This is a genomic window from Helicobacter pylori NQ4053 (assembly GCF_000274605.1).
GTDB lineage: Bacteria > Campylobacterota > Campylobacteria > Campylobacterales > Helicobacteraceae > Helicobacter > Helicobacter pylori_CV.
Genome location: NZ_AKNV01000004.1, coordinates 230,685 through 288,355, shown reverse-complemented (window position 1 = coordinate 288,355; position 57,671 = coordinate 230,685). Strand labels below are relative to the sequence as shown.

The 57,671-nt window shown below is 38.4% G+C and carries 45 protein-coding genes, 4 tRNA genes, 1 rRNA gene and 7 pseudogenes (2 of these 57 cut by a window edge); 31 read left to right on the top strand and 26 right to left on the bottom strand.

What is annotated here, in order from left to right; all coding sequences use genetic code 11:
• The 14 genes and pseudogenes from AYS37_RS04500 to AYS37_RS04435 all read right to left on the bottom strand — a co-directional run.
• A protein-coding gene (locus AYS37_RS04500) for a hypothetical protein (RefSeq protein WP_029699480.1) crosses the window boundary here: on the bottom strand, window positions 1-396 show its beginning. It extends 1,029 nt beyond the left edge of the window; only the first 396 of its 1,425 coding nucleotides appear in the window; its start codon is at window positions 394-396; the stop codon falls past the left edge of the window.
• 357 nt (window positions 397-753) lie between these two features.
• Window positions 754-1,419 (bottom strand): ATP-binding protein, encoded by a 666-nt coding sequence (locus AYS37_RS08800; RefSeq protein WP_001874631.1) that lies wholly within the window; start codon window positions 1,417-1,419, stop codon window positions 754-756.
• A gap of 17 nt (window positions 1,420-1,436) precedes the next feature.
• Window positions 1,437-2,027 (bottom strand): AAA domain-containing protein, encoded by a 591-nt coding sequence (locus tag AYS37_RS08795; protein ID WP_341536702.1) that lies wholly within the window; start codon window positions 2,025-2,027, stop codon window positions 1,437-1,439.
• A gap of 139 nt (window positions 2,028-2,166) precedes the next feature.
• Entirely contained in the window at window positions 2,167-3,885 is a 1,719-nt protein-coding gene (locus tag AYS37_RS08495; RefSeq protein WP_001874628.1) for an AAA domain-containing protein, read from the bottom strand.
• A pseudogene (locus AYS37_RS09045) lies at window positions 3,879-5,239 on the bottom strand (protein kinase). Before AYS37_RS09045 ends, AYS37_RS08495 begins: the two are co-directional and overlap by 7 nt.
• 58 nt (window positions 5,240-5,297) lie before the next feature.
• A complete protein-coding gene (locus AYS37_RS04470; RefSeq protein WP_001874625.1) occupies window positions 5,298-5,915 on the bottom strand; it encodes a protein phosphatase 2C domain-containing protein in 618 nt (205 codons plus the stop codon).
• Window positions 5,912-6,244, bottom strand: a complete 333-nt coding sequence (locus AYS37_RS08635; RefSeq protein ID WP_000691341.1) for a hypothetical protein — start codon at window positions 6,242-6,244, stop codon at window positions 5,912-5,914. Before AYS37_RS08635 ends, AYS37_RS04470 begins: the two co-directional genes overlap by 4 nt.
• An 87-nt stretch (window positions 6,245-6,331) precedes the next feature.
• On the bottom strand, window positions 6,332-6,976 hold the full coding sequence (locus AYS37_RS04460; RefSeq protein ID WP_001162411.1) for a vWA domain-containing protein: 645 nt from the start codon (window positions 6,974-6,976) through the stop codon (window positions 6,332-6,334).
• 490 nt (window positions 6,977-7,466) lie between these two features.
• Window positions 7,467-7,585 (bottom strand): 5S ribosomal RNA (rrf, locus tag AYS37_RS04455).
• Window positions 7,586-7,626: 41 nt separating this feature from the next.
• A pseudogene (locus AYS37_RS08490) lies at window positions 7,627-7,785 on the bottom strand (exodeoxyribonuclease VII large subunit); the annotation flags it as partial.
• Window positions 7,786-7,798: 13 nt separating this feature from the next.
• Window positions 7,799-8,088: pseudogene (locus AYS37_RS08180) on the bottom strand (site-2 protease family protein); the annotation flags it as partial.
• A gap of 1,149 nt (window positions 8,089-9,237) precedes the next feature.
• On the bottom strand, window positions 9,238-10,395 hold the full coding sequence (gene ftsZ / locus AYS37_RS04445) for a cell division protein FtsZ (RefSeq protein ID WP_000233627.1): 1,158 nt from the start codon (window positions 10,393-10,395) through the stop codon (window positions 9,238-9,240).
• 130 nt (window positions 10,396-10,525) lie between these two features.
• Window positions 10,526-12,007, bottom strand: a complete 1,482-nt coding sequence (ftsA, locus tag AYS37_RS04440; protein ID WP_000400248.1) for a cell division protein FtsA — start codon at window positions 12,005-12,007, stop codon at window positions 10,526-10,528.
• A gap of 15 nt (window positions 12,008-12,022) precedes the next feature.
• Window positions 12,023-13,486, bottom strand: a complete 1,464-nt coding sequence (locus tag AYS37_RS04435) for a peptidylprolyl isomerase (protein WP_001874618.1) — start codon at window positions 13,484-13,486, stop codon at window positions 12,023-12,025.
• 129 nt (window positions 13,487-13,615) lie between these two features.
• On the opposite strand from AYS37_RS04435, the gene AYS37_RS04430 reads away from it, so the two are divergent.
• Window positions 13,616-14,926: an adenosylmethionine--8-amino-7-oxononanoate transaminase gene (locus tag AYS37_RS04430; RefSeq protein ID WP_001010810.1), complete on the top strand. Its 1,311-nt coding sequence runs from the start codon at window positions 13,616-13,618 to the stop codon at window positions 14,924-14,926.
• A gap of 107 nt (window positions 14,927-15,033) precedes the next feature.
• On the opposite strand, the gene gatC is transcribed toward AYS37_RS04430, so the two are convergent.
• The 3 genes from gatC to AYS37_RS04415 are packed head-to-tail and all read right to left on the bottom strand — an operon-like array spanning window position 15,034 to window position 17,888.
• Window positions 15,034-15,315, bottom strand: coding sequence for an Asp-tRNA(Asn)/Glu-tRNA(Gln) amidotransferase subunit GatC (gatC, locus tag AYS37_RS04425; protein ID WP_001165290.1), 282 nt, complete (start codon window positions 15,313-15,315; stop codon window positions 15,034-15,036).
• A gap of 14 nt (window positions 15,316-15,329) precedes the next feature.
• Entirely contained in the window at window positions 15,330-16,805 is a 1,476-nt protein-coding gene (gpmI, locus tag AYS37_RS04420) for a 2,3-bisphosphoglycerate-independent phosphoglycerate mutase (RefSeq protein ID WP_000057712.1), read from the bottom strand.
• Window positions 16,806-16,817: 12 nt separating this feature from the next.
• Window positions 16,818-17,888, bottom strand: coding sequence for a hypothetical protein (locus AYS37_RS04415; RefSeq protein ID WP_000681242.1), 1,071 nt, complete (start codon window positions 17,886-17,888; stop codon window positions 16,818-16,820).
• Window positions 17,889-18,004: 116 nt separating this feature from the next.
• On the opposite strand from AYS37_RS04415, the gene glyS reads away from it, so the two are divergent.
• The 17 genes and pseudogenes from glyS (at window position 18,005) to AYS37_RS04330 (ending at window position 39,752) form a co-directional block, all read left to right on the top strand.
• Entirely contained in the window at window positions 18,005-20,110 is a 2,106-nt protein-coding gene (gene glyS, locus AYS37_RS04410; RefSeq protein WP_000555293.1) for a glycine--tRNA ligase subunit beta, read from the top strand.
• Entirely contained in the window at window positions 20,100-21,398 is a 1,299-nt protein-coding gene (locus tag AYS37_RS04405; protein ID WP_001874617.1) for a TolC family protein, read from the top strand. Before glyS ends, AYS37_RS04405 begins: the two co-directional genes overlap by 11 nt.
• Window positions 21,399-21,418: 20 nt before the next feature.
• On the top strand, window positions 21,419-22,468 hold the full coding sequence (locus tag AYS37_RS04400; RefSeq protein ID WP_001874616.1) for an efflux RND transporter periplasmic adaptor subunit: 1,050 nt from the start codon (window positions 21,419-21,421) through the stop codon (window positions 22,466-22,468).
• Window positions 22,468-25,527, top strand: a complete 3,060-nt coding sequence (locus AYS37_RS04395; protein WP_000881267.1) for an efflux RND transporter permease subunit — start codon at window positions 22,468-22,470, stop codon at window positions 25,525-25,527. The genes AYS37_RS04400 and AYS37_RS04395 overlap by 1 nt, the downstream gene beginning before the upstream one ends.
• 15 nt (window positions 25,528-25,542) lie before the next feature.
• On the top strand, window positions 25,543-25,824 hold the full coding sequence (locus AYS37_RS04390) for a DUF3240 family protein (RefSeq protein WP_000880314.1): 282 nt from the start codon (window positions 25,543-25,545) through the stop codon (window positions 25,822-25,824).
• A gap of 555 nt (window positions 25,825-26,379) precedes the next feature.
• Window positions 26,380-28,026, top strand: coding sequence for a dynamin-like GTPase family protein (locus tag AYS37_RS04385; RefSeq protein WP_000244302.1), 1,647 nt, complete (start codon window positions 26,380-26,382; stop codon window positions 28,024-28,026).
• Between the two features lie 2 nt (window positions 28,027-28,028).
• Window positions 28,029-30,362, top strand: a pseudogene (locus tag AYS37_RS08785) (dynamin family protein).
• A complete protein-coding gene (locus tag AYS37_RS04375) occupies window positions 30,362-31,957 on the top strand; it encodes a dynamin family protein (protein ID WP_000115608.1) in 1,596 nt (531 codons plus the stop codon). Before AYS37_RS08785 ends, AYS37_RS04375 begins: the two are co-directional and overlap by 1 nt.
• Window positions 31,958-32,336: 379 nt before the next feature.
• Window positions 32,337-33,275 carry an NAD(P)H-dependent glycerol-3-phosphate dehydrogenase gene (locus AYS37_RS04370; protein ID WP_000401696.1) on the top strand — a complete coding sequence of 313 codons (939 nt, stop codon included), beginning with the start codon at window positions 32,337-32,339 and terminating at the stop codon, window positions 33,273-33,275.
• Between the two features lie 13 nt (window positions 33,276-33,288).
• A complete protein-coding gene (glyQ, locus tag AYS37_RS04365; protein ID WP_001150951.1) occupies window positions 33,289-34,185 on the top strand; it encodes a glycine--tRNA ligase subunit alpha in 897 nt (298 codons plus the stop codon).
• Between the two features lies 1 nt (window position 34,186).
• Window positions 34,187-34,918, top strand: a complete 732-nt coding sequence (locus AYS37_RS04360) for a GTP cyclohydrolase I (RefSeq protein ID WP_001229783.1) — start codon at window positions 34,187-34,189, stop codon at window positions 34,916-34,918.
• Between the two features lie 9 nt (window positions 34,919-34,927).
• Window positions 34,928-35,707 carry a zinc ribbon domain-containing protein gene (locus AYS37_RS04355; RefSeq protein WP_001091839.1) on the top strand — a complete coding sequence of 260 codons (780 nt, stop codon included), beginning with the start codon at window positions 34,928-34,930 and terminating at the stop codon, window positions 35,705-35,707.
• Complete coding sequence (waaA, locus tag AYS37_RS04350; protein ID WP_000472227.1) at window positions 35,708-36,889, top strand: lipid IV(A) 3-deoxy-D-manno-octulosonic acid transferase; 1,182 nt, start codon at window positions 35,708-35,710, stop codon at window positions 36,887-36,889.
• 11 nt (window positions 36,890-36,900) lie between these two features.
• Entirely contained in the window at window positions 36,901-37,629 is a 729-nt protein-coding gene (locus tag AYS37_RS04345) for an RluA family pseudouridine synthase (RefSeq protein ID WP_000409563.1), read from the top strand.
• A gap of 8 nt (window positions 37,630-37,637) precedes the next feature.
• Complete coding sequence (gene lgt / locus AYS37_RS04340) at window positions 37,638-38,492, top strand: prolipoprotein diacylglyceryl transferase (RefSeq protein ID WP_000995117.1); 855 nt, start codon at window positions 37,638-37,640, stop codon at window positions 38,490-38,492.
• Window positions 38,489-39,121, top strand: coding sequence for an oxygen-insensitive NAD(P)H-dependent oxidoreductase RdxA (gene rdxA, locus AYS37_RS04335; protein ID WP_000670111.1), 633 nt, complete (start codon window positions 38,489-38,491; stop codon window positions 39,119-39,121). Before lgt ends, rdxA begins: the two co-directional genes overlap by 4 nt.
• 64 nt (window positions 39,122-39,185) lie before the next feature.
• Entirely contained in the window at window positions 39,186-39,752 is a 567-nt protein-coding gene (locus AYS37_RS04330) for a hypothetical protein (protein WP_000476711.1), read from the top strand.
• A 2-nt stretch (window positions 39,753-39,754) separates the two neighbouring features.
• Here AYS37_RS04330 and AYS37_RS04325 read toward each other — a convergent pair whose 3' ends face one another.
• Together AYS37_RS04325 and recO are read right to left on the bottom strand one after the other, a co-directional pair.
• Window positions 39,755-40,411, bottom strand: a complete 657-nt coding sequence (locus AYS37_RS04325; RefSeq protein ID WP_000669214.1) for a CinA family protein — start codon at window positions 40,409-40,411, stop codon at window positions 39,755-39,757.
• Window positions 40,412-40,421: 10 nt separating this feature from the next.
• On the bottom strand, window positions 40,422-41,036 hold the full coding sequence (recO, locus tag AYS37_RS04320) for a recombination protein RecO (protein WP_001161268.1): 615 nt from the start codon (window positions 41,034-41,036) through the stop codon (window positions 40,422-40,424).
• An 81-nt stretch (window positions 41,037-41,117) separates the two neighbouring features.
• Between recO and accD the strand changes: the two genes are divergently transcribed.
• From accD to AYS37_RS09040, 4 genes are all read left to right on the top strand, one after another.
• The gene (accD, locus tag AYS37_RS04315) at window positions 41,118-41,987 is read left to right on the top strand and encodes an acetyl-CoA carboxylase, carboxyltransferase subunit beta (RefSeq protein ID WP_000505043.1); all 870 of its coding nucleotides are present in this window, start codon (window positions 41,118-41,120) and stop codon (window positions 41,985-41,987) included.
• A 13-nt stretch (window positions 41,988-42,000) separates the two neighbouring features.
• Window positions 42,001-42,453, top strand: a complete 453-nt coding sequence (rlmH, locus tag AYS37_RS04310) for a 23S rRNA (pseudouridine(1915)-N(3))-methyltransferase RlmH (protein ID WP_001203889.1) — start codon at window positions 42,001-42,003, stop codon at window positions 42,451-42,453.
• Between the two features lie 9 nt (window positions 42,454-42,462).
• On the top strand, window positions 42,463-43,476 hold the full coding sequence (locus AYS37_RS04305) for a LapA family protein (protein ID WP_001213493.1): 1,014 nt from the start codon (window positions 42,463-42,465) through the stop codon (window positions 43,474-43,476).
• Between the two features lie 242 nt (window positions 43,477-43,718).
• Window positions 43,719-43,871 carry a hypothetical protein gene (locus AYS37_RS09040; protein WP_001009385.1) on the top strand — a complete coding sequence of 51 codons (153 nt, stop codon included), beginning with the start codon at window positions 43,719-43,721 and terminating at the stop codon, window positions 43,869-43,871.
• Between the two features lie 4 nt (window positions 43,872-43,875).
• Here AYS37_RS09040 and AYS37_RS04300 read toward each other — a convergent pair whose 3' ends face one another.
• The 6 genes from AYS37_RS04300 to AYS37_RS04275 all read right to left on the bottom strand — a co-directional run bounded on the left by AYS37_RS04300 (window position 43,876) and on the right by AYS37_RS04275 (window position 46,638).
• Window positions 43,876-44,241, bottom strand: a complete 366-nt coding sequence (locus tag AYS37_RS04300; RefSeq protein ID WP_029699476.1) for a hypothetical protein — start codon at window positions 44,239-44,241, stop codon at window positions 43,876-43,878.
• A gap of 322 nt (window positions 44,242-44,563) precedes the next feature.
• Window positions 44,564-46,045: a Na+/H+ antiporter NhaC family protein gene (locus AYS37_RS04295; protein WP_000524412.1), complete on the bottom strand. Its 1,482-nt coding sequence runs from the start codon at window positions 46,043-46,045 to the stop codon at window positions 44,564-44,566.
• Between the two features lie 125 nt (window positions 46,046-46,170).
• Window positions 46,171-46,258 (bottom strand) — tRNA-Ser (locus AYS37_RS04290).
• A 49-nt stretch (window positions 46,259-46,307) separates the two neighbouring features.
• A tRNA-Cys gene (locus AYS37_RS04285) sits at window positions 46,308-46,382 on the bottom strand.
• A gap of 53 nt (window positions 46,383-46,435) precedes the next feature.
• A tRNA-Leu gene (locus AYS37_RS04280) sits at window positions 46,436-46,522 on the bottom strand.
• A gap of 41 nt (window positions 46,523-46,563) precedes the next feature.
• A tRNA-Gly gene (locus AYS37_RS04275) sits at window positions 46,564-46,638 on the bottom strand.
• Window positions 46,639-46,953: 315 nt separating this feature from the next.
• Between AYS37_RS04275 and AYS37_RS04270 the strand changes: the two genes are divergently transcribed.
• From AYS37_RS04270 to AYS37_RS04230, 9 genes and pseudogenes are all read left to right on the top strand, one after another.
• Window positions 46,954-47,331, top strand: coding sequence for a RidA family protein (locus tag AYS37_RS04270; RefSeq protein ID WP_000665826.1), 378 nt, complete (start codon window positions 46,954-46,956; stop codon window positions 47,329-47,331).
• A 22-nt stretch (window positions 47,332-47,353) separates the two neighbouring features.
• Entirely contained in the window at window positions 47,354-48,586 is a 1,233-nt protein-coding gene (locus AYS37_RS04265) for an NAD(P)/FAD-dependent oxidoreductase (RefSeq protein ID WP_000712580.1), read from the top strand.
• A 40-nt stretch (window positions 48,587-48,626) separates the two neighbouring features.
• Window positions 48,627-49,979, top strand: coding sequence for an alanine/glycine:cation symporter family protein (locus AYS37_RS04260; RefSeq protein WP_000447648.1), 1,353 nt, complete (start codon window positions 48,627-48,629; stop codon window positions 49,977-49,979).
• A 6-nt stretch (window positions 49,980-49,985) separates the two neighbouring features.
• On the top strand, window positions 49,986-51,119 hold the full coding sequence (gene alr, locus AYS37_RS04255) for an alanine racemase (protein ID WP_000917974.1): 1,134 nt from the start codon (window positions 49,986-49,988) through the stop codon (window positions 51,117-51,119).
• 67 nt (window positions 51,120-51,186) lie between these two features.
• Window positions 51,187-51,957, top strand: a pseudogene (locus tag AYS37_RS04250) (amino acid ABC transporter substrate-binding protein).
• The gene (locus AYS37_RS04245; protein WP_001275629.1) at window positions 51,941-52,654 is read left to right on the top strand and encodes an amino acid ABC transporter permease; all 714 of its coding nucleotides are present in this window, start codon (window positions 51,941-51,943) and stop codon (window positions 52,652-52,654) included. Before AYS37_RS04250 ends, AYS37_RS04245 begins: the two are co-directional and overlap by 17 nt.
• A 378-nt stretch (window positions 52,655-53,032) precedes the next feature.
• A pseudogene (locus AYS37_RS09090) lies at window positions 53,033-53,128 on the top strand (DUF262 domain-containing protein); the annotation flags it as partial.
• A gap of 21 nt (window positions 53,129-53,149) precedes the next feature.
• Window positions 53,150-54,412 (top strand): annotated as a pseudogene (locus tag AYS37_RS08780) (GmrSD restriction endonuclease domain-containing protein).
• 261 nt (window positions 54,413-54,673) lie between these two features.
• Window positions 54,674-56,053: an MFS transporter gene (locus tag AYS37_RS04230; protein ID WP_033608217.1), complete on the top strand. Its 1,380-nt coding sequence runs from the start codon at window positions 54,674-54,676 to the stop codon at window positions 56,051-56,053.
• 268 nt (window positions 56,054-56,321) lie between these two features.
• Here AYS37_RS04230 and AYS37_RS04225 read toward each other — a convergent pair whose 3' ends face one another.
• A protein-coding gene (locus AYS37_RS04225) for a porin family protein (RefSeq protein ID WP_001228431.1) crosses the window boundary here: on the bottom strand, window positions 56,322-57,671 show its 3' portion. 648 nt of this gene lie beyond the right edge of the window; only the last 1,350 of its 1,998 coding nucleotides appear in the window; its start codon lies off the right edge, out of view — the gene reads right to left on this strand; the stop codon is at window positions 56,322-56,324.

The following is a 57,671-nucleotide window of genomic DNA, read 5'->3' as shown; positions in this document are numbered from 1 at the left end:
TGTATGCAATCTGTCATCAAATGCCGTAAAGTTTTTAAAAACTTTGATTCGTTTTGATGGCTTAGATTCGCCGGTTTGGGTGTATTGTTTTTCCTTCCATTTTTTAAACCATTCAGTATTTTCTAATTTTTCTGCCATTTTCTCAATAGGGTGATTCTTGCATTCCACTCTTATTTCCTTACTATCATCAAAGGCTTTGGCATGCAAATAATAAACTCCTCCTAAAACACGCCAACTCACCACTTTCGCATGGCGTAAAGTATCTTGCTTATGGTATTTTATAGATGTCTCTATCGTTTTACGGATTATTATGTCATTTACATTTAATGGTTTGTTATTTTCTTTTGGATAGTATAGGCTCTCTGCCTTAAAACTAGAGTCTGCAAAAAACTCCACTATATTATTTTTTAACTCTTTTCCATCTATAGCTCTGACACGCCCCAAATCCACAAAAAGCAAAAATTCTTGATTGATTAGATTGTAGTAAAAATGTGCATGAATTTTTTATACTCTTCAAGCGTTTTAGTCTCAATCTTTTCTAAAATAGGCTCTAACAGATCCAACTCACCCCCAAACCCTAAAAAACCTTTTAATTCTTCATCTTTTACCCCTAATTCTTTTGGTTTTAAAGCGCATTTTTTATTGCATTTAACCCTAAATCATTGTGCCCAATTTCTAATTCTACGCAATAAATTCTGCAAGGAATCAATAGATGTTTATCGCAAACAGAATGATTTTCAAAGCTAATAATTTTCATAAAATTTTGTCCTCTTTTTTACATAATTGTAAAAACTCAAACAAACCTGAGACCTTATCTTTTGCTTCTGGTGTGTCAAATTTCTCTCTATCCCCTGCTACAATGAGTGCTCTTTTTTGGCGGCTCAAGGCCACACACAGATGCGGAGAGTCTTCTAAAAACCCAAAACCCTCAGTATGGCGAGTTCTTACGCTTGATAAAAACACAACATCAAATTCCTTACCTTGAAAGCTATCCACAGTGCCTATCTCCAAATTAGCATATCCTTTTAAAGCTTGTTCTAATAGCCTTTTTTGCTCGCTAAAAAAAGTAATCACCCCAAAAGTGAAATCTGGCTCATCTTTCATAAAAAGGTCTAAGCATCCTTTAATTGCTGTAATTTCACTCTCCCTATAGTAAGAACCATCAGCATTCCTTTTTTCTTTAGAATTTTTGACATCTATCCATGCCAAAGGCTTGTTATCCAAAACTCTCAGATTGTGTTTGAAAGGCTTTTCTTCTAAAGGCGATTCAAAACTTTCATTATAAGGTTTGTAAAAAACATCGCTCACTAATTGCCCCAACAAGGGATGCATTCTGTATTGCATGTTTAGGGTAATAAAGCGCTCCTTACCATCTAGCTCTTTTAACTTTTGAGCTCTTTCTTTGAGTTTCTTTCTCATATTGCGCATCTTGACTCTCATCTTCCTATCTCATCGTCTAAATAATGCGGCAATTGTCTGTCATCGCCCACTAAAATAATGCGTTCTTTGGCTAATGCCATCACCATAAACAATTCTAAGGGGTTAGCCTTGGCCGCTTCATCAACAATCACGCTATCAAAATAAGGGGTTTCTTTTCTTTCTAATGCTTGATTGTGTTGCCCTGTGGTGCTAGAAAAGACAAAATTATAATCCCTTAACAAGCTCTCTAAATCCCATGGAGTTCTTTCTAAAACGCTTAGATATTCCAATAAAACTCTGATGCGTTTGTCATTAGGGCTTTGAGAAGAAAGAATTTTTAGCAAGTCATTAGCTAAGGACATTACTTCTTCGTTGGGTTTAGGAATTTCATATTCTCTTTTAGGGGCATTCTTTTCTAACAATCTTATTTTAAGATCTTGTAACTTTTCTAAATTTGGATTAGGCGATTTTAAAAGCTCTCTATCTTCTTCGGTAAGATTTTCTTTAAACTGGCTTTCTAAAAGATCATAATTACGCATAACTCCATCATCTTCAAACCCCTCTTGTGTGGTGCGTAAAGCATGGATAACGGATAGGTTGGCGGGCATTTCTTGTTTTTGCTGCCTTGCTTTTAATTGGCTCAGCCTTTCACGCATAGAAGAATCAAAAAAGATCGCATTTTTTCTATTTCTTTTAAAAATTCCAATTCGCTGATAGGCGAACTGAGATAGCGTCTGAGAGCTTCTTCTAAATCCAAAATTTTTTTATATTTTCATAATCCCCTAAACTTTGCAGTTTTTTTCTCACGCTTTCTATGAGTATTTCAGCAAGCTCTCTCAATCGCTCATTCAATCTTTCATCTTGTTTGTATTGTTCTTCTTTAGCATTTTTTTTAGCACCAAATTTAAAAGTGGGCAATCCCCCTACTTTGATGCGCTCACGCACATTGTTAGTCGCATCATGCCCTTGAGCGCACAGTAAAATTTGCCCCTTGATATTTTTATCCTTAGGGTATTCTTCAAACAATCTCTCACAAATGGCATTGATCACGGTGGTTTTGCCCGTTCCAGGAGGCCCTTGGATAATAGCAATATCAGGGGTATTTAGAGCAATTTTTATAGCTTTTTCTTGGTTTTCTGTGGGCGGATTTTTAAAAATCTTCTCTTTAACCCTTTCAGTTAATTCTAAAGCTCTTGTTTCGTAACTTGATAAAATCTCTTTTAAGGTTTCATCCATCGTGTCTGTAGTGCCATTATTGTCATTTTTATCTTCTTTAATATTTAAGATTAATCCTAAATTAGGATTAGCGCTCAAACCTTTCTTTGTCTTATCTAATGCGCTATATTGTTTTTTAAGCGTATTTAGATCCCCCATATAATCTAAATGAAAAGCATCGCCCTCTTTTATGGAAGGATTGTAATCTATAATAAAATCATCCCCACTAATGTCTTTAATCATTATTGATTGGCTGTTGTTTTTAGAAGGTTGTTTCTTTTGTTTAGAAATAAGATTGATTAAATTTTCTTCATTTTGTGGGTCTAATTCCTCTAAAACCCCTAAATCACTCCCCTCTCTTAATTGCACTTTCTTTATTAAGATTTCCATTTTATTCTTGTCTAAAGCTGGCTTAAAACGAATTCTTAAATTCCCTCCTGCTTTACTCACGCTTTCAATCTCTAAAACCCCCACTTCTTTTGCCTCATTAAAACTTTTTTGAGCATTAATGATAAGATATTTTTCCCAAATTTTTAAATAAGATTTTTCATCTTGCTGGATCTGGTCTAAAAGGCTCGTTCGCATGGTTTTTGTAGTTTTATCATTAAATTCTAATGAACCTTGAAAAAACAAACACAAACCAGGCGCTAGCTCTTGTTTAATGGGTCTTAATTTTATCGCTTCATAAGAATGCCTATTATTTATCAAAGCGCGCTTAACGCTTAATCCCCCCTTGGTATTTAACAGCCTGAAATCTTCTTTTAAAATCTCTTCACTATTCTCTTTATCCTCATCTTCATAAGGCAATACGCACACAAAATAAGTAAAACCAGCCATTTCTAAAATACAAGTTTCTTTAAAATCTTCTATTTTTTTATCTTTGCCCATATCTTTTAGTAACTTTTTTACGATTGTGTCTTTGAAATTAATGTTTAACGCTTTAGGAAGAATTTTTATAGGGCGTTTGAAGAAATGGCACTTCAATTCTAAAACTTGTCTTTCTTGGTTTTCGCTTAAATTTAGGACTTGAGCTGCAAGAAAAGCGTTACTGCAAAAAGCGTTTTTAATTTCTTTTTCTTTGGTTTTGCCTATGATCCCTAATTTCAAATAACGCTTTTCATCTAGATGAAAATATATTTTATTTTTTTCAATCTTTAATAATCCCAATTTTTCTCTATTTTTTGGCTCTAGTTTTGCGGTATTGAGATTATAAGCCTTGATGATGCTATCTTCTTTGATAAAAATCAGCATTTTTGAACCTTAATTAAAAAACCATTGTATGAAATAGTCAATTCTTTTTCTAAATCTATTTCTATCCTATAGTGATCCAATCTTTTATTATTAATGAGAATCTTTTCTTGTTGTATGTCATGATGAAAAATCAATATATTATTAGCAATCTCTGCAAACTCCCATTCGCTTTCAACCACTTCAATCCCCTTAAATAAGATTGTCGGTAAAAAAATAGGGTCTGTGAAATTCGAGACAAAATAAAAAACTTCGCTCTTTTGGTAATAACTTGTTGCTACAAGTCTGATAGGTTTTTTAGCATCGCAATAAGGGAAAATCTCCCATTCTCTATTATAATCTCTATCATAATAAGTCATTGAACAATTTTCACATTCTAACACTTGCAAGCTAGCTTTTTCTAAGCTCTCTATAAATAAGGGCATAGTAGGGCGTTTCAAAGGATCTTTTTTGCCTTCTTCAAAGCATTGCGCTAATAAATTTTTTAAATCCCTTGTTAAGAAAAAAGGCAGTAAGCCACAAGAACCATTGCTATCATCCTTTCTATCTTCAATCCAAGGCAATTCTATAAAATTTTCTGCATCACCAGCACTATTCCCGTCAAAAGGATGAACCATATTTAAAAGTTCATAAGCTATGATGGCAAAAGAAAAGGTATCGCTAAGCATGGTGTTGTAATTGGTTGTATCGCTATTTTTAGAGGTTTGGCTAATCTCTAAAGCCCCATAGTTAGGCGTAAAAATAACACACAGGGCTTTTTCGCTCTCATAACGCACATTATCCGCATCAATCAAAAACGCTGAATTGTCTTTAAAACACATTGTTTAAATTCAAGTCCCCCATACACCAAACCCTTACTTTGCAATCTGAATAGAAGTTTTGCTAAATGGGTGAGTATTTTTAATCGTGATCTCAATCCTTGTGTTTGTGAGTAATAACTTAAACTTAAAGCCATATGATGGTTATCTTTGCAAAGTTCTTGAATGGCATCATTGATCCTAAAAATCCCATCTTTTTCTTCGTTTTCTAAAATACTGGGCTTCTTTAAAAAAGTTTTTAGTGGTTCATAGCCCTCAGCCATTTTCATCACATAGCCTTGTTTTCCTCTCAAAGTTACTAGCGGAATTGACATAGGGAAATGACTCTCTATCGGCTTAAAAGATAAATTTAGAACGCTTTTTTCATATTGTTTGAGGGATTCTTTGTCTTTAATAAAATCTCCATCCCTCAATACTACCTTAATAGCCACATCCTTATCCAAACAACGATACACTATACCCTGTCCGCCCTTTCCTAAAACTTCTATAGTCTTATGGATATTCCCCTCACTATCAATAATTTCTTCTTCTAACTCCATAAACTATCCTTTCTATACGCTATGATCAAACTCGTATCATCATAAAATTTATGATTCTTTAAGAGCGCATAGCACTTTTTTGATGCCTTTTTTTGTGTTTAAATTCACTAATTATGTCCTTAACAAAATCCAAGCGTCTTGCATCTATTAAGCTTTCATCTAATCCATCCGTGCATAAGAATAACGCATCAATCTTTTTACTCTCTAAGACTTCCCAGGTTAAAAGCGTATTGCGATCAAAAGGTGTTGTGAAATGCGCTAAATCTTGCTTATCCTCTCTTAATAGTCTATGTTCTTTTCCTAAAACAGCCAACAACCCATCACCCACTTTACCTATAAACGCCTTTTCTTTGCCGATAAAAACCAGTTGCAGAGTGCTTAGCGCATTGCGAACTTCAAAAGGATAGAGCAGACACTCCCAAATACTAAAAATAACTTTATTCAATAACGCTAAATTGCAACCTTGTATATCAATAGCATTTAAGGCTTTTTCTACGCTCTCGCACAATTTTTTAGCCCCAATTTGTGAATCTCTTTTACTCCCTAAACCATCGCACAAAACAAGCAATAACCCCTTTTGATTTTTTCTGATTAAAAAAGCGTCTTGATTAGGCAATCTAGCATGCACATGGTATGTTCCCCTAATAGAAGCCCCAAACGCTTTAAAATCTCTCATTGCTTAATCGCATCCACTTTCTTCATGAAATGCAATACTTGAAAAATTTCAGCGCTATCAAACACTTTAGAAGAGATTTCTTTAAGTTTGATCATATTGGCATCCGCTCCAAAAGCCACACTGGATTTAACTTGAATTTCTTCTGTAAAATGCCCATCGCTCAAGAACAAAGCGTCTTCAAACTCCCCTTTTAAACCCTTTAAATCCCACTTTTGTATATCTATATTTTTATTTTTAGCCAATTGCTCAAAAGCTAAAAACCATAATTGAAGAGCTTCTTTTTTCCCGTTTTCATTCATAGATCCTGAATTATCTATAATGATCTTCATGTTTTCTCTTTAAAGAGTTTAAAATATCTATCAACTTCATCGTTTAAATCCATAAACAAAGCGTTTTTGTGGCGTAAAGATTTTAAATCATTCATCTGGAATCCAGTTCAACTTTTTAATTGAAGCAGAACCCTTGCTAATGGTTTGGGTCATGATTTCAAACAACTTCACTAACTTTTCCACATCATCTGCGTAAAATACGCCATCTTTGCCAAAATCCTTATTAACTTGCGGGTTGGCATCTCTATCGCCAATAAAAATGCTCCAACACACACTTTTAGCGCTTCTCCCATCATGGTGGAAGTTAAACAAAGGCTCTCGCCACTTATCATTATTTGGCTCACCATCCGAAACTAAAATGCTATAAGGTTTATAGAATTTAGTAGGGAAAGTGTCTTTATCTTCAATAAGATCCTTAGCCAATCTAAACACTTGATCTAAAGGGGTGCCACCACTCGCGCTTAAAGGCTTAAAATTGATGTTTTTTATATCATCAAAGGGCGTGTGCAAAACCGCGCCATTTCCGCCAAAAGTAACAATAGCCATTTTGCTAAATAACTCTTTTTTAGCTTCTTGCTTTAGAGTTTCTATCATTTTTTGAATGCAAAGATTAAGCACTCCAATGCGTGTGCCATTACCCAAAGAATGACTCATTGAACCACTCGTATCTAACAATAAAAATACTGGAATAAAGCGTTCTTTCATAGTGTATTTACTTAAATCTAATGCCATAATATCTCCTTATAAATAATTTTTCGCGCCAAAAAACCCAATCACAAGAATAAAGCACAATCTGATAAAACATTCATTTCAGCACTCTTTTTGATGATTTTATAAGCTTTTGAGTATAGTAGACTTAGACTTAGCTTAAGAGTGCCTGAATTTTGGGGTGGCAAGCTGATTTTATAGTTTTTAGAATCTTAAGGCAAAGATACAGAAAAACCAAACACCACCAATAAAATCAAGCATGCAAAAACAACCATCAAAAAGTCAAACCTAAAACCACAGAGCCTAGACAGAAAAAAGATTTGTTGAAGACATGGCAGAGAAGAGGCACGTTAATTGGTAAGTTTTATGAGCATGAAAGACTTCAAACAACCTTTCATCGGTTTAGAGCATGCAAAAATAAAACAACCAAACCCCAATAAACCACCAAACAAACAAAACAATGAGTCAATAATGAAATTAAATAAAAAAGCAAGATTAAAAAAACATTTCCCTATCCCTGCACCGACCTACATTCCCACTCTTGAAAAGAGCAGTATTATCAGCGATGAAGAGCTTGACTTCCAGGTTCGGAATGGTTAACTGGGTAGTTCCTCTTCTCTAAAAGAAGCCGCTAAATGCTCTAAATGCGCCTTTTTTTGATGGAGCAAAATTTTAAAAGAGCGGTGCAATTTCACATTAAACCCATCAAGTCTTTGCAACCATTCATCGCTGCTAGGGAGTAAAATCTCCATCGCATTTGAAGGCGTAGAAGCCCTTAAATCCGCCACCAAATCGCTCAATAAAGAATCGCTCTCATGCCCAATAGCTGACATGCTGAAAGTTCTAGCCAAACAATATCCATAGCTTTTGGAAAGGGCTTTTTTGCGCGTAGCTGTCATCTGCGGTTTCATTCGTCCCATTTTCTTCTTTGTCTATGCCCTTTAATTTCACATAGCCCCCAAGCGGGATCAAAGACAAAGCGAATTGCGTGCCAAAAAGCTTAAAAAACAGAGTTTTTTACCAAAACCAATGCTAAAGACTTCTACCTTCACCCCACAAATCCTAGCGATCGTGAAATGCCCTAATTCATGGACAAAGATTAAAAACACCAGCATCAAAACCGCTACAATGAACATCATACCCCACCGCTTACACGACGCTTCCCTGAAATATTGTTGGAATTTTTTCTCATGGCCATTAGCATAGCTTCTTGGGGTGGAAAACAGCAAAACTAACACGCCTACCATTTGCTTTTTAAGAAAAAATGGCAAGCGTATTGAGATCCTAGACTATCATGGTTTAATCTACGAGATATTAAGAGAGAAATTGTTAGAATACGCCGTAGCAAGAAACAAAATGGACGACCTAAAAAGAAATAAAAGCTACAAAAGGAGGCGTTGGAGCTAGGATTAACCTATGAAGACTATAAAAACAAATAAAGCAAAATAGGGTGCATGAGGGCTTATTATCGTTTTAAGCAACCTAAAAAGAGTGCGGGGCGTGGCATAAAGCGCTCCCCTTTTTTTAGCTATAATAAGCAAAGAAAACAAAGAAAACAAGATAAAACTAAAGGAGCAAATAAAAGACCATAACGCCTATTGGCATGAACAGAGAGCAAGAGCTATGTTTTAATAGATAACTATGATAGTTGGGCGGTATCATCTTGGAGTTTAGAAAACATAGAAGCACATAATCTAAAATCAACATCAGAAGCATTGATTATTGATCTTGTCAAATCAGAGCAAGTCAATCAGGAGTGAAAAAAGCGGCGAGCAAAGAATGAAACAAAACAAAGCCAAGCGTAAGCGTTGGTCTTGTTGCGAGCGTGTTAGAAGACTCATAAAACCAATGAGCGAGAGTTTTTCACTGATGCGTGCGATTTCTTGAAAAAAGATTATCAAAGAAAGTGATGGATTGTCTGATAAAGTCACTGTTGCTATCAATTATTTTGATGGGACAAATAATCTGTATTTGATGAGATGTGAAGCTTCTCAATCAAAGTAAAAATGTATTGACTCCACAAATCTATAACGGAGTTTATGAATTTACGCAAGCATGAAAGCCCTTGATTTTTGCCAAATGAGTTTCTAGCGTTTCATTAACTAGGGGGTGCTTTGGGATATTCCCCTTTAAAGCACTTTAAAATCCCCTAAACGCTCTAAAAACTAGCACACCCCATTAAAATCAAAGCTTTTTAATTTTATTCTAAAAAATAAATGAGAGCGAACCCAACAAACCGCTTTATTATGACCCTATAAAAATAGGGGGGAAAGCGAGATCTGCAATTAATCTTGCTGGATCCTTATGGCTGTGGGCGTGGATAGTTCTTCTTCAGTGGGGATTCTTAAAAAATCGCTATTACCCACTTTTCTTGTTTGTTTCACCACAGGCTGAGAAGGCGTAGCGATAGATTCCAAACCCGCTCCATTGCTGTTTCTTTCAGCACCGGTTGCAATGATAGTAACGCGCACATGATCAATGGGGATACTCTCGCTCGTGTGTTGGCCAAACTTAACGTCAACATCTTGATTGGCTCGTTCTTGAATAGATATGCAAGCTTGAGAATAAGCATACATAGGATAATCAGGGTGGTGCTCAAAAAAGACAATAATGCTCTTAGCCCCATCAATAGAAGCGTCATCAAGAAGAGGCGATTGGATCGCATTTTCCACCGCTAATTTAGCGGATTCTTCGCCAGTGGCCTCACCAATACCCATTAACGCAAAGCCTTTAAAACCAAGAGCGCTTTTTAAATCAGAAAAATCAACATTAATATCACCGGGCTTAGTGATGATCGTAGAAATACCGCTCACAGCCCTAACCAAGACATCATCAACTTCTTTATAGCATTCTTTTGTGCTGGCGTTTTTTTTCATGGTCAAAAGAATTTTATCATTAGGGATAACCAAAATAGAATCGCTAGATTGCTCCAACTCCTTTAACCCTTCTTCGGCTTTCTTGCTTTTTTGAGACCCTTCGTATTTGAAAGGCTTAGTAACGATAGCAATCGTGAGCGCTCCCACTTCTTTTGCGATTTTAACGATAGTAGGGGTGGCTCCAGTCCCAGTCCCTCCTCCAAGCCCTGTAGAAACAATGACTAATTTGGCGTCCTTAATCGCTTCTCTAATTTCATTAGCGCTTTCTTCAGCGGCTTTCCTACCAATATCAGGAACCCCTCCAGCACCTAAACCTCCAGTAGACTCTTTGCCTAAAAGGATTTTAACCGGAGCGGGATTGTTTTTGAGATGTTGGCCATCAGTGTTCGTCGCAATGGGGGTAACATCTTGATGCACGCCGTATTCAACCAGGTGTTTAATCATGTTAGACCCCCCACCTCCAACACCGATGACGACAATCTTAGCCCCTTTATAAGCTGGATCGCTTACTTCTTCAATGCTCGCTTGACCAATATTATAATTTTCCATCTCTGATTGATGAACCATAGCCACATTCCCCTTGAGATACGATTTTTGCAAATCTTAAACTTTGATAAATAGCTAAAGGATTATACCATGTTTTCTGGCTTTTGATAACTATCAAGGCGTTTTTATCGCATAAAGAAATGGCTGTATCTTAAAAGATTTTAGAAATCTTATCAAGGAAACTTTTAAAAAAACCTTTTTGTTCGGTGGGCTTTATAGGTAAAAAATCATCGTTTTTAGCGGTGTTTAAAGGAGTGCTAGGGGCTTTTAAATCGCTCAAATTCCTTTCTGTGGGCGATGAATGGATATGGGGGGTAGGGCTTGATTGATGGGTTGTTCTTGTGTAATCATCGCTTTCATGGTAGCGGATAACCCCTTTAGAGTCTCTTTCATAATTGGTATGCCCCCCTGCTTTGTATAAAATCAAGCCAACCACGACTGAAAAGCGAGGATCTTTCAAGTCTTCAAACATGCCCATGATATTGTATTTTTCCACAGGGGCCGCCAAACGCACCGGGTAATTAGTGAAATGGGTTCTGGCTAGTTCTTTGATCCCTTTCATTAAAGCCATCCCACCGGTTAACACAACGCCCCCGCCCAAATGCTCTTCTAATCCGCTATCTTGAATGCTTCTGTGGATGATTTTAAAAGTTTCTAAAGCCCTTTCCCTCATGATAGTTTGGATTTCACTAAGCGGCACAATATGGCTTTCATGGCCATCAGAGCCGGTGGTAGGGATTTGGATATTTTGAGAGGGCGTTTCTTCTCCGCCTTCAAAAGAAAGATCCCCGTATTTGATCTTAACTTCTTCAGCGTAAGGGAATGGGGTGTTGAGCATGTGCGATAGATCCGTGGTTAAATGGTGAGAGCCTACGGGTAAGTATTTGTTATAGCGTATGGAATTGCCGCTATAAATCGTAAGGTTGCATGTCTCTCCGCCCATATCCACGCAAGCCACGCCCAATTCCCTTTCGTCATTAGACAAGGTGGCAATCGAGGCTGCATAAGAATTGATCACAATGTTTTCAATCTCTACTCCAGATTGGATCATGATTTTTTCTAAATTTTCAATGTTGTTTTTTTCTGTATAGACGATGTGGATAAAGACTTCTAGGCGAGTCCCGCTCATTCCTAAGGGGTCATTCACTTCCTGTTTGTCTAAAGTGAAGCGATAAGGGAGGGCATGCAAAATATGTTTGTCGTTATCCAAGCCTGCTTTAGCGCATGCGTTATTGATAGCGCGATTGATTTCATCTATAGTAACCACATTGTCTTTGGTGCTGGCCACACCGGTAACATCTCTAATGCTTTCAGTATAAGCCCCAGAAAAAGAAACAATCGCTTTAGTTTTAGGGTAATACGATTCTCTAAAGGAGGAAATGGGGTTATTTCTGTCTTCATCAGCGTTCAAACCTGCCATTTTTTTAGCGCTATTAATCACTTCTTTAATGGCGTTAGAAGCGTGAGCAAGGCTATTGATACGCCCTCTTTTAATGGCTTTTGAATTGATTTCTTTAGAGTCTTGATGGGCGGTGCCAATGATGCGCAAAATCCCTTCTTTAAATTCAGCCACTATCGCGCAAATCTTTCTAGAGCCTATATCAACCCCTATAACGATTTCTTTATGTTCCATGATTTCCCCTTGCATTTATTGAATGTATTTGACTATCTTATAGCGTTTTTTCAATTCTTCTATCAACGCTTTATCAAAAAAATCCGTTTTAGTGTTATTGACTAAACGCTGCATATACTGGCTTTCTTCTGCGCTAAATGAGTGGTTGAAATTTTGTTCTGTGATTTGATAGAGCACCATTTTATTACCAATAGTAATAAACCCTTTTTTTTCTTGGCGGTTAAAAAGGGTGTTGATAAACTTAGCGCTTTCTTCTTGGTTAAGCTCACTAATAGTGCCTCCAAAATTAGGGCTTACATAGCCCACGCTTTTGCCTTTAAAATCCTTAAGCTTTTCTTTAGCTAATGCCTGCAACGCCATAAGGGTTTTTTCTTGAGTTAGGCGGGTTTTAAGAGCGCTTTTAGCTTCATTAAAATTTTGCAATTCGTCTTTAATTTGAGAGATGAGCTGCACCACAATAAAACCATCTTTAAAAGGCTCTGGCTTTAGGATTTCAAGGGGTTTGAGAGCGGCGAGTTTTTGCGTGATTTCAGCAGTATAGGGGGAGTTGTTTTCTTCAAAATCTTGTGTGGTGTAGTTTTGCGCGTTCGCTTTTTTTAGAGCGATATAGCTCCTTAAGGCTTTTTCATTCGCTTTTTGCATGCTTAAATCATGCTTGACTTGCTCTTGAACGCTTTTAAAATCCTGCAATTTCCCCTCTTTGTCCAAATAAGACACCTTGTTTTTATGGTAGTATTCCTCCAACTCCTTCAAATCAGGTTTTTCTAAACTAGCGTCAAAATATAAAGAGCGTGTTTTAAAGCTTGTGAGCTTTTTAAAATCCTTTTTATGGGACTCGTAATATTTTTTCATCTCTTCTTCATTAAGAGAGATTTTAACATCACTAGGGTTTAGGATAAGAATGTCTAATTTGTCTTGCAATTTTGCCCAAAGCGATAGGCTGGATTGCTCCAAAGGGGTAGTGGTTTTGGGGAAGAGAGCACTGATTTTTTGAAGGATTAAAAGCCTTTCAACGCTTTCTTCAAAATGCTTGGGGCGGTAATGGCTTTGCTTTAAGATATTTTTATACAATTCTTCATCAAAAACACCATCTTTTTGAAAAACGCTCGTTTTTCTGATTTCTTTCGCCACTTCTTGCTTTGTAGCGCCAAGCCCTAAATCTAAAGCGAGATTCCTCAATAAAGCTTGATTGATGAGCGAATCTAGAGCGCTTTTTTCTAAATGCATGGCTTTGATTTGATCTTCAGTGAGTTCTTTAAAATCAGGGATAGACTCAGCATAGGCGTCTTTAAGGCGGCGGTATTCTTGGGCTAATTCTTCTTGAGAAATCTTAATCTGTCCCACTTTGGCAGCGCTATCGCTATCTAAAGAAAAGCTGTATTGCCCCCAACCTATCATCCCGGCGGCAATAAAAGCGATCGTGCTTATCCATATCGTAACCACTAAATACTTTCTATGATTTTGCATCCATTCAATCATAAGAACTCTAATCCCTTTTAAAAAATCAAAAATGTGAAATTCAGGTTTAAACAACCTTATAGTAAAATCAAATAACCTTATTTTAACCAAAGGTTATTAAAATTATCCTTATTATAGAGAGTTTTTAACATGAATTTTCAAGAAAATTTGGCCGCTTTGGATTTGGAGTATCTTTGGCACCCTTGCTCGCAAATGCAAGAGCATCAAAATTTCCCCATTATCCCCATTAAAAAGGCTCAAGGGATTTACCTCTATGATTTTAATGATAACGCTTACATGGATTTGATCAGCTCATGGTGGGTGAATCTTTTTGGGCATAATAACGCCTACATCAGCCAACAGCTTAAAAATCAAATTGATGATTTAGAGCATGTCCTTTTGGCTTCTTTTAGCCATAAGCCCATTATCACGCTCTCTCAAAGGCTTTGCCAGCTCACTAGCATGGACAAATGCTTTTATGCGGATAACGGCTCATCTTGTATTGAAATCGCTTTGAAAATGAGCTATCACGCCCATTTTTTAAAAGATCAAACGCACCCTAAAAAGCTTTTTTTATCGCTTTCTAATTCCTATCATGGCGAGACTTTGGGAGCGTTAAGCGTGGGCGATGTGAAACTTTATAAAGACACTTACACCCCCTTATTGCTCAAGAATCTCACCACACCCGTGCCTAAAAACGATAATGAAATAGAAAATAGTTTGAACGCTTTAAAGCGTTTGTTAGATAAGCATGGTGAAGAAATTTGCGCCTTCATTGCAGAGCCGCTTTTGCAATGCGCAGGGAATATGCATATTTATAGCGCGAAGTATTTAAAACAAGCCGTTTTATTATGCAAGCAAAAAGACATCCACATTATTTTTGATGAAATCGCCACCGGGTTTGGGCGCACAGGGAGCATGTTTGCTTATGAACAATGCGAGATTGAGCCTGATTTTTTATGCTTGTCTAAAGGGATTAGCGGGGGGTATTTGCCTTTAAGCGCGCTATTAACCCGCAATGAAATTTATAACCAATTTTACGCCCCCTATGAAGAAAATAAAGCGTTTTTGCATTCGCACAGCTACACAGGAAACGCCCTGGCATGCGCATGCGCGAACGCTACGCTGGATATTTTTGAAAAAGAAAATATTATTGAAAAGAACAAGGCTTTGAGCGAGTTTATTTTTAGCACGCTCCAAAACGCGTTAAAAGACTTGATAGAGCAACAAGTGGTGTCTAATCTAAGGCATTTGGGCATGGTCTTTGCCTTTGAAGTTTTTATTCAAACTAAAGAGCGTTTGAGTTTAGCGGTTTTTAAAAAAGCTCTAAAAAAAGGCCTGTTATTACGCCCTTTAAACAACACGATCTACCTCATGCCCCCTTATATTATCACGCATGAAGAAATCAAAAAGGCGATTGCGGGGTTAGTGGAAGCGATTGATGAATTAAAAAAAGGCTGAAAACAAATAGTAAAGAGCTTGAATTTTAGTCAAGCGATAGCTTTTTTCTGTCTATTTGATTTCAAAAATCAAGCTTTTCACTTGATATAAAACCTATTCAATAAAACCTATTCAATGATTTTGGGCACAACGAAGTAATGATCCTGGCTGTGTTTGTTTTGGCTTAAAATCTCTTTGGCGGTGTTAGGTTGGCTTTTGGGTTCGTCTTCTCTTAAGGGGGTGCATAACTCTGTATCTGTTTTTAACCCGTTAGTTTCTAAAGCGAAGATGTTTTCTACAAAGCCTAAAACCTCCGCTAGATGGCCTTTAACGCTCTCTTTATGCTCATCTTTAATCTCTAGCATGCTCAATTTTTCCAAGCGTTGCAATAATGTGTCATCAATTTGCATTCTTTTCCTTTAGTTTAAAATAAGGGTTCGTCCATCGTTGCTGGGGCTTTGATGCCCATGAGTTTTAACACGCTGCTAGCGATATTGTTTAACGCTCCGTTTTTTATGGATTTGACTCCATTCCCTAAAACAAAGCAATACACGCTCCCAGCGGTGTGGTTGGTTAAGGGGTTTTGGTTTTCATCTTTCATGCGCTCGCAATTCCCATGATCGCTTGTTAAAAGCATGGCGTAATCTAATTCTTTAGCCAGTGAAAGGATTTCCCCTAAGCATGCATCCACTGCTTCTACCGCTTTAATACTCGCTTCAAAATTCCCCGTATGCCCCACCATGTCGCCATTAGCAAAATTCACAATGATCAAATCCGTGCCTAGTTTCATTTGCTCCAACACCGCAAGGGTTACTTCTTTAGCGCTCATTTCAGGCTTTAAGTCATAAGTGGTAACTTTAGGGCTTTGGATAAGCACCCGGTTTTCATTTTTAAAAGGCGTCTCCACTCCGCCATTGATGAAAAAGGTTACATGCGCGTATTTTTCAGTTTCAGCGATATGGCTTTGGGTCAGGTTGTGTTGAGACACCACTTCAGCGAGCGTGTTTTGAACGCTTTCTTTAGGGAATAAAACAGGGTAGGGGAAAGCGTTGTCATAAGGCGTCATGGTAACGATATGGAGTTTTGTAAAAACTTGGCGCTTAAAGCCACTGAATTCCTTTTGACCTAAAGCGCTCACGATTTCTCTAGCCCTATCATTCCTGAAATTGATAAAAATAAAGCTTTCATTATCTTGCATGCCGCAATAATCTTTAAAACAAGCGGGCATGATAAATTCATCGGTGATATTTTTATCATACTGGCTTTGGATATATTCGCTAGGGCTTAAAGGCGTGTGATTAAGCCCCATTAAGCTATGATACGCAAGCTCAATCCTTTCAAAGCGATTATCCCTATCCATCGCATAAAAACGGCCACCTATGGTAGCGATTTGAATGTTTTCATTGCAGATATTTTGTATTTGTTTTAAATAAGTTAAAGCGCTTTTAGGAGCGACATCGCGCCCATCGGTGATTAAATGCAGAAAGACTTTTTTATGGGATTTTTCACACTCTAAAGCCAGAGCGATAAAATGCTCAATGTGTGAATGCACGCCTCCATCGCTCATCAAACCCATAAGATGCACCACAGGGCTTTTTTGGATCGTGTTTAAAAAAGCGGGGTTGTTTTTTAACCCATCGTTTTGAAGGTTTAAAGAAATTTTGACTAAATCCTGATAGAGCACCCTACCAGCCCCAATACACATATGCCCCACTTCAGAATTTCCCATTTGCCCCTTAGGTAAGCCCACGCTCAAGCCATGCGTATCAATCAGACTATAAGGCAAGGTTTTAAACATCAAATCATAAGTGGGTTTTTTGGCATGGAAGAAAGCGTTATGATCGCTATCTTTACGATACCCAATGCCATCAGTGATAATCAAAAGAGTTTTTTGCGCCATTTTTAGGACTTTTTAAAGCTCTTGCATGAGAGTGATGTGGTTGGCTAAAATCGCATTCCTTTGCCCTGGAGAGCAATTTTTGCACACTTCTTTACTTTTGGAAGCGGTTTTGGTGTTGTTTTTAACGCTGATATTATTTTTAGAGGAGCGTTTTGGACTCGCTTTAGCCGGTTTTTTTGAGCTTTTTTTAGCGGGTGTGAAATCAGCGCTGTTGATTTGAGCGAAATACATGGGTTTATCTTTTGCTTTTTCTGGCTTGTTGGTTATTTGCTCGCTAGTTGCCTCTTTCATTTCTTGGGGTTTTTCTGCTTGGGTTTCCTCTGTTTGAGTTTCTTTGGTCTCTGTTTTAGCTAAAGTTTGGGGCATGGCGTTGCCGATAGGGTCTAAATCCAAGTTGCTATTAGCACTTTTTTGCAATTCTTGGTCATTACTGGACTGCGAATCAAAGATTTTAGATTCTTTCAAACGCCTGATTTTATCTTGTATCTCTTCGTAATATTTTTCAGCATCAGCGTTAGACTTCTCGTTTTTTTCCCAACGACTGCCCTTATTGTAAGACTTGATCATGTCTTTTAGATTGTCGTGGTAGCGCGTTTTCCAATAGAGTAACTCTTTTAGGGCCACTTCAGAAGCAAACGCATCGTCTTTAATGAGCAATTCCCCCATCACGTTACGCAAAAAGGGGCTGTTATTATGCCCATAGCTTTTTAAAACGCTAGGGATATACGCATGGTAAATGCCCGCACTCGGATCCGAAAAATTGATTTTATAAGTCCCTGCGCATGATTCTTTCCATGCGATGCCTGCCATTTCATAGCCTAAATTTTCTTTAGATCCGAATTGATAAGCGGCTTTTAAAACTTCTTTTTGCTTAGCGTTAAAGTCTTTAATGTTATCGCAATTGGTCATCATGACATTAGTAACAGGCGATTTGGGCTTGTTTTTAACCCCCTTAGCGGGCTTAGGCTCTGTTTTAGTAGGGCTTTCTTCAGCGTTCAAATTCAAACTTAAGAACGCGCTTAAGGCTGTACCTAGCCATAAAGCTTTAAAAGGGATATGAATGAGTGGGGCTAAATGTTTCAAAACGCTCACCTTTTGTATTAAGAAATAAATTAAACTAGGAATAAATTCAAGTATAATTCTAGCATGATTTAGCTTATTCTTAAGAGTGATTTTGTTTTTTAGGGAGGATTGAGATTTTGCATTCAGATGAATTGTTAGTAGAAGTTTTAGTTGAAGAATTGCCCGCACAAGCGTTATTGAATGAATATAAAGAAATGCCTAAAAAACTCCATGCTCTTTTTCAAAAACGCGCTTTAGAAGTGGGAACTATAGAGATTTTTTACACCCCTAGACGCTTGTGTTTGTTCGTTAAAGACTTTCCCCTTTTAACTCAAGAAACCAAAGAGGAATTTTTTGGTCCTCCCGTTAAAATCGCATGCAATCATCAGGATAAAACGCAAGGCTTGAACGCGCTAGGTTTAGGGTTTTATCAAAAATTAGGACTAAAAGATCACCAGCATTTCCAAACAGCGTTTAAAAACAATAAAGAAGTGCTTTATCACGCTAAAATCCACGCTAAACAGCCCACAAAAGATTTAATCATGCCCATTGTGTTAGAGTTTTTAGAGGGTTTGAATTTTGGGAAGTCCATGCGTTGGGGCAATGTGGAAAAAAGCTTTATCAGACCCATTCATAATATTTGCGTGTTGTTTAATGGGGAAAATTTTAACGATATTGAAGTTAAAGAGTATGGTTTTAAAACCAAGCAAGCCACCAAAGTGCACCGACAAGAGGGTTTTGATTTTATTGAAGTGGATAGCCCTAAAGCGTATTTTGAAGTTTTAGAAAAAAACCATGTCATTTTGGACCCTAAAAAGCGCGAAGCTAAAATCTTGCAAGAAATTAAAGAGCTAGAAACAAAGCATCGCATCGTTGTAGAAATGGATAGGGATTTATTAGATGAGGTTGTAGCGATCACGGAATACCCCAGCGCGCTTTTAGGGGAGTTTGACAAGGCGTTTTTAAAATTACCCAGTGAAATCATCACCACTTCCATGAAAGAAAACCAGCGCTATTTTGCAACCTTTTGTCAAAAAAGCCAAGAAGAAAGCCCAACATTACACAACGGCTTTATCGTGGTGAGTAACGCTATCAATAAAGACAAGCAAAAAATCATTTTAGGCAATCAAAAGGTTTTAAAAGCCCGTTTGAGCGATGCGGTTTTCTTTTATGAAAACGATCTTAAAAAGCCCTTAGATAACGCCCCTTTAGAGAGCGTGGTTTTTGTGCAAGGTTTAGGGACTTTAAAAGATAAAATGGAGCGAGAATCAACCATCGCTCAATATTTGACGCAAAAATATATTTCATCTTTAAACATGTCTTTGGAAAAAGCCCTTGAGTTGGTTAAAAGAGCCGTTAAAATCGCTAAGGCGGATTTACTCAGTGAAGTGGTGTATGAATTTAGCGAGCTTCAAGGGATCATGGGCTATTACTACGCTTTAAAACAAAACGAAAACGAATTGGTCGCTTTGAGTGTGAAAGAGCAGTATTTGCCCGCAAGCGAAAACGCCCCCTTGCCCTCTAGTGTTTTTAGTGCGATCGTGGCTTTGAGCTTGAAATTAGACAACTTGTTTTCTCTTTTTAGCGCGGGTAAAATCCCTAGCGGATCTAAAGATCCTTTTGCTTTAAGGCGCTTGAGTTTTGGATTATTGAAAATCATTGCGCATTACGGGTTAGAATTTGATTTAAAAGCGGATTTAAAAAACCTCTTTGAAAAAGTGGGCGTTTATCAAAGCTTTGATTTAGAGGTTTTAGAGAAGTTTTTACTGGAGCGCTTTCATAATTTAATAGATTGTAACCCCTCTATTATAAGGAGCGTGTTAAACACCAACGAGCGAGACATTGTTAAAATCATTCAAAAAGTCAAAGCCTTAAAACGCTTTTTAGACGATCCCAAGAACGCTCAAAAAAAAGAGTTGCTTTTTAGCGCTTTCAAACGCCTAGCCAATATCAATAAAGACAGAAACCCTAACGAGTCAAGCGAGTTTTCTACCCATCTTTTTAAAGAGCCAAAAGAGCATGCCCTTTTTGAAGCGTTCAATACGATCAAAACGAGCGCTTTTGAGAGTTTGGATAGCAAAATAGAGGCTTATTTCAGTTTGCATGCGCCTTTGGAAGAATATTTTAAAAGCGTGTTAGTGATGGATAAAGATATAGAAATCCAAAAAAATCGTAAAAATTTCTTATGGGGCGTGTATCAAAGTTTCTTAGAGATTGGGGATATTAAAGAAATTGCGATTTAATGCTATCAAACGCAAAATCCAGCGTTTTTTGGGGGTAACTTTTTTAATGAGCATGTTTAGTGCGGGCATGCTTAGTGCGAAAATCTTTACCCTACAAGAGTTTTTTAAAGAAGTAGAAATTAATTCAATGGAGTTGATCGGTAAAAAAGCCGATTTTAAAAGCCGTTTGAATGAGCAACGCTCCGTGAACGCTTGGGATTTCCCTTACATTGAGAATGAAACTTCTATGGTGAAAAACTTCCAAGGCATTATAGAAGCGCAGCCCAGAACCCTTTTAGTGGTAAGACCCAAGCTCCCATGGGTGAGTTCGCTTTTATCCAAAAGCCTTTCTATCAAAACCATTCAATACGATAAAAGCTATCAACTGAATAAAAATCTCGCTTTTATTGGCGCTAAACGCTTGTATTTGACTTATGTGATGACTAAAGAAAAGTATCAGGTGTATGTGCAACGGGAAGCGAACTTTTATTCGCAGCTCAAAATCGCTAAAGAAAAAGTCAAAGCCGGCAGCATGAGCGAAAAGGATTATATCAACTTCAATAATTCTTATTTGGAATCCAAACTCGCTAAAACCAATGTGGAAACCAAACTCATAGATTTAGAAAAAATGCTAGACACGATGCTCGCTATTGTGGAGCCGGTCAAAGAGGGGGCGCATTTTGACACTTATTTAGACCATTTGCATGATGTCAAGGTGATCGGTTTGGATTTTGAATACGTGCGATTAGAGCCTGAAGCCTTAAAGTTCAAATTGGATCGCTCATTGTATGTGGATATTTTGGATTTGACGGCTAAAGATTATCAAGTGAATGCGAAATTGGCTAATAGAGATGTGTTTAATGCATTTGAATTTGGGATTGGCTCTGAAAGCTATAACTCTTCAACTAATCTTTCTGTAGAAGTGCGTATCCCTTTGCCGGTAACGCCTAAAAATATCTATCAAAAGCGTAAATTTTTGGATTTGCAAAGCGGGACGCTCGCGCAAAATGAAGTGATGAAACGAAACATTAGAATCAACGCCAACTCCTACTTAAACCAGCTCAAAACTAAAGAAGCATACATTGAAACCCAAAAAGAAGCCATTGCCAATAAGAAGCGTTTGATGGAAATGGGGCGCATCGCTTATGAAGCCCAAAAAATCGGGCTTTTTGAATACTTGATTTATCAAAATTCTTACATGGACGCTCTCATCACTCTAGCAGAAGCGAAGATTGAATACATTGATATTAGCGCGCTTTTAGAAGAGACTTTAGGGGAGAGCTTGACCAGATTAGGAGAATTGCATTGAAGCGGGCGTTATGGTGGCTTATGTTAATGGGCGTTTTGGGTGTTTTTTTGGAAGCCAAAGAGTATCCAGAAATTATTTTAGAAGAAAAAAACTTGCAACCCATGGGGTTAAAGGTGGTTAAATTAGATAAAGAAATCTTTAGTAAAGGGCTTCCTTTTAACGCTTATATTGATTTTGATAGTAAAAGCTCTGTGGTGCAGAGCTTGAGCTTTGATGCGTCTGTGGTTGCGGTTTATAAAAGAGAGGGCGAGCAGGTGAAGGCTGGAGATGCGATCTGTGAAGTGAGCTCTATTGATTTGAGCAATTTGTATTTTGAATTGCAAAACAACCAAAATAAATTAAAAATCGCTAAAGATATCACTAAAAAAGATTTAGAGCTTTATAGGGCCGGTGTCATTCCTAAAAGGGAGTATCAAACGAGCTTTCTAGCCAGTGAAGAAATGGGCTTAAAGGTGGAACAACTAGAAAGCACTTTTAAAAGCTTTGGCGTGGATCCTAAAAACCCTAAAGGGCAGTATGGTTTTAGGATTGTGGCTAGAGACAGCGGTCTTTTAGCGTTAGCGCCTAAAAATGTGGGCGAGAAGATTTTGGCTTTCACTAGTTATGTGCGTATTTCAAAAAGCGACGATCTGATCGCTCAAATCAAATTGCCTGTAGGCGTTTCTAAAACCATTAAAAGAGATTCGCCGGTCTATAATGAAGAGGGGGAAAAAATTGGCAAGATCCAAAGCGTTTCGGTGGTGTTAGACAAAGGCTCTAACACGATTTTAGCCACCGCTTTATTAGATGAGGGCAATTACCATGTAGGGGAAATGGTAGAAATGTATATTCAAGGCTCACAGCCCAAAGATTCGGTGCTAATCCCTTCAAACGCTTTAATCAGAAACGGAAAGGATTACCTGGTGTTTGTGAGGACGCCTAAAGGTTTTAGGCCTGTGGCGGTTCAAGTTTTAGAAGAACGCAGCAAGATTTTTATCGTGAGCGCTCAAAATTTACACCCCAATGACAGCGTGGCAGTGGGGTCATTGATAGGGTTAAAAGGCATGATCAACAATTTAGGGGAGGAATAATGCTCGCTTCCATTATTGAATTTTCCTTACGCCAGAGAGTGATTGTGATTGTTGGCGCGATTCTTATTTTGTTTTTTGGGACTTATAGTTTTATCCACACTCCAGTGGACGCTTTCCCGGATATTTCGCCCACTCAAGTTAAAATCATTTTAAAACTCCCCGGCTCTAGCCCTGAAGAAATGGAAAATAACATCGTGCGCCCTTTAGAATTAGAGCTTTTGGGTTTAAAAGGGCAAAAATCTTTAAGAAGTATTTCAAAATATTCTATTTCAGACATTACGATAGATTTTGATGACAGCGTGGATATTTATTTAGCGAGAAATATTGTCAATGAGCGCTTGAGCAGTGTGATGAAAGATTTACCCGTGGGGGTTGAAGGGGGCATGGCACCCATTGTTACGCCGCTATCAGATATCTTTATGTTCACCATTGATGGCAATATCACCGAGATAGAAAAACGACAGCTTTTAGACTTTGTGATCCGCCCGCAATTAAGAATGATTAGCGGCGTGGCGGATGTCAATTCCATTGGAGGCTTTAGCAGGGCGTTTGTGATCGTGCCGGATTTTAATGACATGGCAAGGCTTGGGGTGAGTATTTCTGATTTAGAATCGGCTGTGAGAGTGAATTTAAGAAACAGCGGAGCGGGGCGCGTGGATAGAGATGGCGAAACCTTTTTAGTCAAAATCCAAACCGCTTCTTTGAGTTTAGAAGACATTGGCAAAATCACCGTTTCCACGAATTTGGGGCATTTGCACATTAAGGATTTTGCAAAAGTCATCAGCCAGTCTCGCACCCGCTTAGGGTTTGTCACTAAAGATGGCGTGGGCGAGACCACAGAAGGCTTGGTGCTTTCTTTAAAAGACGCTAACACCAAAGAAATCATCACTCAAGTGTATCAAAAATTAGAGGAATTAAAACCCCTTTTACCGAATGGCGTTTCCATTAATGTTTTTTACGATCGCTCTGAATTCACGCAAAAAGCCATTGCCACCGTTTCTAAAACGCTCATTGAAGCCGTTGTTTTAATCATCATCACGCTTTTTTTATTTTTAGGGAATTTGAGGGCGAGCGTGGCTGTGGGGGTGATTTTACCCTTAAGCTTGTCTGTGGCGTTTATTTTTATCAAACTTAGCGATCTGACCTTAAACTTGATGAGTTTAGGGGGGTTGGTTATCGCTATAGGGATGCTCATTGACTCAGCCGTGGTGGTGGTGGAAAACGCTTTTGAAAAATTGAGCGCTAACACTAAGACCACTAAACTCCATGCGATCTATCGTTCTTGTAAAGAAATCGCCGTTTCAGTGGTGAGCGGGGTGGTGATTATTATTGTGTTTTTTGTGCCGATTCTAACCTTACAGGGTTTAGAGGGCAAGATGTTTAGGCCTTTAGCACAAAGCATTGTGTATGCGCTTTTAGGCACTTTAGTGTTATCCATCACTATCATTCCTGTAGTGAGCTCTCTTGTCTTAAAAGCCACGCCCCATAGCGAAACCTTTTTAACGAGATTTTTAAATAAAATCTACGCCCCTTTATTGGAATTTTTTGTGCATAACCCTAAAAAAGTGATTTTAGGAGCGTTTGTTTTTTTAATCGCGAGCCTTTCTTTATTCCCTTTTGTGGGGAAGAATTTCATGCCCGCTTTAGATGAGGGCGATGTGGTTTTGAGCGTAGAAACCACCCCTTCTATTTCTTTAGATCAATCTAGAGATCTCATGTTAAACATTGAAAGCGCGATTAAAAAGCATGTCAAGGAAGTTAAAACCATTGTCGCGCGCACGGGGAGCGATGAATTGGGGCTGGATTTGGGGGGGTTGAATCAAACCGATACCTTTATTTCTTTCATCCCCAAAAAAGAATGGAGCGTGAAAAATAAAGATGAATTGTTAGAAAAAATCATGGATTCTTTAAAAGACTTTAAGGGGATTAACTTTTCTTTCACCCAACCCATTGAAATGAGGATTTCTGAAATGCTGACAGGGGTTAGGGGGGATTTAGCGGTTAAGATTTTTGGAGATGATATTGGCGAATTGAATAAATTGAGCTTTCAAATCGCGCAAGTCTTAAAAGGGATTAAAGGCTCTAGTGAGGTTTTAACCACGCTTAATGAGGGCGTGAATTATTTGTATGTAACCCCTAATAAAGAATCGATGGCGGATGTGGGGATCACTAGCGATGAATTTTCCAAGTTTTTAAAATCCGCTTTAGAGGGCTTGATCGTGGATGTGATCCCTACAGGGATTTCACGAACCCCAGTGATGATCCGCCAAGAGAGCGATTTTGCAAGCTCTATCACTAAAATCAAAAGTTTAGCCTTGACTTCCAAATATGGCGTTTTAGTGCCTATCACTTCTATCGCCAAGATTGAAGAAGTGGATGGCCCTGTTTCTATCGTGCGTGAAGATTCAAGGCGCATGAGCGTGGTTCGCAGCAATGTGGTGGGGTGCGATTTGAATTCCTTTGTAGAAGAGGCTAAAAAAGTGATCGCTCAAAACGTCAAGCTCCCTCCTAGCTACTATATCACTTATGGGGGGCAGTTTGAAAACCAGCAACGGGCCAATAAAAGGCTTTCTACCGTTATCCCTTTAAGCATCTTAGCGATTTTTTTCATTCTTTTTTTCACTTTTAAAAGCATTCCTTTAGCCTTGCTCATTCTTTTGAATATCCCTTTTGCGGTTACTGGAGGGCTTATTGCGTTGTTTGCGCTAGGGGAGTATATTTCAGTGCCAGCGAGCGTGGGCTTTATCGCTCTTTTTGGGATTGCGGTTTTAAATGGCGTGGTGATGATAGGCTATTTTAAAGAGCTTCTCTTGCAAGGAAAAAGCGTAGAAGAATGCGTTTTATTGGGCGCTAAAAGGCGTTTGAGGCCGGTTTTAATGACCGCTTGCATTGCCGGTTTGGGTTTGCTCCCTTTATTATTTTCTCATAGCGTGGGATCAGAAGTCCAAAAACCTTTAGCGATCGTGGTGCTTGGGGGCTTAGTCACCTCAAGCGCTCTAACCTTACTCCTACTGCCGCCAATGTTCATGCTCATTGCTAAAAAGATTAAAATCGTTTGAATTGAAGGATTTCGCATGCTGGCTTTAGAAATTTATATTGATATTTGCTTGAAAGACGCTTTAATAGATTACTTGTTTGAAAAAGGCTTTGATGATTTTTTTTATGTGGAATGCTATAAATACGCCGCTTCTTCATTGCTTTTAAGCCAAAAAGAACAGGTGAGCGGGCGTAAAGACTACGCTAAATTCAAGCTTTTTTTAAGCGATGAGATCGCTTTATCTCTAGCCCAAGCGTTAAAAAACCAGTTCGCTTCTAAAGAAATGAAATTGTTTTATTCTCAAACGCATGGGTTGTAGAATACTTGTTTAAGCGATAGTTTCTTAAAGTGGGGGAAGGGTTTGAGCTAAAAAGAAAGAAATCGGGCTTTATAAAAAATTTCTACAATCAAATAAAATGTAAGGCAATAAAAATGCTTGAAGCATTTTTTGCAATCAAATATCAAAAGAGCTTGATGTTAATCAAGCGATAATTCTTTAAGCGGTCTTGGGGGATAGGGGGTTTTTAAGGGGGTTAAGGGGGGTTATCGCAAAATCCCCCCTCATCCCCTTAAGGAAAGAAGTTTGACCATATCAAAATGAAAGAAAAAACGAGTTTTTGATTAATAAAAAGAACCTTGAATAGAGTATCAAAATTGAGTATAATGAGAGCCATTAAATAGTGCTAGGAGTTTGTAATGATGATTATTCTTAAAAATCCGCTTTCTCTCTTTCTCTCTCTCTAGTCAGCCGCTTTATCTTTTCACCCCCATATAAACCCATACCCATATAAACCCATATAAACCCTTTTTTAGGGATTTTTTAGGGATTTTTGCGTCTTGTTTAGATTTTAATTTTAACTATAAAGGATTGATGATGGTTTTACGCACGCAAACAAATTTTGTGAAGTTTTTAGAACAGGTTTTAGAAGTTTTAAAAGAAGTGGAGATCGATAAAACAGAATGCTCCACGCTTTTAGCAAGCATTCAAAAACAACAGCTTGTGATACCCGTTGTGGGGAATTTTAGCACAGGGAAAAGCACGCTATTGAACCGCTTTTTAGGCAGTAGCGTTTTGCCTACCGGTATCACGCCAGAGACTTCTTTAGCCACTGAGTTACATTATAGCGCTAATGAACGCATAGAGGCTTTTTCAAACAATGATGAAAAAACAGAGAGTTTTGAACTGAATGAGCGAAGTTTTGAAGCGATTAAAGACAATGCCACGAAGTATTCCTACCTTAAGGTTTATTTGAATAATGAAGCCCTAAAAGATAGCGCTCCTTTAGTGTTTGTGGATATGCCAGGCTTTGATAGCCCTATTTCAAGCCACACCCATGCCATTTTGGAATATTTAGAAAGGGGCGTGCATTTTGTCATTCTCACAAGCGTAGAAGAGGGTAACCTCACTAAACGCATGGTTAGGGAATTAAAAAACCTTTTAGAGTTTGACAAAGGCCTTAGCTTTATTTTGAGTAAAACGAATTTAAGGACGCCTTCGCAAGTGGGAGAAATCTCTCGCTACATTCAAGATCAAATCCAAGATCACCTTGATTTGACAACGCGCCTCATCCATTCCAATAAAGACAATAACGCTCTTTTAGAGGTAGCGGATAAAATAGACGCTGAAAAGCTTTTTAGCGCTTTGTATTTGAAACGATTGAAGTTTTTAAATTCCCAGTTACAAAACAGCTTAAAAAGCATGATTAAAAGCTTTGATTATTCTAAAGAAAAGGCTTTAGAAGAAATACAAGCGTTGGATTTGAGCGTTAAAGACATTGAAAAAACCTATGAAAAATTAAGGGCTAATTTAGAAGAAGAATATTCTAGCGTGGCTGTGGGATCGGTGGTTAAAAAAGTAGTAGAAGAGGTCAGGGAGCAAAAATCCTATTTAGCCTCTTTAACCAACAAGCCTAACGAGTTCAATAGCGAAATAGAAAGCATCATGCAACAAAGCTTGATCAAAAACGCTAAATTAGAGATTGAAAAGATCAACCTTTCTTTTTCAAAAGATTTTTGCACGGAATTTGAAAGCTTGAACAACACGCAGCTTTCTAGCGGTTTTTCTGTGAATTTAGAGCATAGCCTTGAATTAGGGATCAACGCTTTAAGCGTGATTTTAGCCAAGAACCCGGTTACAAGACCTTTCGCGCTGATCTTGCAAGGGTTAAAACCTCTTTTAAAAGAATTATTGACTTTGTTGCCTAATATCATCGCTTCATTCTTTAGAAATGAGGAAAAAGAGCGGGCGAAATTAGAAAATTGGATTGAAGTCAAAGTGATACCAGAGGTTCAATACAAGCTTAAAAAAGTTTTACCGGGCTTGTTTAATGAATGCTTGGAAAATTCCCTAAAAGGTTTAAAAGATCGGTGCGAACTAGAAATCACACATAAAAAACAAGAAATCGCGCTCGCTCAAAAAGAAAAAGAAAAACACTTAAACGATTTAGAAAATCAAAAACAAATCTTAGAAAACAAGATCAACGCTTTAAGCGATCTAGAACAACAATATTTAAAGGATTAATAATGAACGCGCAAGAACTCATCAAAAAAAGCGCTTTAATTGAAAAAGCGCTAAAAGAACAAGGCTTGCAAGAAAGAGCGAAGCCTTTTATGAGCGAAAATTCTGTGATCAAAACCGAAGAGTTAGAGAAAACGCTAAAAGAAATGCAGGCTGAAGATAGGGATCTTAAAGTCGGTATCATCGGGCGCGTGAAAGCGGACAAAAGCTCGCTCTTAAACGCTTTGATTTTTGAGGGTGTAGAGGTTTTACCCAAAGCGGCAACGCCCATGACCGCTAGCCTTACCATTTTAAAATACGCTCAAAATCTGAGCGCTGAAGTGGAGTTTTATAGCCCAAAGGATATTGCAGAGCTTAAAAACGAACATGAAAGGTATGTAAGGGAGTTTAACAGGATTGTTGATGAAGAAGTCAAAAAGCAAAAAGAAAAACAGAGTTTGGCAAATAGGGCTAAAGAGGAAATTAAGAATTTTGGCAACATGCTTAACAGAAACAAAAACCCTGAAGTAGCGCCCAAAGAGAGGGTTTTAAGCGATGAATAAATCAACGAAAGGGCTGAAAGGATCGCTAAAAACGAGTTAGAAAAGGACACAAAGCTCGTTTCATCACACGATCAATACGAAAAAATAAAAGAAAGCGGATCGCTCAACACGAAAAACTTAGATCCGTGCATTCAAGCCAACAGCTTAGAAGAGCTGAATCAAAAGTTGCTCCAATTCGTGGGCGCAAACGGGAAGTTCATGCCCTACACTAAAGCGGTGCGAATTTCTTTGAATAACCCCAATCTTAAAGATTTGGAAGTGATTGACACCCCGGGAGTGAATGATCCCATCGCTTCCAGAGAAGAGCGCACCAAAGCCTTATTGAAAGATTGCGATGTGGTGTTTATCATAAGCCCTTCTAATCAGTTTTTAACGGATAGCGATATGAGTTTGTTTGATAGGGTTTCTAACAAAGAAGGCCTTCAAGAAATTTATTTTGTGGCAAGCCAAGCCGACAGCACTGTTCTTTCTATGAGTGAAGTGGAAAAATCTGGCCAACACCTCCCTACAGCCTTTGAAAACGCGCAAAAAGCCCTTTCATCTCGATTGAATAATATCATGGAAAAGCTGATTGAAAACTACCCTAACCAACGAGAGATTTTTGAAAAAGCAATCAAAAACGGCGTCATTCTGGCTTCAGGGAATTGCTTTAGCATGTATAAAGACTTTAACAACCAAGCTTCTTGGGAAAGAAGCAAAAAAACAGAAGAGTATCACAATGCCTTACGGAATTTAAGAGATTCTTACCCTGACGCTTTTAGTAGCGATGATAAGTCTAAAGAAAGCTTATTGTTTTTAAGCAATATGGGCGCGATTGAAGAGCGTTTAAAAAAAGCCGCCCAAGAGAAAGAAAAAATCATGTCTCAAAAATTGCAAAATTACGCAGAGAGCCAAGCAAACAACCTCCATAAATTCATAACGCAGTTGTTGCAAGATTTGGAAGAAGAAAAAAAGAGGGTTAAAAACGCTGACATTAGCGCTATCAAAGAGCAAATAAGGGCTTATCAAAACCTCTCTGGTAACATTGAAATGAAGTTTAGGGAAGCGTATGAAGAATTTATCTTGCATTTCATCAAAAACACTAGAGATGGCTTGAATGAAACCTTAACGAAAGCTATCCGAACGGCTAAAACGCACTCTAGAGAAGAAGAGGAAGAAGAGCATTATATTGAAAGAGTGAAGCAAGGCGGTTTGGGAGGTTTGGCAAGATGGTTTGGTAGCATTGTTGGTGAAAAAGATTGGGGCTATAATGAAGTAGAACGCACAAGAGCAACCATTAAAGCCGGAGCGGTACTTGATTATTTAACAGAGATGCATGAACGCTGTGAAAGCGCTTTGAATGACAGCGCTAATTCTTTTAAAGTCGTTTTTAGAAAAGAACTCTACGCTAAAGTCTTTAAACAATTGCGCGAAATCATCTCTGATGATTTGATTGATGAGGTGGCTTTCAAAAGAATCGTGGATGCTGTTTTAAATCCCATTGAATTTGAAGAGTTTGATTATGCTGATAAGCTTCCTGGCGAGATAAGGGGGAAAACGGGCTTTTTAAAAGGCGATGAAGCTAATGCTTTCATACAAAGCGTGGAAAATCATGTGAGGAATTTTGAAGCTGAGGCTAAAAAAGATGTGAAAGGCTATATCCAAGGTTTAAGAGAGACTTTAGAAAGGCAAAATTTCGCCAGCGATACGCTTAAAAAACTCCAAAAAGACATGCAAAACTTAAAAAATCAAGTTCAAAACAAAGAACAATCCATCGCTCAATTAGACGCTCAAATCAAGGCTTTAAAGGGGATTTAATGAGCGTTAATTTTTTTAATGACAAATTTAGCACGGCTGAAAACCACCACAATACAGAGGGTTTAAAAGAACGCTACGATCTAATCGCTCGTATTTTAAACGCTAAAACAAACAATGAAGGGCTAGAGGAATACCAGAGCGTCTTGGATAACGAGTTTTTAGAGTTCGCTAGCGGCGTGGATTCGCTCAAAGAAAAGGAAATAGCGTTACTAACGCTCCAAGAAATTAAAAAAGAATTGCAATTAGTGGCGGGCTACCCTAGTTTGTTCCAAAAAACCATCGTTGCGGTGGGGGGAGGGTTTAGTGCGGGCAAATCCACTTTTTTAAACAACTTGTTGGGTTTGAAATTAAAACTCCCTCAAGACTTGAATCCCACCACAGCTATCCCCACTTATTGCTTAAAGGGTAAAAAAGAAGTTTTAATGGGGTTTTCTCAAAATGGGGGCATGGTGGAATTACCACATCTCGCTTTTGACCATCAGTTTTTAGAATCCCTTGGCTTTAATCTCAAAGAAATCATGCCCTTCATGCTTTTGAGCGCTCCTAGCGTGCCTTTTGAATTTTTATGCTTCATAGACACGCCTGGTTTTAACTCCGCCAAGCAAGGCTATACGGATGGGGACGAACAAGCCTCTAAAGAATCCCTAAAGCACGCTAAACACATTTTATGGTTCATTAGTTGCGAGCGTGGGGAACTTCATAAAGATGATTTAGAGTTTTTGCAAGAACTATACGAAGAAGGCAAGCAGGTTTTTATCGTATTGAGTAGGGCTGATAGGCGCACCAAAAGCCAATTAGAAGAAGTCGCTAAGAAAATTAGAGAAACTTTAAAAGATAATGGCATTGAGTTTTTAGGGATTTGCGCTTATAGCGCTACAAGGTATCAAGAATACAAAGAGTTCAGCGAAAAAAGCAAAGTTTTTAACTCGCTTGAGGAATTTTTAATGAAGTTAAATCAAAGGAGCGAGAAACAAAACGAAATTTTAGGCGTTTTATACGAGGTGCATTCCATGTATGAAAAGGCTATTAAGCAAGACGCTAGCCAATTCAAACGCTACCAAAGGGCTTTGCATTCTGTCAAACTGGATTTGATGCAAAAAGGCTTTGATGATTTCAACGATGCTACCTTTAATAAAATTCATTCGCTCAAAAAAGAATTTTCTGAGCAAGAGCAATCCAAAAGAGAGGATTTAGCGCAATTGAACGGAGTGATTGACTTGTTTAAAGATAGCATTGATAAGGTTTTTGATCGCGTGAGCGCTTTCACTTGGGAAAAATACAAAGAACAAAACGACGACGAAGAGGACGATGAAATAAACCGCCGAGAGTTTGAAGAAATCAAAAAAATGGTGTTGTATTTTAGGGATTGGTGCATGTTTCGTTTAGATTGGTATGAATTGAGTGAAGAAGAGATCCAAAAACATAGAGATTGGATGGATGAAGATAATGAATTGATCCAATTAGACTATTCTTTAAAAAATTTGTCAAGGTTTAAAGAATACAAAGAAGATTATGGGGAATATTATCAAGACCACTTAAACGATGAGGAGCTTCAAAATAATTTGCGGGAGTGGAGGCGATCAAAACGGCGGTGATCTAGACCGGATCGTGAAAGGGTTTTTAATGATTTGTTTGGCAAATAAAAAACAGCAATTAAGAATTTAAAAATGCTGAAAGCATTTTTTATAATCAAAATAAAAGAGCTTGCATGAGCAAGCGATAACCCTTTGAAGCGGTCTTGGGGGGTTAGGGGGATACTTAAGGGGGTTAAGGGGGGTGTTATCGCAAAATACCCCCCTATCCCCTTAAGAGAATGAGTTTAAAGTAAAGTAATCAAAAACCCATTTTTTAAAATTTAAAAAATTTTTTAAACTACCTTATTTTTAATCAAAGACAGCGTTTTGATTGTAAGGGCTATTTTAAACTTATTATTGTAAAATGGTGAGTTTTACAATCAATGAGATTAGGAATTTAATGGAAATTGCAGTATTTGGTGGCGGGGCGTGGGGGAGGGCTTTAGCCTTTGCTTTTGGAGAAAAGAATGAAGTCAAAATCATTTCAAGGCGGGATTTAAACGAGCCGCTAAAAAAGCTCAATGACGCTTTGATTTCTAAAGGTTCTGCCCCCATAGAGCAAGTGGATTTACAAAGAGGCTTAAAAGCAGCGCTCTATGTCATCGCTATTAGCGTGCAGCACTTAAGGGAATGGTTTCAAAACGCTTCTTTACCCAAAAACGCTAAGGTTTTAATCGCTTCTAAAGGGATAGAGGTTTTAAATAAGGCGTTTGTGAGCGAGATCGCAAAGGATTTTATCGATCCTAACGCTTTGTGTTTTTTAGCCGGCCCAAGTTTTGCGGCTGAAATCATTCAAGGTCTGCCTTGCGCGCTAGTCATTCACTCTAATAACCAAGCTTTAGCGCTAGAATTCGCCAATAAAACCCCCTCTTTTATCAGAGCCTACGCCCAACAAGACATCATAGGGGGTGAAATCGCTGGCGCGTATAAAAATGTGATAGCCATTGCGGGGGGGGTTTGTGATGGCTTGAAATTAGGCAATAGTGCTAAAGCGAGTTTATTATCTCGTGGTTTAGTGGAAATGCAACGCTTTGGGGCGTTCTTTGGGGGCAAGACAGAGACTTTTTTAGGGCTTTCTGGGGCTGGGGATTTGTTTTTAACCGCTAATTCTATTTTATCTAGGAATTATCGTGTGGGTTTGGGACTAGCCCAAAACAAGCCTTTAGAGGTGGTTTTAGAAGAATTAGGCGAAGTGGCTGAAGGGGTGAAAACGACTAACGCCATTGTGGAAATCGCTAGAAAATACGGCATTTATACGCCCATTGCGAGCGAATTAGCCTTGCTTTTAAAGGGTAAGAGTGTGCTAGAGAGCATGAACGATTTGATCAGACGCGCTTGAAAGGAAAGAGAGCATGCAAGATTTTTCAAGTTTATTATTAAAATTACAAGAGTATTGGAAGAATCAAGGCTGTTTGGTGATCCAGCCTTATGATATTCCTGCAGGAGCTGGGACATTCCATCCGGCCACGCTTTTAAGGAGTTTGGATAAAAAGCCGTGGAATGTGGCGTATGTCGCACCCTCTAGAAGGCCCACTGATGGGCGCTATGGGGAAAACCCTAACCGCTTGGGGAGTTATTACCAATTCCAAGTAGTCATCAAACCCAGCCCTTCTAATATCCAAGAAATGTATTTAAAAAGCTTGGAAGTGTTAGGGATAAACCTTAATGAGCATGATATACGATTTGTAGAAGACAATTGGGAGAGTCCGACTTTAGGGGCATGGGGGCTTGGCTGGGAAGTGTGGCTTGATGGCATGGAAGTTACGCAATTCACTTATTTCCAGCAAGTGGGGGGCATTCCTTGCGACCCTATCCCTGTGGAAATCACTTATGGCTTAGAAAGATTGGCGATGTATGTCCAAAAAGTGGAAAATATCCTAGAGATTGAATGGGCTAAAAAAAATCATGACAGCGTGCGTTACGCGCAAGTGCATTTAGAAAGCGAATACCAATTCAGCAAGTATCATTTTGAAATAGCGAGCGTAACAAGGCTGTTAGAAATGTTTAAAAACGCTCAAGCCGAAGCCTTGCATTGCTTAAAAAACAAACTCCCCTTACCGGCTTATGATTTGGTGATGCTATGCTCGCATTTTTTCAATATTTTAGACGCCAGAAAGGCGATTTCGGTGGCTGAAAGGCAAAATTATATTTTACAAATCAGGGATTTAGCCAAAGGGTGCGCGCTTCTTTATAAAGAGCAAGAAGAAGAAAGAGAAGAGCGCTTAAAAAACGCTTTAACAAAGGCTTAAAATGGCGTTAGTCAAAGAAGTGTTGGGAGTTTTGAACCGCCTTTCGCCTTTTGAACTCCAAGAATTGTGGGATAATAGCGGGTTGAATGTGGGGAGTGGAAATAGCGAGTTTAGCGAGATTGTCGCATGCTTAGAAATCACGCCTAAAATCGCTCTAAACGCCCCACAAAACGCCCTAATCATCACGCACCACCCTTTAATTTTCAAGCCCTTAAAAACGCTTAATGATGAGGCTTATCCGGGGAATATTTTAAAAATCTTAATCCAAAAAAACATTTCAGTCATTAGCATGCACACGAATTTTGACAAAACGCATTTAAACAAGCATTTCGCTAGCGCGCTTTTAGGGTTTGATGGCTTGATGGAAAAAGGTCTTATGTTAGTGAAAGAAAACGCTAATATAGAATTTGATGCGTTGGTGAAAAAAATCAAATCTTCTTTAGGGGTGGGATTATTAGCGTGTGTCAAAAGTTCTCCAATCATTAAAGATTTAGCGTTTGTGTGCGGATCGGGAGCGTCCATGTTTTCTTCTTTAAAAGCGCAAAGCTGTTTGATTACAGGCGATGTGAAATACCATGACGCTATGATCGCTCAATCTTTAGGGATAAGCTTGATTGACGCCACGCATTATTATAGCGAAAGGGGTTTCGCACTCATTGTGGCTGAAATTTTGCATTCTTTTAATTATTTGGTTACAATAGAGAATTTTAAAAACCCCTTGCAAATCATTTAAAGGAAAGCGATGAACACCCACCTCAAACAATTGATTGAAATTTCGCATTTGGATAAAGAAATTGACTCCTTAGAGCCGTTGATCAGAGAAAAACGGAAAGACTTGGATAAGGCCTTGAATGATAAAGAAGCTAAAAATAAAGCGATTTTGAATTTAGAAGAGGAAAAATTAGTCCTAAAATTACAGGTTTCTAAAAACGAGCAAACCCTACAAGACACGAACGCTAAAATCGCCAGTATCCAAAAGAAAATGAGCGAGATCAAATCCGAAAGGGAATTGCGCTCTTTAAACATTGAAGAAGATATTGCTAAAGAACGATCCAACCAAGCCAACAGAGAAATTGAAAACCTGCAAAATGAAATCAAGCACAAAAGCGAAAAACAAGAGGATTTGAAAAAAGAAATGCTAGAGCTTGAAAAATTAGCACTGGAATTGGAAAGCTTAGTGGAAAACGAAGTCAAAAACATCAAAGAAACCCAGCAAATTATCTTTAAAAAGAAAGAAGAACTCGTGGAAAAAACCGAGCCTAAAATCTATAGCTTTTATGAAAGGATCAGAAGATGGGCGAAAAACACAAGCATTGTAACGATCAAAAAACAGGCTTGTGGGGGTTGTTTTATTAGACTGAATGATAAGATTTATACCGAAGTGCTAACGAGTGGGGATATGATCACTTGCCCGTATTGCGGGCGTATTTTATACGCTGAGGGCGCGTATGAAAACAGCGCTCAACCTCCAAAAGAAAGCCAACCAAAAGAAAGTCAAAAAGAAAGCCAAGAATCCGTCTGATTGTTTAAGTTTTTCTACCTTTTATTGTTAACTTTGGGGCATCTTCTTGGTGTGCCTTTCATCTTTTTTTGGAGTTTTAAGGAAAAATACCGCCATTCTTTGAAAGCCCGTTTTTTTCTCAAAGACAATCTTTTAAAAAGCGAGCCGATTTTTTGGTTTCATGCATGCTCTTATGGGGAGGTCAAATCCTTAGAGCCAATCATTCAAGCTTTAAAAGAGTCGATTTTAATCAGCGTTACCACTAATACCGGCTTTGAATTAGCCGCTCAAACTTACCAGCATTCTCAACACATAGAAGTGCGTTACCTGCCTTTTGAAACCCTATTATTTGCATGGAAAAAAAACTTAAAACGCTTAAAAACTTTGGTGGTTACAGAAGCGGAATTGTGGTTTAATGTGTTTGATACGGCTCAAAAATTGGGGGCAAAAACCATGCTCATTAACGCTAGGATCAGCGTTCGTTCTTACCCCAAGTACCAGCGTTTTTCTTTTTTTTATGCGCTTTTATTCAAACGCATTGATTTGATTTTAGCGCAAAGCAAGGACGATCAAAAGCGCTTGTTGAATCTAGGGGCAAAAAAAGTGGTGGATTTTTTGAATATCAAGCGTTTTTCAAAGCCTGTGATCACTTCGTTTTACCCTAAAAACCCAAGCACTTTAAACATTGTTTTAGCCAGCACGCATGAGGGCGAAGAGGAATTGGGGTTAAAAGCGTTTTTAGAATTGAAAAAGACTTTTAAAAACGCAAGGCTCTTTATCGTGCCGCGCCACCCGGAGCGTTTTAAAAGCGTGCGGAATTTGTTGCAAGATATTTTAAAAACGACGCCTTTTAGTTTGGAGTGTTTTTCTTCAAAGGGTTTTGTGGAATGCGATATTTTGTTAGTGGATAGCTTGGGGGAATTGAATAACTTCTACAAAATCGCAGACATTGTCATTTTAGGGGGTTCGTTTGTCAAAATGGGGGGGCATAACCCTTTAGAGCCGGCGTTTTTTAATGCGTGCCTAATCACAGGGGAGTATATTTTCAACCAAGTAGCGTTGTTTGAATTAATCAAGCCTTATAAAATCGTTCCAAAAGAGGATTTGTTAGACGCTCTTTTAGATTACAAAAATTTAGGCGTGGCACGTTTTTTAGAAAATGGGCATGATTTAAACGAATTGCTCGCCTTCATTAAACATTAAAAAGGATAAACATGGAAAAAGCTTATAAAATATTGAGCGTTCAAGAAAACATTTCGCATAAAAAAGCTAAAGCTTTGATCGATTTGGGGTTAGTGAGCATAGGGGGGAAGAAATTGATGGTCGCCAGAAAAGAATTGCCCAAAAACACGTGCTTTAGCGTCCAAAAGGTTGAAAAACCCAGCGTGATTTTTGAAGATGAAAACATTCTAGCTCTTTTTAAACCTCCTTTTATAGAGAGCTATGATTTAGTCTCTTTTTTCAAAGGTTGGGTTTTGTTGCACCGCTTGGATAAAGAAACAAGCGGGGTGATTTTATTGGTGAAAGAAAATTCAGAGTTCCATTTAAAAGCTAAAAAGGCTTTTAAAGACAGGGCGGTTAAAAAGGAGTATTTAGCTCTCGTTCAAGGCATCATAGAAGAAGAGCGAGAAATCAACGCCCCCATTCTTACGATTAAAACCACTAAAGCGTTTAGCAAGATCTCTAAAAAAGGGCAAGAAGCGGTTACAATCATCACGCCCTTAAAAATCATCAATAAAAAAACCCTTTTAAAAGTGGGGATCAAAACCGGAAGAACCCACCAAATCAGAGTCCATTTAAAGCACATCAACCACCCCATTATAGGCGATACGCTTTATAATAACGAGCCAAGTTCAGCCAAACGCTTGATGCTCCATGCGCATAAAATCGCGCTGCTAGGGTATGAATTTGAAGCGATCGCTCCTAAAGAATTTGAAATTTAAGGATGAGCATGAACGCTTGGAATACGATTTATGAACGATTTAACCCCATCGCTTTTAGTCTTGGCGGTATTGATGTGCATTGGTATGGTTTGGCGTATGCGTGCGCGATTGTTACCGCTTTTTACATGGCGTTAAGAATGATCCAAAAAGACCCCAAGCGATTCCCCATTGAAAGGAAGGAATTTGAGAGTTATTTTCTATGGGCGGAGCTTGGCATTGTGCTAGGGGCAAGGATAGGATACATTCTTATTTATGAGCCTAATTCTGGCTATTATTTGACGCATTTTTGGCAAATCTTTAACCCTTTTGATAGCCATGGGAATTTTGTAGGCATTCGTGGGATGAGCTATCATGGGGGGTTGGTGGGGTTTTTGATCGCTTCGTATCTTTATAGCCGTAAGGATTTGAAAAAGCTTTTGATTTATTTGGATTTGATTGCGATCAGCCTGCCTTTAGGGTATGTTTTTGGGAGGATTGGGAATTTTTTAAACCAGGAGCTGGTGGGGAGGGTTGTCCCCAAAGACAGCCATTTAGGGCAAATCATAGGCATTATGGTGGATAATCAATTGCGTTATCCCAGCCAGTTGATTGAAGCGTTTTTAGAGGGGGTTATCGTGTTTTTAATGGTAATGTGGGCTAAAAAACACACCAAAACGCATGGGTTGCTCATTGTGGTTTATGGCTTGGGGTATTCCTTGATGCGCTTTATTGCAGAGTTTTACAGAGAGCCGGATAGCCAAATGGGGGTTTATTTTTTAAATTTGAGCATGGGGCAGATTTTAAGCTTATTTATGGTAATTGTTTCATTAGGGATTTTATTGTATGCTACAAAAAATTCTAAAAAAATAAAGGAAAATCCATGAAATTTTTGGATCAAGAAAAAAGAAGACAATTACTGAACGAACGCCATTCTTGCAAGATGTTTGATAGCCATTATGAGTTTTCTAGCACAGAATTAGAAGAAATCGCTGAAATCGCCAGGCTATCGCCAAGCTCTTACAACACGCAGCCATGGCATTTTGTGATGGTTACTAATAAGGATTTAAAAAAACAAATTGCAGCGCACAGCTATTTTAATGAAGAAATGATTAAAAGCGCTTCAGCGTTAATGGTGGTATGCTCTTTAAAACCCAGCGAGTTGTTACCACACGGCCACTACATGCAAAACCTTTACCCGGAGTCTTATAAAGTCAGAGTGATCCCCTCTTTTGCTCAAATGCTTGGCGTGAGATTCAACCACAGCATGCAAAGATTAGAAAGCTATATTTTAGAGCAATGCTATATCGCTGTGGGGCAAATTTGCATGGGCGTGAGCTTAATGGGATTGGATAGTTGCATTATTGGAGGTTTTGATCCTTTAAAAGTGGGCGAAGTTTTAGAAGAGCGTATCAATAAGCCTAAAATCGCATGCTTGATCGCTTTGGGTAAGAGGGTGGCAGAAGCGAGCCAAAAATCAAGAAAATCAAAAGTTGATGCAATTACTTGGTTGTGATTAAACAAAATCAAAAACTTTTTAACTATAATCAAACCTAAATTAAAGTTTAAGGAGTGGTATTTTGTTTAAAAGAATGGTTTTAATCGCTCTTTTAGGGGTGTTTTCAAGCGTTTCATTAAGCGCTAAGAGTCTTTTAAGAGATGATGGGATTTTAGTCTCTGATTTAAAGGGCATGAAATCAGAATTGTCTGATGCTCCTGCTTGGGTTTTTGAAGACCCTAAAGTCCCCTACGAAGAAATGGGCGTGGCGTATATCCCTGTTAATAATAAATATTTAGGGATTGAGCAAGCGACTTTAAACGCTAAATTGAGCTTGATCGTGGTTTTTCATGAAATCATGTTGAAGTATAAAAAACGCTTCATGGAGCAATTCCACGAGTCCGAGCAAACGGCTACGAATATCAGCTACGCTATCTATAACTACCTAGCGACTAAGATCCAAGTAGCCTACACCTACACGAATTTAAAATCGGAGATAGCTGTGGTGAAAATCAAGCTAGTGGGTTGCCAGATTGAGCAAATCAAAAGGTATTTAAAAGCGAGCGTTGAAAACCTTAACGATAATGAAATCGCTTACATCGCTAAGGTCGCTCAAAAAGAATTTGGTAGCGTTTGCGCTTTAAGGTAGTTTTATAGCATTCTAGCGAGCATGTTTAAGGCATGCTCTACGCTTTTATTTTGAATGCTTTCTCTATTGCCTTCAAAAAAACAGCGATCAATGAAAGCTTGAGATCCTAACTTTTGTGCACCAATGTAAATCGTGCCTACAGGATTAGCCTTGTTCCCCCCATTAGGGCCAGCCACCCCACTGATCGCTAGCGCTAAATCCACTTTAAAATTTAAAAACACGCCTAGTAGCATTTCTTTCACGCATTCTTCGCTATAAACCCCAAAGACTTTTAAAGTCGTGGCATTGACTTTCAATAATTCACGCTTAACCTCTTCACTATAACACACAACACCCCCCATAAAAACCGCTGAAGCCCCGCTAATGGAAGTGAATGCATGCGATAATAACCCCCCAGAGCAGCTTTCAGCCACCGCAATTTTTAAATTTAAAGATTTCAAGCGCTCTATTAAAGCGTTTGCACTTTTTTGATGATCGTCTAATTCCACGATATTGGAGTTAAAAAGCGTTTGAAGATAAACTTTCGCTTGTTTGATATTATCGCCTTTTAATTCAATGCAATCTTCTTTGACTTGAGCGGTGATTTTCAATCGTTTCAATTCTTTTTCAATCAAAATAAAACCGCTCTCATTATCCATATTCAAAAATTTAAATTTCATTTTTAACCTTTCAAAACCCTAAATTCAGCGTGCGCCATAATTCTTCCACTTCTTCTAATTCTAAATCAATCGTGCTTTGAGTGTGAAAAAAAGCTTGGATTTTTTCTAAATCCAGGCTTTTAGCTTTCAAACAAGAGGGGTGCGCTAAAATAAACCCTTGCGCTAAAGCGACAGAATTTTCTAATTTTTTATCGCATAAAAAACAAGAATGATAACTTTGCAAGCGCCCTTCAAAATTCAAAAGCGTTGCATACATTTCTAAAATCACTCTTAAGGGGTGCTGCTTGGAGAGTTTGCTAGCCCCATCATCTAAAGTGTCAAAATAGATGCTATCCAAAGAATGCACGCCCTCTAAATGTTTGAACAAAAGAGTGCAAAAGCGTTGCCAGAAAAACAAGCGCTCCATTTCTCTTTCCCAAATATAGCCTAAATGCAAAATATTCCTTAATTTGGGTAAAAACTTATCATCGTTTTCTTCTTCAAAATCAATTTTACGCCCCACATTCAGCACGCTGTGGCGTTTGCCATAGAAACGATAGAGGGTTTTGAGCTGGTTTTTGGTTAAAACGCGCACAATCAAATCTTCATCTCTTATGCTTTGTGTTTGTAAAAGAAACCCTTGCATCGCTACTCTTAAACTAATTTTGTTTTATTATAAGCAAAACTTGGATACAATCCTAATAAAACTGCAAAATTAAGGAAAAACATGGGATTTGCAGATTTCTTTAAAAATTTTAAGATCAATAAATTGCGGACAGCACCAAGTAAGGAAGAACAGCCAAGCCATTGGGTGAAATGCCCTAAATGTTATGCGTTAATGTATCATAAAGAAGTGTTTGGTAAATACAGCGTGTGTTTGAAATGCCATTACCATTTCCGCATGAATGCGACTGAAAGGATTGAATTTTTATGCGATGTGGGGAGTTTTGAAGAGTTTGACAAGCACTTACGGCCTAATGATCCTTTAAATTTCGTGGATAAAGAGAGTTATAAACAACGCATTAAAAAATACGAAAAAAGGACTAACCGCCCAAGCTCCGTGATCAGCGGTGAGGCTAAAATCAACCGCATGCCTTTGCAGATCGTGGTGTTTGATTTCAGCTTTATGGGGGGGAGTTTAGGCTCTGTGGAGGGCGAAAAGATCGTAAGAGCGATCAATCGCGCGGTCGCTAAAAGAGAAGCGTTATTGATTGTTTCAGCGAGTGGGGGGGCTAGGATGCAAGAATCCACTTATTCGCTCATGCAAATGGCTAAAACGAGTGCGGCTTTGAACCGATTGAGTGAGGCCAGACTCCCTTTCATTTCGCTCTTAAGCGATCCCACTTATGGGGGCGTTAGCGCGTCTTTTGCGTTTTTAGGGGATCTCATTATCGCAGAGCCTGGGGCGATGATAGGTTTTGCAGGGCCTAGGGTGATTAAACAAACCATAGGGGCGGATTTGCCTGAGGGCTTTCAAACGGCGGAATTTTTATTAGAGCATGGCTTGATTGATATGATTGTGCATAGGAAGGATTTGAAAAAAACTTTGAGCGATCTCATCGCTATGATGACGCATAAGACTTCAAAGATTTTTTAAAGTTTTAACATTGATGCGTTGCGTGGTGTATTCTATCGCTAAAAGTTCGCCCCTAGAGTTAGTGAAAATCTATCAAAAGCAATGCAGGCAGTTTGATTGCGAGTTGGAATTAGTGGATTTGTTCCCTAAAAATACCGCCAACGCTCAAAAAGTTTCTAAAGAACTCGCTCAAAAAAGCTACTCTCTAGCCTTTGAGCCGTATTTAAACCCTAAGGCAAAAAATATTGCTTTACACCCTAAAGCTCAAAGGGGCGATAGCTTTGCGTTTAGTAAAATGTTAGAAAATCATCTTAATATTAATTTTTTTATCGCTGGAGCGTATGGGTTTGAAGAAAATTTTTTAAAAGATTGTCAAGCTTGGAGTTTGAGCGAGATGACTTTTAGCCATGAAGTGGCTAAAATTGTCTTATGCGAGCAAATCTATAGGGCTTTAAGCATTATTTTTAAGCATCCATACCATAAATAGGAGGCGTGCATGCGTTTTTACATTATCTTTACATTTTTGTTCATTGTGGGTTTTGGCGTGTTTGTTTATAGTATTGATCCACAAGCTTACGCCTTCAATTTAGGGAGTTACAGCTTTAATCTTCCCATTGCGGTATGGCTTATGGGCGTTTTAGGCATGTTCGCTTTTTTTTCATGGGTTTTTTTATTCAAACACAATCTCAGCCACAAAATCCGCTTATACCACGAAAAAAGGGATTTTGACAAATTGCTCAAACAAATCCTATCCCAAGACACTCAAAAGACTTTTTTAAAAACGAAATTTAAAAGCGATCTCGCTAAAAACCTCTCTCAAATTTTAGCCCGCTATGATTTAAAGGCTGATTTAAACACGCCAAATAGCGGGTGCGAAAAAGTGGATAACCTTTTTAAGCATTACCACAATATAGAAAATAACACTCTTGAGCCTAAAGATCACGCTAAGCACTCTCTGGCCTATGAGCATGCTTATTTTTCTAAACGCTTGAAGGCTTTCATCCATAACGATTTGAAAAACGCCTTTGAAGTTTTAACAAACGCGCAAATCCCTTTGGAATTACGCCGCTACGCTTTTATAGAAATTGCCCAAAAAGGCAGCAAAAAAGAGGTTTTGAAGGCTTTGAATGCGATGCAAGATAACTTGGATAAAGAGTGCGTGAAATCTTTTTTAAAAGCCTTTTTTGAAAAATCTTTAAACACGGACACTTTAAAGATTTCAGAGCTTTGCAAAAGGGTGGGTTATGACAAGAACGATTATTTACAGCTCGCGCAAAAAGCGCAAAAATTTCTTGTCCCTGATCAATGGTTCCAATTTTTTGAGATTTTAAGCCAAGAAGACGATAAGGCGCAAAAAGCCTTTCTATTCGTGTTGTTAGAATTAGAAATGAACGATCTCGCTAAGGAGCATCTAGCGGTTTTATCCTTTGAAGAATACATGCTTTTAAACGCTTACATGGATTTGAAACAAGAGCATAAAAAAGCTTATAAGTTAGAAGCGTTTTTGTAGGGGGTTTGTTTTGCTTCAACTTTAGGGCAGATTAGATGGTTACAAAGAAATTAATCATCAAGGAATGGGCTAATTGAGTCGCTTTTAGCGCCAAATGATAAGAGGAAAGAGAGTGATGCTTTTTAAACCTAAACTAATCCTAAAAAGAAACAATTAAAGCCAAAAATACGCTATAACCCACCATAAAAAGTTTTAGTAACCCATTTTGATGAAAACAGAGCCTTTTTATTTTTAAGTTTTTTATGAATTTTATCCGTATTTTAAAAATACTTTGCTCAATCAATACAACAAAAAGAGTTTTAAGAAGATTTAAAAAAGGGCTAAAAAATAAATTTGTGCTTTTGAAAGATGATATTTTAAAAGATGATAAGGGTATTAAAGAATACCCCAAATAACGCTTTAAAAACGCACCACCATAGTGGCCATGTATGAACCTGATTTGAAGTTGCTAGGAGCGCCTTCAGGCAATTTGATATGGAAATACTTTTGACAACCATTAACCGCTTTTTCATAATTTTTAGTGAAAGAATGATGATGGCGGTTTTCTAAAGGCCCTTTCATGTGTTTGCTCGTCAACGCAGAATGCTTTAATTTGACAAACAGAAGCAAGTTTTCACCGAACAACGATTTCATCGTAAAAGCGAACGCTCGCTTATAAAATGTCCGTTTGTCAATATCAATCCCAATCATCCCACTTCCAGCCGAATAGACCAAAGGTTTTGAATACAACTTCAGATCATCGCCATTCAAAACGCTTAAAAAAATCCCTAAACTTATTAGTGTCCTAACCCCATTTTCTTTCCTTAAGATATAACATTATCCGTATGTTTAACAGATAAGGAAATTTAACCTAAAACACCTTAATGGTTGATTAAAAAATTAAAAAAATGTATTTTTTAAAAAAGCGTTACGATTTAGAGATTTGTGAAGATTTTTATAATTGTATAGTTATTTTTGAATAACTTTTTTAAATTGATTGATAATGAGATAAGACTCTTTTTTTAATCCAATAGGGATCGCTAAAACCTTATTTTAATTTTAAAAAATGGGATTTTTAAATTTTTAGGTCAATACCCAATTTAAGTTTTTAGTTTTCACCATACAACCTTTTTAAAAGATAAAACACCCCCACAAGCAAAGCCACACCGATTAAAAGAGCGAGCGAGCGCGAATGCATAAAACTTGCCACCCCCAAACTCACCGCGCTGCAAAGCATCGCAATAGTCGCATAAGGGAGTTGCGTGATGAAATGGCTTTGCACCGAACACCCAGCCCCTGCAGCCGATAGTATAGTCGTGTCAGAAATGGGGCTTGTGTGATCGCCATAAACCGCGCCTGAGAGGATCGCTGAAACAATCAAAATAATATCGCTTTCATTGGCCATGCCCGCTCCAATGGGCAGCATGATCGCAAACGCTCCCCAACTTGTGCCGGTAGAAAAAGCGATAAACCCAGAGATTAAAAAAAAGATTAAAGGCATATACACGCCTCCCCCATTATTTAAAAACCCCTTGCTGATGTGGGCCAAGTAAAGCCCTGTTTGAGCGTCATCTCTAATCACAGGCCCGATAGCCCAAGCGAGCGTTAAGACTAGTATCGCTGGCCCCACACTCTTAAAGCCATCCAACACGAGTTTAAAAAAGCTCCCTTTTTCTAAAAACTTATAAGCTAAAAGATAAGTAACAATGAGCGAAAACAGCCCCCCATAAAAGAGCGAAAAACTCGCATCAGTGTTTTTTAAGACCACTCCTGTATAAAAAATCAATGATGAAATGGACACAATCAATAATAAAATAGAAAGGGGTAATAAACTCAAGGGGGCCAGTTTTGAAGAACTTTCTTCTTGTTCGTTATAAAAATCCTTCACGCCTATGTTTTGATACTTTCTCATGCTAGGGAGGTTGATTTGCCATAAAATGGTGAGAAAGACTGCAATGAGTGCAAAAATCGCATAATAATTACTGCTTAAGCTTTGCACAAGCACCGAAAAACTATCTTTTAATAAGGGCGAGCTGTCGTTATTCATGATCCCCATAATATACGCCCCCCAGCTAGAAATGGGGACTAGCAAGCACACCGGCGCTGAAGTGGAGTCTATAATATAAGCCAAGCGCTCTCGTGTGGAGTTATGAGCGTCGTTTAAAGACTTTGAGATTTGCCCCACGGTTAGGGCGTTAAAATAATCATCTACAAAAATAATGATGCCTGAAAAAAAGGCGATAAATTCGGGGGTTTTGGCGTTTTTTGAGTATTTTTTAGCTTTTTTGACAAAGTTCTGCACGCTACCGGATTTTAAAATCACCTGGCTTAAGACGCCTAAAAAGATTAAAAACCCAAAAACATAAAGGTTGGAAAGATTGAAATGAAGCCCTTTTTCTGGCTCGTAAGTGTAAAAAACGGAAGTGATTTTATGATAAATATATTCTACGAGTTGGGAAAGGTGTAACGAATGCATTAAAACAGCGCTCACTAAAATGCCCACAAACAACGAGAGCACGACTCTTTTAGTAAAAACCACCATTAAAATAACGCTAAGAGGAACAATAAGGCTTGATGCTGATAATCCCACCGAATAAAATCCTTTAAACTAATCCTTAAATTTCAATTAAAAGAGACAATCAATATTCACAAAATTCTTTGTTAAAAGAAGAGATGAATTTGCCAAAACAAATCGCTTAAAAGATTTTAATCAAGTGGCCGGGAGAGAGGGATTCGAACCCCCGGAGGTATGACCCTCAACGGTTTTCAAGACCGCCGCTTTCAACCACTCAGCCATCTCCCGCTATTTTCATAAAAGTCCCTTGCAAAAGTCCCTAAATGACTACAATAAATGGAGGCGACACCCGGATTCGAACCGGGGAATCAAAGTTTTGCAGACTCATGCCTTACCACTTGGCTATGTCGCCTTAAATTTTAACACTAGCGTATTCAAAAAATAAAATCAAATCGCACTCAAAAATGGTGCCCAAAGCCGGACTTGAACCGGCACGGTATTGCTACCGAGGGATTTTAAGTCCCTTGTGTCTACCAATTCCACCACCTGGGCAAACTAAATAGAAACCATGCTCTAGAAGTTAAATCAAAATATGGAGCGGGAAACGGGGATCGAACCCGCGGCCCCGACCTTGGCAAGGTCGTGCTCTACCACTGAGCTATTCCCGCACTCTTTATTCAAAAAGACGATTGTCATTGTATCTAAACTCAATAATAAAAGTCAAGGGCTTATGAAAAATTTCAAAACTGATTTTAAAACCAATCAAAACAGCCAAAATCCCTTTTATTTAAAAAATGAACAATGAATGTTTTGAGTTTCCATTCAAACAAAACCCGTTCAAGAGTTTCTAAATATGGGTAAAAAATATACAATACCTTATAATAAGATGAAAATTCATGGCGTTTTGCACTCATTTTTTACTTCTTTTTAATTTGATTGCATAATAATAGCTGACATAACACATAATCATAGGAGTTTCAATCATGAAAGAAGTCATCCATTCAACGCTAGCCCCAAAGGCTATAGGCCCTTACTCTCAAGCTATCGCTACTAACGATCTTGTTTTTGTCTCTGGGCAATTAGGCATTGATGTAAGCACCGGCGAATTTAAAGGCACGGATATTCATTCTCAAACCACGCAATCCATGGAAAATATCAAAGCGATTTTAAAAGAAGCAGGGTTAGGGATGGATAGCGTGGTTAAAACGACTATTTTATTGAAAAGTTTAGACGATTTTGCGGTGGTGAATGGAATCTATGGGAGTTATTTTACAGAGCCTTATCCGGCCAGAGCGACCTTTCAAGTGGCCAAACTGCCTAAAGACGCTTTAGTAGAAATTGAAGCGATAGCCATTAAGTGATCTTATTAAAGGGACTATCAGCATGAAAAAAGAAGTCGTGGTAATCGGCGGTGGGATTGTAGGGCTTTCTTGTGCGTATTCTATGCACAAGTTAGGGCATAAGGTTTGCGTGATTGAAAAAAGCGATGGCACGAATGGCACTTCTTTTGGGAATGCTGGGCTTATTTCTGCGTTTAAAAAAGCCCCGCTCTCATGCCCGGGTGTGGTGTTAGACACCCTAAAGCTCATGCTCAAAAACCAAGCCCCTTTAAAATTCCACTTTGGGCTTAATTTAAAGCTCTATCAATGGATTTTAAAGTTTATGACAAGCGCGAACGCCAAATCCACGCACCGCACCATGGCGTTGTTTGAACGCTACGGGTGGCTGAGTATTGATATGTATCATCAAATGTTAAAAGACGGCATGGACTTTTGGTATAAAGAAGACGGGCTTTTAATGATCTACACTTTAGAAGAAAGTTTTGAAAAAAAGCTTAAAACTTGCGATAACAGCGGCGCTTATAAGATTTTGAATGTGAAAGAAACCAAAGAATACATGCCTGTTGCTAATGACAATATCTGTGGGAGCGTGCTTTTGACCGAAAACGCGCATGTGGATCCGGGCGAAGTGGTGCGCTCTTTACAAGAATATCTACAAAATGTTGGCGTGGAGTTCCTCTATAACGAAGAAGTCATTGATTTTGAGTTTAAAAACAACCTTATTGATGGCGTTATCACGCATAAGGAAAAAATCCAAGCAGAAACAATCATTCTAGCCACTGGGGCTAACCCCACTCTCATTAAAAAAACCAAGAACGATTTTTTAATGATGGGGGCTAAAGGCTATAGCATCACTTTTAAAATGCCTGAAGAATTAAAGCCCAAGACTTCTTCTTTATTTGCGGATATTTTCATGGCAATGACCCCACGAAGAGACACTGTAAGGATCACTTCTAAACTAGAATTAAACACCAACAACGCCCTCATTGATAAAGAGCAAATCGCTAACATGAAAAAGAATTTAGCCGCTTTCACGCAGCCTTTTGAAATGAAAGACGCCATAGAGTGGTGCGGTTTTAGGCCCTTAACCCCTAATGATATTCCTTATTTGGGCTATGACAAACGCTATAAAAACTTAATCCATGCGACAGGGCTGGGGTGGCTTGGCATCACTTTTGGCCCGGCCATTGGTAAAATCATCGCCAATTTGAGCCAAGACGGAGCGAATGAAAAAAATGCCGATATTATGCTTTTTTCTGCATTTTTTAGGGACTAAGGAATTTCTTTTTTAAACCCTAGTTTATTGAGGAGTTTTTATGGAAACGATTGATTCGGTGGTGCGTTTATTATCTAATTTGGTGTGGGGGATTCCCATGCAAATTTTATTGGTAGGCACCGGTTTGTTTTTAACCTTCTATCTTAGGGGTTTGCAATTCAGTAAGATTTTTTATGCGATCAAAATCCTTTTTGACAAAGAGTCCCAATCTAAGGGCGATATTTCGCAATTTTCCGCTCTCATGCTTTCTTTAGGAGCAACCGTAGGCATTGGGAGTATCGTAGGCGTAGCGACCGCTATCAGCATCGCAGGGCCAGGAGCCGTGTTTTGGATGTGGGTTACTGGGCTTGTTGGCATGGCGACTAAATATTCTGAGGGGATTTTAGCGGTGAAATACAGGGAAAAAGGGGCGTTTGGATACAACGGAGGGCCCATGTATTACATCAAAAACGGCCTTAACATGCCCAAACTCGCCATGGCGTTTGCGATTTTTACGATTATTGCGAGCATTGGTACCGGTAACATGACGCAATCCAATGCGGTTTCTTCCATTTTGAGCGAACAAGCGAACCTGCCTACTTGGGTTTCAGGCTTATTGCTCACTCTTTTAACCGCTGTTATTGTCATAGGGGGGATTAAATCCATTGGTAAATTCACTTCCTACTTAGCTCCTATTATGGTGCTTTTATATTTGATCGCTATCATTTATATTATTGTTAGCCATTTTGATTTAACCCTTCAAGCGATCAAACTCATTTTTGAAGAAGCCTTTAACCCTAAACCCGTTGTGGGCGGAGCGAGCGGCGCGTTGGTAGCAACGATGATAAAAACGGGCGTGGCTAGGGGGTTGTATTCTAATGAAGCGGGGTTAGGGAGCTCAGCCATTATTGCCGCGAGCGCTCAAACGCGCCACCCGGTGCGTCAAGCCTTAGTGTCCATGCTCCAAACCTTTATTGTAACTTTAATAGTGTGTTCGGCAACAGCGAGCGTGATTTTAATGGCTCCAGAATACAACACCTTGCTCCCTAATGGGGAAAAATTAAGCGCTAATTTGCTCACTCTAAAAAGCACGGAGTATTTTCTAGGCTCGTTAGGGGCGGTGGTGATTTTTACAACCATGATCTTTTTTGCCTACTCTACGATTATTGGTTGGGCTTATTATGGGGAAAAATGCACTGAATACGCCTTTGGTGAAAAAAAAGTGAAATATTACCGCTTGATCTTTTTAGCGAGCGTGATGGTGGGGGCTATGGCTAAAATTGATTTTGTGTGGAATTTAGCGGATCTTTCTAACGGGCTTATGGCTATCCCTAATTTAATCGCTTTGATTTTATTGCATAAAGTGGTTTATTCTGAAACTCGTTGGTATTTTAGCAAGCATTCTAACAAGTAAGATGGCATGTTAAAAAGGGCGAGTTTTGTAGAAGTGAATACCGCTTCTTTAAGGCATAATTTTAATGCAGTCAAAAGCATTGTCCCTAAAGACGCCCACATCATGGCGGTTGTTAAGGCGAACGCTTATGGGGCAGGGGCAATAAAAGCGAGCGAAATTTTCTTACAAGAAGGGGCTAATTATTTAGGGGTAGCGGCCTTAGATGAAGCTTTAGAGTTGCGCTCTCATTTCCCTAAAACCCCCATTTTGATCTTAGGCTATAGCCCTAATTCTAACGCTTCCATGCTGATTGATAACGATTTGAGCGCTATGGTTTTTAGCCTTGAACAAGCGGAAGTTTTTTCCCAAATGGCTTTAAAATCTCAAAAACGCTTAAAAGTGCATCTCAAAATTGATACTGGCATGCACCGCTTGGGCTTAGAGCCTAATTTTAAAAGCATAGAAACCATTAAAAAAATCCGCGCTTTAAAAGGTTTGGAAATAGAGGGGATATTCACGCATTTAAGCAACGCTGATGCTAAGATTAAAACCCATGCTAAAAACCAAATGAAAGCCTTTAACGCTTTTTTAGAGCAGCTTTTGGATCAAAAAATAGAGTTCCAATACCGCCATGCTTATAATTCCGCCGGCATCCTTTCTTTGTGTAATGGGAATGAAAATCGTTTGTTAAACCTCTATCGCCCAGGGATCATGCTCTATGGTTTTTACCCCTCTAATGAAATGAAAGAATCATGCCCAACCATCTTGAAAAATGTTATCAGCCTGAAAGCGCAAATCGTTCAAATCAGAAGCGTTAAAAAAGGCGAATTTATTGGCTATGGCGAGCATTTTTATACCAATGAAGAGACTTTAGTGGGCGTTTTAGCACTAGGGTATGCGGACGGGTTAATGCGCACTTTAGGCAATCGCATTCAAGTAGCGATCAATAACCAACTAGCCCCCCTGATTGGCAAGGTGTGCATGGATCAGTGCTTTGTCAAACTCAATAATATTCAAGCCAAAGAGGGCGATGAGGTCATCTTGTTTGGGGATAAAAGCGCTAATGCTAATGACGCAAGCGAAATCGCCACGCTTTTAAACACCATTGCTTATGAAACCATCAGCACTTTGTCCAAACGCTTGGAGCGTGTCTATATTTAAAATCAAACCATGCAAAATTTTTATTTTGTGTTAGAATGCTTGAAAAAATTTAGGATTAAAATATAAAATGAAAAAAGTTTTATTTTTATTAGTAATAAGCTTTTTTGGGGGTTTTTTGAACGCTTCTAGCCTGTATGAAAAACTTATCAATAAAGAAACGATCAGCGTTGGCACAGAAGGCATTTACCCCCCTTTCACTTACCATAATAAAGAAGGCAAGCTCACCGGCTATGATGTGGAAGTGGCTAGGGAGTTGGCTAAAGAGCTTGGCGTGAAAATCAAATTCCATGAAACTTCATGGGATATTATGCTGACAGGTTTGAAATCGGGGCGTTTTGATATGGTCGCTAATCAAGTGAGTTTGACGACTAAAAAACGCCAAGCGGCTTTTGATAAAAGCTTGCCTTATAGCTATTCAGGCACGATCATGCTCGTTAGAAAAGATGAAAACCGCATTAAAGACATTAAAGACATCAAGGGTTTGAGAGCGGCTAACACTTTAAGCTCCACTTATGGGGAAATCGCTTTTAAATACGACGCTCAAATCGTTTCGGTGGATTCTATGGCGTAAGCTTTGTTGTTGGTGGCGCAAAAACGAGCCGATTTGACCTTAAATAGTTCTTTAGCAATCTTAAACTACCTAAACACTCATAAAAACAACCCCTTTAAAATCGCATGGGAGTCCCAAGAAAAAGATGGGAGCGCTTCCTTTGTTATTAACAAGCACCAAGAAAAAGCCTTAGAGCTTATCAACCAGGCGATGCAAAGATTGATCAATAAAGGGGTTTTAAAACGCTTAGGCGAACAATTTTTTGGAAAAGATGTCAGCCAACCATAATCTGTCTTTGTTTTTTGAATCTTTAGATTTGAACAAGGAGCGTTTGGAATTACTATTAGAGGCTTTCTACCCCATGCTAAAAGCCGCTTTTTGCATTTCTTTGCCTTTAGCGATCATTTCTTTTATTTTAGGCTTATTGATTGCTATTGTGGTGGCTCTCATTAAAATCGCGCCCCCTAAACGTTTCATTCATAAGGCTTTATTAGCGGGCGTGAATTTCTATGTCTCGCTCATTAGAGGCACGCCTTTATTGGTCCAAATCGTGGTGGTGTTTTATGGTTTGCCCGCCCTTGGGGTTTATATGGATCCAATCCCGGCAGGCATTATTGCGTTTTCTTTTAATGTGGGGGCATACGCTTCAGAGACTTTAAGGGCGAGCTTTCTTTCTGTCCCTAAAGATCAATGGAATTCAAGCTTGAGTTTGGGTTTGAATTACTTGCAAACCTTTTGGCATGTCATCTTTTTTCAAGCGCTCAAAGTCGCCACGCCAAGCCTGAGTAACACTTTCATCAGCCTTTTTAAAGAAACTTCTTTAGCTTCTGTGGTAACTATCGCAGAGGTTTTTAGAATCGCACAGCAAAAAGCGAACGCCAGCTATGACTTTCTGCCTATTTATTTGGAAGCCGCTTTGATTTACTGGCTTTTTTGCTTGGTTTTAGAAGTGATCCAAAAGCGCGTGGAAAAAATCTTAAATTAAGTTGGCTCAATTTAATATTTGATTATAATACAGCCTAAATAAAAACAAGGAGATTCTCATGAGTATGTTTTTAGATAAGAGCATTAAAGAAGTGGTAGATGAATTGAATGTTCGTTATTTTTTGCCTGACATTCAGCGTGAATACGTGTGGCTCAAAAAAGCCGATGAAAAAAGATAGAGCAACTTTTTGATTCCATTCTTAGGGGCTATCCTATTGGCTCTTTTTTATTTTGGAAATTACAAAAGGAGGATATAGCCAAGAGCGGCGAACAAGATGAGAATAAACTCAATTTCTAACTCTATCAATTCATTACAAACTACGATGAGCGAAAGTCTCACAATGAAAAAATCCGTATTGAACAAATCAAGCGTGATGATTTGTATATCGTCCTAGATGGCCAACAACGCTTGACCTCTCTTTATATCGGGCTTAAAGGCACTAGAACGCTTAGGAAAAAGTGGGGTAGAAACGATAACGCTTATGAAGAGAAGCGTTTGTATTTGAACTTGAAACACCAGCCAAACATGGACAACCCAGAAGACAATTACGAGTTTGAATTTCATGCTCAAAAGCCTGAAAACGATAAAAAACATTTTTGATTTAAGGTGGGGGATATTTTAGAGTTGGAAAGTGTTTGGGATTATGCACAAGAACATGATTTAAAAGGTGATAGATTGAAATTATTAGAAACACTAAACAAAGCTTTTCACGACAAACAACTCATTTCATTTTTTGAAGAAACAGAAAAAAATCTTAATAAAGTTTTAAATATCTTTATCCGTGTCAATAGCGGCGGGGTCAAGTTAAGCTATTCTGATTTATTGATGTCTATTTTGACAGCAAGTTTTTCAAGCGATATTAGAGAAAAAATGAATGAGCTAGTAGATACTTTAAAAGATAAAGGTTTTCCAAATGTGGGGAAAGACCAGGTGTTAAAAACTTGCTTGCTTCTCATTGGTAAAGACACTACTTTTGAATTAAAAATTTTAATAAAAAAATATCAAAGAGATTGAAGAAAATTGGGAAAAAATCACATATAGCATTTATAATGCTGCAGAACTATTAGAAACTTTTGGTTATGCCAACTATCTGGGTTCGGCTTATATTTTATCCAGTTTAGCCTATTTTTATTTTTTAAATCCAAAAATGAATGAGAACGATAAAAAACAAGCCCGAAAATTTGTCCGTAACGCTCAAATCACGAGTTATTTTACTCCTTCAACGGATACAAAATTAAACAACATAGCCAATAGCATGAAGGATGTGAAAACCTTTGAATCATTCAACCACAATTTAGCCAAACACCAAACATGGCCTTTAAAAATCACTAACGATATGATAGAAGAGATGGTGTTGTATTCTCAATACGGCAATTCTCAAGTCTTTCCTATCTTGCAAATCTTATACCCACACCTGAAGTATAAAACCACCACTTTTCATATAGACCATATTTATCCAAAGTCCAAGTTTAAAAAGGAAAATAAAAAATTAAATAAAGATTTCTATAAGTGGGGGAATTATTTATTCAATCTCCAGCTTTTAGAAGGTACAGAGAACAAGGTTAAAAAGAATAAAGACCCCGAAAGTTGGCTCAAAGAAAAATATAAAGATGAGCAAGCCATAGAAGAGTATAAAAAAGAAATTATATTGACCCTACTCTAAAATTAGAATGGGAAAATATAAAAGAATTTCGTGAAAAAAGAGAAGAAGCTATCATTAAAACATTAAAAGAAGTGTTATTGCCCAAGTCTTCATAGGAGTGTTTTTGTGGCTGATATAATCGGGTAAAGCGTTTTGACAAAATGGGTAAAACAAAATTTAAACTCGTTTAAGTGGTGTTTAATGATAAAAAAGATAGAATAACCCATTTTTTGAACGCTAATCAAATTTCATTTAATGCTTATCATCTAAAAAATGCTCTTAAGGTGTGAGGTAGTTATATAAAATCAATCTTATCCATCTTAGTTTCAAAATGAAAAATTTAAAACAGGGCGATAGCCTTATTGAAAGGATAATCAATAAAACATTTAGGCAAAAAAGAGGTAAGAACCTTAGGGTTATCTTCGCTTGGGGGGACTTTAGAATTTTACGATTTTATCATCTTTGTATTTTTTACAAGCATCATTGCCAAACACTTTTTCCCGAACACGCTTAGCCCTATTTGGTCTGAAATCAACACTTATGGTATCTTTGCTGCAGGCTATCTAGCGCGCCCGCTTGGCGGCATAGTGATGGCCCACTTTGGAGATAGATTCGGTCGTAAAAACATGTTCATGCTCTCTATTTTATTGATGGTGATCCCAACCTTTGCGTTAGCTTTGATGCCAACTTTTAATGATTTGGTGGGTTTTGGCGTTGATAGCATGGGACTTAGTCTAAAAAACGCTCATTATCTTGGTTATATAGCTCCTGTTTTTTTGGTGTTTGTTAGGATTTGTCAAGGCGTTGCTGTGGGTGGTGAATTGCCTGGCGCTTGGGTTTTTGTCCATGAACATGCCCCGCAAGGCCAAAAAAACACTTATATCGGTTTTTTAACCGCTTCCGTAGTTTCTGGGATTTTGCTTGGGAGTTTGGTTTATATTGGGATTTACATGGTTTTTGACAAGCCTGTTGTTGAAGATTGGGCTTGGAGGGTTGCCTTTGGGCTTGGAGGGATTTTTGGTATCATTTCTGTCTATTTGAGGCGCTTTTTAGAAGAAACTCCCGTTTTTCAGCAAATGAAGCAAGACGATGCCTTAGTTAAATTCCCGCTTAAAGAGGTGTTTAAAAACTCTCGCTTTGGTATATCAATCTCTATGCTTATCACTTGGGTTTTAACCGCTTGCATTTTGATTTTTATCCTTTTTGTTCCCAATTTTACCCTTACGCATCCCAATTTTCATTTCACTCCGTTTGAAAAAACCTATTTTCAAATTTTAGGACTTGTTGGTATTGTAAGTTCTATTGTTTTAACCGGGTTTTTAGCCGATAAAATCAAACCGCACAAAGTTTGCATGGCTTTTAGCGCGGCCTTTGCCTTTTTTGGCTTTTTATTCTTTAGAGAATTTTATTCTAATACGCCAAGTTTAGTCAATACCATAGTTTTATACTTTTTAGCTTGCTTTTGTGCAGGCATTATGAATTTTTGCCCTATTTTTATGAGCGATGTGTTTAGCGCCAAAATCCGTTTTAGCGGGATTTCCTTTGCCTATAATATAGCCTATGCTATAACCGCTGGCTTTACCCCTCAACTTTCAAGCTGGTTAAATGCAAAAGCCATAGCAGCACCTGAAAGCTTGCAAAGTTATGGTCTAAGCTTTTATATTTTTGTGGTTGCTTTAATCGCTTTTATCGTATCGCTTTTAATGGCGCCAATTTACAACAAATCTAACCCCCAACACGAATCGCCCATAACATGAAAGAAGTGCAAACCTTTGAATAATTCAATCAAAACTTAGCCGATAGCGTTGGTGGGTTTTGGTGATGATAAAATTTTTTCGTTTTGGATCTCATTTTGTTGTAAAACTCTTAAGGGGGTGGGGGGATATTATATTCCTCTCTGCAACCTCAGTGAAGCACCCAACCGATAAAGCGATTGGAATTTCTGCTTGAGTGGTTTAAAACACCCTAACTTCGTGCATCACAATGAGATTATCGCTTGATTGAGTTTTTTAATATTTTAGCGTTTTAAAACACCCATCCGTAATTAAAAAACACCTTAAAATGGCTAGCCCCTTCATTAAAAACAAAAGAGTTCGTGTAATCGCCACCACTAGAAACGACGCTAGCTTTTCTTTGGATTAAAGGGATGCTAATCCCTACAGAATATTTAGAATGCTTATAGCGGTAATTCAACCCAGTAGCCACATCTAAATTGCCACTTCCTTTGACTTTATTTAACACATAATAGCTGTTATACAAGCCCCTTAACCCCCCAAAGATACCAAAAGATGAAGAAAAATTCTTTCTCGTTTGAACGCCTGTAGGGTTATTTTTATTGGAATAAGTGGTGATGAAATCTAGTAACAAATCTATCCCCCCACCATAGCTCAATTGCTGGAATTTTTGATTAAGGGCTTTAGAATAGTTGTATTTGATAATGCCATAATAAGCTAACCCTATGAAATCATTAAAGTAATTTTGATAGCCTATCTTAGCGTTAACCCCTAAAATAGGGCTTCTAAAACTCTGTGAAGCGCTTGAAAAATAGTGGTTGGTAACGCTAGAAGTGACAAAGGTTTTTTGAATGGTGTTAAGCATGGAATTGGCTAAATCTTGCGTGTTCAAACTAGCGTTTAGGTTGTAGTTTGTTTGACTCCCCAAGTTAGCGTAGTTGATCGGTAAAGCGTTTTGATTAATAAGCTGCTGCCAAACCGCTGCTGTTACCCCTAAAAAGCCAGCTGGGACATCTGCGCAATTGTGATAAATGGAATTAGGGTAGTTGCTAGGGAAAGCGGGCTGATTGGATTTTCCATAAAGCGAACACACATTATAGGGGAGGCCATCAGAGTCTTTTGGCTTGCCATTTTCACTTTGACCGGTTGGCACTCTTTGGTAAGTCATGTTCCCGTTATGCCCATAGCCTTTGGTGTGGCTGAATTCATGCAAGATAGTCCTTAAATCAGCCAAATTAATAGTTTTAAGGTCATTGCCAAAGAGTTTTTTAGGATCTAAGGCAGAAGCTACTACCCCTAACTGGCCATAATGCTTACCATCATCATTGTTGCTAGGGGTAATATCACTCCCAAGCCCTACAACCCCTGAATCCTTTAAAACAACGACATCAAGATCCGCTTTGTTTCTAAATTTATTAATAATGTCTTGTTTGTTTAACACATAACTTTTATTTTGGGAATTGACAAGCCCGTTTGTTCCGGGATTTACGCATTTTGAAGGATCACTATCGCAATCTGTTGAGCTGTTAGTGAATTCAAAAGGAGCGTTTAAGATCGCATCGCCCCAAGATTGGGAGTCTAAGACAGCGATCATGTTCAACATCAAATTAGTGAATTCTTCTGCGGTTTGTGGGGTGAAATT

Excerpts from the sequence above, each read along its gene's own strand:
- gatC (WP_001165290.1), bottom strand. The coding sequence starts at position 15,315 with ATGCAAATTGATGACACATTATTGCAACGCTTGGAAAAATTGAGCATG.
- AYS37_RS08795 (WP_341536702.1), bottom strand. The coding sequence starts at position 2,027 with ATGCCCGCCAACCTATCCGTTATCCATGCTTTACGCACCACACAAGAG.
- AYS37_RS04270 (WP_000665826.1), top strand. The coding sequence starts at position 46,954 with ATGAAAGAAGTCATCCATTCAACGCTAGCCCCAAAGGCTATAGGCCCT.
- AYS37_RS04305 (WP_001213493.1), top strand. The coding sequence starts at position 42,463 with ATGCGTTTTTACATTATCTTTACATTTTTGTTCATTGTGGGTTTTGGC.
- AYS37_RS04430 (WP_001010810.1), top strand. The coding sequence starts at position 13,616 with ATGAATTTTCAAGAAAATTTGGCCGCTTTGGATTTGGAGTATCTTTGG.
- AYS37_RS04370 (WP_000401696.1), top strand. The coding sequence starts at position 32,337 with ATGGAAATTGCAGTATTTGGTGGCGGGGCGTGGGGGAGGGCTTTAGCC.
- ftsA (WP_000400248.1), bottom strand. The coding sequence starts at position 12,007 with ATGGAACATAAAGAAATCGTTATAGGGGTTGATATAGGCTCTAGAAAG.
- AYS37_RS04395 (WP_000881267.1), top strand. The coding sequence starts at position 22,468 with ATGCTCGCTTCCATTATTGAATTTTCCTTACGCCAGAGAGTGATTGTG.
- recO (WP_001161268.1), bottom strand. The coding sequence starts at position 41,036 with ATGCAAGGGTTTCTTTTACAAACACAAAGCATAAGAGATGAAGATTTG.
- gpmI (WP_000057712.1), bottom strand. The coding sequence starts at position 16,805 with ATGGCGCAAAAAACTCTTTTGATTATCACTGATGGCATTGGGTATCGT.
- AYS37_RS04385 (WP_000244302.1), top strand. The coding sequence starts at position 26,380 with ATGGTTTTACGCACGCAAACAAATTTTGTGAAGTTTTTAGAACAGGTT.
- lgt (WP_000995117.1), top strand. The coding sequence starts at position 37,638 with ATGAACGCTTGGAATACGATTTATGAACGATTTAACCCCATCGCTTTT.
- AYS37_RS04265 (WP_000712580.1), top strand. The coding sequence starts at position 47,354 with ATGAAAAAAGAAGTCGTGGTAATCGGCGGTGGGATTGTAGGGCTTTCT.
- AYS37_RS04375 (WP_000115608.1), top strand. The coding sequence starts at position 30,362 with ATGAGCGTTAATTTTTTTAATGACAAATTTAGCACGGCTGAAAACCAC.
- AYS37_RS04435 (WP_001874618.1), bottom strand. The coding sequence starts at position 13,486 with ATGATTGAATGGATGCAAAATCATAGAAAGTATTTAGTGGTTACGATA.
- AYS37_RS04460 (WP_001162411.1), bottom strand. The coding sequence starts at position 6,976 with ATGGCATTAGATTTAAGTAAATACACTATGAAAGAACGCTTTATTCCA.
- ftsZ (WP_000233627.1), bottom strand. The coding sequence starts at position 10,395 with ATGGTTCATCAATCAGAGATGGAAAATTATAATATTGGTCAAGCGAGC.
- AYS37_RS08800 (WP_001874631.1), bottom strand. The coding sequence starts at position 1,419 with ATGAGAAAGAAACTCAAAGAAAGAGCTCAAAAGTTAAAAGAGCTAGAT.
- AYS37_RS09040 (WP_001009385.1), top strand. The coding sequence starts at position 43,719 with ATGAATTTTATCCGTATTTTAAAAATACTTTGCTCAATCAATACAACA.
- AYS37_RS04360 (WP_001229783.1), top strand. The coding sequence starts at position 34,187 with ATGGCGTTAGTCAAAGAAGTGTTGGGAGTTTTGAACCGCCTTTCGCCT.
- AYS37_RS04400 (WP_001874616.1), top strand. The coding sequence starts at position 21,419 with ATGTTAATGGGCGTTTTGGGTGTTTTTTTGGAAGCCAAAGAGTATCCA.
- AYS37_RS04245 (WP_001275629.1), top strand. The coding sequence starts at position 51,941 with ATGTCAGCCAACCATAATCTGTCTTTGTTTTTTGAATCTTTAGATTTG.
- AYS37_RS04390 (WP_000880314.1), top strand. The coding sequence starts at position 25,543 with ATGCTGGCTTTAGAAATTTATATTGATATTTGCTTGAAAGACGCTTTA.
- AYS37_RS08635 (WP_000691341.1), bottom strand. The coding sequence starts at position 6,244 with ATGAAGATCATTATAGATAATTCAGGATCTATGAATGAAAACGGGAAA.
- accD (WP_000505043.1), top strand. The coding sequence starts at position 41,118 with ATGGGATTTGCAGATTTCTTTAAAAATTTTAAGATCAATAAATTGCGG.
- AYS37_RS04325 (WP_000669214.1), bottom strand. The coding sequence starts at position 40,411 with ATGAAATTTAAATTTTTGAATATGGATAATGAGAGCGGTTTTATTTTG.
- AYS37_RS04260 (WP_000447648.1), top strand. The coding sequence starts at position 48,627 with ATGGAAACGATTGATTCGGTGGTGCGTTTATTATCTAATTTGGTGTGG.
- AYS37_RS08495 (WP_001874628.1), bottom strand. The coding sequence starts at position 3,885 with ATGCTGATTTTTATCAAAGAAGATAGCATCATCAAGGCTTATAATCTC.
- rdxA (WP_000670111.1), top strand. The coding sequence starts at position 38,489 with ATGAAATTTTTGGATCAAGAAAAAAGAAGACAATTACTGAACGAACGC.
- AYS37_RS04345 (WP_000409563.1), top strand. The coding sequence starts at position 36,901 with ATGGAAAAAGCTTATAAAATATTGAGCGTTCAAGAAAACATTTCGCAT.
- rlmH (WP_001203889.1), top strand. The coding sequence starts at position 42,001 with ATGCGTTGCGTGGTGTATTCTATCGCTAAAAGTTCGCCCCTAGAGTTA.
- AYS37_RS04355 (WP_001091839.1), top strand. The coding sequence starts at position 34,928 with ATGAACACCCACCTCAAACAATTGATTGAAATTTCGCATTTGGATAAA.
- AYS37_RS04470 (WP_001874625.1), bottom strand. The coding sequence starts at position 5,915 with ATGAGAGATTTTAAAGCGTTTGGGGCTTCTATTAGGGGAACATACCAT.
- alr (WP_000917974.1), top strand. The coding sequence starts at position 49,986 with ATGTTAAAAAGGGCGAGTTTTGTAGAAGTGAATACCGCTTCTTTAAGG.
- glyQ (WP_001150951.1), top strand. The coding sequence starts at position 33,289 with ATGCAAGATTTTTCAAGTTTATTATTAAAATTACAAGAGTATTGGAAG.